54 protein-coding genes (1 of these 54 only partly in view) are annotated in these 56,334 nt (G+C 66.5%); 29 read left to right on the top strand and 25 right to left on the bottom strand.

Annotated elements, in window-relative coordinates; genetic code table 11:
* Positions 1-206: the 5' portion of a DUF2946 family protein gene (locus tag E3C22_RS22120; RefSeq protein ID WP_167591869.1), read on the bottom strand. The gene continues 172 nt to the left of window position 1, outside the view; only the first 206 of its 378 coding nucleotides appear in the window; it begins with the start codon at positions 204-206; its stop codon lies off the left edge, out of view.
* Between the two features lie 170 nt (positions 207-376).
* Between E3C22_RS22120 and E3C22_RS22115 the strand changes: the two genes are divergently transcribed.
* The 6 genes from E3C22_RS22115 to E3C22_RS22090 all read left to right on the top strand — a co-directional run bounded on the left by E3C22_RS22115 (position 377) and on the right by E3C22_RS22090 (position 7,917).
* The gene (locus E3C22_RS22115; protein WP_134764061.1) at positions 377-1,192 is read left to right on the top strand and encodes an MBL fold metallo-hydrolase; all 816 of its coding nucleotides are present in this window, start codon (positions 377-379) and stop codon (positions 1,190-1,192) included.
* 376 nt (positions 1,193-1,568) lie between these two features.
* Positions 1,569-2,486 (top strand): PRC-barrel domain-containing protein, encoded by a 918-nt coding sequence (locus E3C22_RS24690; RefSeq protein ID WP_206027011.1) that lies wholly within the window; start codon positions 1,569-1,571, stop codon positions 2,484-2,486.
* A gap of 593 nt (positions 2,487-3,079) precedes the next feature.
* Positions 3,080-3,757: a YggS family pyridoxal phosphate-dependent enzyme gene (locus E3C22_RS22105; RefSeq protein ID WP_134764060.1), complete on the top strand. Its 678-nt coding sequence runs from the start codon at positions 3,080-3,082 to the stop codon at positions 3,755-3,757.
* Between the two features lie 449 nt (positions 3,758-4,206).
* Positions 4,207-4,935, top strand: a complete 729-nt coding sequence (locus tag E3C22_RS22100) for a gluconate 2-dehydrogenase subunit 3 family protein (RefSeq protein WP_134764059.1) — start codon at positions 4,207-4,209, stop codon at positions 4,933-4,935.
* Positions 4,936-4,939: 4 nt separating this feature from the next.
* Positions 4,940-6,703, top strand: a complete 1,764-nt coding sequence (locus E3C22_RS22095; protein WP_134764058.1) for a GMC family oxidoreductase — start codon at positions 4,940-4,942, stop codon at positions 6,701-6,703.
* On the top strand, positions 6,703-7,917 hold the full coding sequence (locus E3C22_RS22090; RefSeq protein ID WP_134764057.1) for a c-type cytochrome: 1,215 nt from the start codon (positions 6,703-6,705) through the stop codon (positions 7,915-7,917). The genes E3C22_RS22095 and E3C22_RS22090 overlap by 1 nt, the downstream gene beginning before the upstream one ends.
* A 99-nt stretch (positions 7,918-8,016) precedes the next feature.
* Here E3C22_RS22090 and E3C22_RS22085 read toward each other — a convergent pair whose 3' ends face one another.
* From E3C22_RS22085 to E3C22_RS22065, 5 genes are all read right to left on the bottom strand, one after another.
* Positions 8,017-8,715 (bottom strand): DedA family protein, encoded by a 699-nt coding sequence (locus tag E3C22_RS22085; protein WP_206027010.1) that lies wholly within the window; start codon positions 8,713-8,715, stop codon positions 8,017-8,019.
* A gap of 238 nt (positions 8,716-8,953) precedes the next feature.
* The gene (locus tag E3C22_RS22080) at positions 8,954-9,511 is read right to left on the bottom strand and encodes a DUF1178 family protein (protein WP_134764056.1); all 558 of its coding nucleotides are present in this window, start codon (positions 9,509-9,511) and stop codon (positions 8,954-8,956) included.
* On the bottom strand, positions 9,511-10,404 hold the full coding sequence (locus E3C22_RS22075) for a carbon-nitrogen hydrolase family protein (RefSeq protein WP_134764055.1): 894 nt from the start codon (positions 10,402-10,404) through the stop codon (positions 9,511-9,513). The genes E3C22_RS22080 and E3C22_RS22075 overlap by 1 nt, the downstream gene beginning before the upstream one ends.
* Before the next feature lie 27 nt (positions 10,405-10,431).
* Positions 10,432-10,689 carry a glutaredoxin 3 gene (gene grxC / locus E3C22_RS22070; protein ID WP_134764054.1) on the bottom strand — a complete coding sequence of 86 codons (258 nt, stop codon included), beginning with the start codon at positions 10,687-10,689 and terminating at the stop codon, positions 10,432-10,434.
* Between the two features lie 45 nt (positions 10,690-10,734).
* Complete coding sequence (locus E3C22_RS22065) at positions 10,735-11,502, bottom strand: ComF family protein (RefSeq protein WP_134764053.1); 768 nt, start codon at positions 11,500-11,502, stop codon at positions 10,735-10,737.
* Between the two features lie 154 nt (positions 11,503-11,656).
* Between E3C22_RS22065 and E3C22_RS22060 the strand changes: the two genes are divergently transcribed.
* On the top strand, positions 11,657-12,556 hold the full coding sequence (locus E3C22_RS22060; protein WP_134764052.1) for a methyltransferase domain-containing protein: 900 nt from the start codon (positions 11,657-11,659) through the stop codon (positions 12,554-12,556).
* 45 nt (positions 12,557-12,601) lie between these two features.
* Here E3C22_RS22060 and E3C22_RS22055 read toward each other — a convergent pair whose 3' ends face one another.
* From E3C22_RS22055 to E3C22_RS22030, 6 genes are all read right to left on the bottom strand, one after another.
* Complete coding sequence (locus E3C22_RS22055; protein ID WP_134764051.1) at positions 12,602-12,805, bottom strand: Flp family type IVb pilin; 204 nt, start codon at positions 12,803-12,805, stop codon at positions 12,602-12,604.
* Entirely contained in the window at positions 12,805-13,128 is a 324-nt protein-coding gene (locus E3C22_RS22050; RefSeq protein ID WP_134764050.1) for a hypothetical protein, read from the bottom strand. The genes E3C22_RS22055 and E3C22_RS22050 overlap by 1 nt, the downstream gene beginning before the upstream one ends.
* Before the next feature lie 182 nt (positions 13,129-13,310).
* On the bottom strand, positions 13,311-13,739 hold the full coding sequence (locus E3C22_RS22045) for a (deoxy)nucleoside triphosphate pyrophosphohydrolase (RefSeq protein WP_134764049.1): 429 nt from the start codon (positions 13,737-13,739) through the stop codon (positions 13,311-13,313).
* Positions 13,736-14,524 carry a GNAT family N-acetyltransferase gene (locus tag E3C22_RS22040; protein ID WP_245515140.1) on the bottom strand — a complete coding sequence of 263 codons (789 nt, stop codon included), beginning with the start codon at positions 14,522-14,524 and terminating at the stop codon, positions 13,736-13,738. Before E3C22_RS22040 ends, E3C22_RS22045 begins: the two co-directional genes overlap by 4 nt.
* Positions 14,505-15,746 (bottom strand): bifunctional glutamate N-acetyltransferase/amino-acid acetyltransferase ArgJ, encoded by a 1,242-nt coding sequence (argJ, locus tag E3C22_RS22035; RefSeq protein WP_134764047.1) that lies wholly within the window; start codon positions 15,744-15,746, stop codon positions 14,505-14,507. Before argJ ends, E3C22_RS22040 begins: the two co-directional genes overlap by 20 nt.
* A gap of 73 nt (positions 15,747-15,819) precedes the next feature.
* Positions 15,820-16,704, bottom strand: coding sequence for a peptidylprolyl isomerase (locus E3C22_RS22030; RefSeq protein ID WP_134764046.1), 885 nt, complete (start codon positions 16,702-16,704; stop codon positions 15,820-15,822).
* A gap of 282 nt (positions 16,705-16,986) precedes the next feature.
* On the opposite strand from E3C22_RS22030, the gene secA reads away from it, so the two are divergent.
* The 12 genes from secA to E3C22_RS21970 all read left to right on the top strand — a co-directional run bounded on the left by secA (position 16,987) and on the right by E3C22_RS21970 (position 30,301).
* Entirely contained in the window at positions 16,987-19,707 is a 2,721-nt protein-coding gene (gene secA / locus E3C22_RS22025) for a preprotein translocase subunit SecA (protein ID WP_134764045.1), read from the top strand.
* Between the two features lie 140 nt (positions 19,708-19,847).
* Positions 19,848-20,453, top strand: a complete 606-nt coding sequence (locus tag E3C22_RS22020) for a tyrosine-protein phosphatase (protein ID WP_167591868.1) — start codon at positions 19,848-19,850, stop codon at positions 20,451-20,453.
* Entirely contained in the window at positions 20,450-21,127 is a 678-nt protein-coding gene (locus E3C22_RS22015; RefSeq protein WP_134764043.1) for a winged helix-turn-helix domain-containing protein, read from the top strand. The genes E3C22_RS22020 and E3C22_RS22015 overlap by 4 nt, the downstream gene beginning before the upstream one ends.
* Positions 21,128-22,531 carry a sensor histidine kinase gene (locus E3C22_RS22010; RefSeq protein ID WP_134764042.1) on the top strand — a complete coding sequence of 468 codons (1,404 nt, stop codon included), beginning with the start codon at positions 21,128-21,130 and terminating at the stop codon, positions 22,529-22,531.
* 150 nt (positions 22,532-22,681) lie between these two features.
* Positions 22,682-23,482 carry a COG4705 family protein gene (locus tag E3C22_RS22005; RefSeq protein WP_134764041.1) on the top strand — a complete coding sequence of 267 codons (801 nt, stop codon included), beginning with the start codon at positions 22,682-22,684 and terminating at the stop codon, positions 23,480-23,482.
* A gap of 226 nt (positions 23,483-23,708) precedes the next feature.
* Positions 23,709-24,101, top strand: a complete 393-nt coding sequence (locus E3C22_RS22000) for a PepSY domain-containing protein (RefSeq protein WP_134764040.1) — start codon at positions 23,709-23,711, stop codon at positions 24,099-24,101.
* A gap of 281 nt (positions 24,102-24,382) precedes the next feature.
* Positions 24,383-24,814 (top strand): EamA family transporter, encoded by a 432-nt coding sequence (locus tag E3C22_RS21995; protein WP_134764039.1) that lies wholly within the window; start codon positions 24,383-24,385, stop codon positions 24,812-24,814.
* A gap of 149 nt (positions 24,815-24,963) precedes the next feature.
* Positions 24,964-25,479 (top strand): cytochrome b, encoded by a 516-nt coding sequence (locus E3C22_RS21990; protein ID WP_134764038.1) that lies wholly within the window; start codon positions 24,964-24,966, stop codon positions 25,477-25,479.
* 199 nt (positions 25,480-25,678) lie between these two features.
* A complete protein-coding gene (locus E3C22_RS21985) occupies positions 25,679-26,212 on the top strand; it encodes a gluconokinase (protein ID WP_245515139.1) in 534 nt (177 codons plus the stop codon).
* Positions 26,213-26,293: 81 nt separating this feature from the next.
* Positions 26,294-27,682 carry a GntP family permease gene (locus tag E3C22_RS21980; protein ID WP_134764037.1) on the top strand — a complete coding sequence of 463 codons (1,389 nt, stop codon included), beginning with the start codon at positions 26,294-26,296 and terminating at the stop codon, positions 27,680-27,682.
* A 401-nt stretch (positions 27,683-28,083) separates the two neighbouring features.
* Positions 28,084-29,343, top strand: coding sequence for a transcription termination factor Rho (rho, locus tag E3C22_RS21975; RefSeq protein WP_134764036.1), 1,260 nt, complete (start codon positions 28,084-28,086; stop codon positions 29,341-29,343).
* A gap of 478 nt (positions 29,344-29,821) precedes the next feature.
* Positions 29,822-30,301, top strand: coding sequence for a YbaK/EbsC family protein (locus E3C22_RS21970; RefSeq protein ID WP_134764035.1), 480 nt, complete (start codon positions 29,822-29,824; stop codon positions 30,299-30,301).
* A gap of 15 nt (positions 30,302-30,316) precedes the next feature.
* Here the strand turns inward: E3C22_RS21970 and E3C22_RS21965 are convergent, their stop codons facing one another.
* Entirely contained in the window at positions 30,317-30,835 is a 519-nt protein-coding gene (locus tag E3C22_RS21965) for an isoprenylcysteine carboxyl methyltransferase family protein (RefSeq protein WP_134764034.1), read from the bottom strand.
* Positions 30,836-31,219: 384 nt separating this feature from the next.
* Positions 31,220-31,369, bottom strand: a complete 150-nt coding sequence (locus tag E3C22_RS21960) for a YjiS-like domain-containing protein (protein ID WP_134764033.1) — start codon at positions 31,367-31,369, stop codon at positions 31,220-31,222.
* 779 nt (positions 31,370-32,148) lie between these two features.
* On the opposite strand from E3C22_RS21960, the gene E3C22_RS21955 reads away from it, so the two are divergent.
* The gene (locus E3C22_RS21955; RefSeq protein WP_134764032.1) at positions 32,149-33,081 is read left to right on the top strand and encodes a nitrogen regulation protein NR(II); all 933 of its coding nucleotides are present in this window, start codon (positions 32,149-32,151) and stop codon (positions 33,079-33,081) included.
* Between the two features lie 115 nt (positions 33,082-33,196).
* On the opposite strand, the gene E3C22_RS21950 is transcribed toward E3C22_RS21955, so the two are convergent.
* The gene (locus tag E3C22_RS21950; RefSeq protein ID WP_134764031.1) at positions 33,197-33,847 is read right to left on the bottom strand and encodes an alpha/beta hydrolase; all 651 of its coding nucleotides are present in this window, start codon (positions 33,845-33,847) and stop codon (positions 33,197-33,199) included.
* Positions 33,848-34,094: 247 nt separating this feature from the next.
* A complete protein-coding gene (locus E3C22_RS21945) occupies positions 34,095-35,042 on the bottom strand; it encodes a ring-cleaving dioxygenase (protein ID WP_134764030.1) in 948 nt (315 codons plus the stop codon).
* 198 nt (positions 35,043-35,240) lie between these two features.
* Between E3C22_RS21945 and E3C22_RS21940 the strand changes: the two genes are divergently transcribed.
* The 4 genes from E3C22_RS21940 to E3C22_RS21925 all read left to right on the top strand — a co-directional run bounded on the left by E3C22_RS21940 (position 35,241) and on the right by E3C22_RS21925 (position 42,789).
* A complete protein-coding gene (locus tag E3C22_RS21940; protein ID WP_134764029.1) occupies positions 35,241-36,698 on the top strand; it encodes a cryptochrome/photolyase family protein in 1,458 nt (485 codons plus the stop codon).
* A 187-nt stretch (positions 36,699-36,885) separates the two neighbouring features.
* The gene (locus E3C22_RS21935) at positions 36,886-38,880 is read left to right on the top strand and encodes a putative bifunctional diguanylate cyclase/phosphodiesterase (protein ID WP_245515138.1); all 1,995 of its coding nucleotides are present in this window, start codon (positions 36,886-36,888) and stop codon (positions 38,878-38,880) included.
* A 465-nt stretch (positions 38,881-39,345) separates the two neighbouring features.
* On the top strand, positions 39,346-40,263 hold the full coding sequence (locus E3C22_RS21930) for a crotonase/enoyl-CoA hydratase family protein (RefSeq protein WP_134764028.1): 918 nt from the start codon (positions 39,346-39,348) through the stop codon (positions 40,261-40,263).
* Positions 40,264-40,425: 162 nt separating this feature from the next.
* On the top strand, positions 40,426-42,789 hold the full coding sequence (locus tag E3C22_RS21925) for a putative bifunctional diguanylate cyclase/phosphodiesterase (RefSeq protein ID WP_167591867.1): 2,364 nt from the start codon (positions 40,426-40,428) through the stop codon (positions 42,787-42,789).
* 159 nt (positions 42,790-42,948) lie between these two features.
* Here E3C22_RS21925 and E3C22_RS21920 read toward each other — a convergent pair whose 3' ends face one another.
* The 3 genes from E3C22_RS21920 to E3C22_RS21910 all read right to left on the bottom strand — a co-directional run bounded on the left by E3C22_RS21920 (position 42,949) and on the right by E3C22_RS21910 (position 46,432).
* Positions 42,949-44,574 carry a TRAP transporter large permease gene (locus E3C22_RS21920; RefSeq protein ID WP_134764026.1) on the bottom strand — a complete coding sequence of 542 codons (1,626 nt, stop codon included), beginning with the start codon at positions 44,572-44,574 and terminating at the stop codon, positions 42,949-42,951.
* A gap of 2 nt (positions 44,575-44,576) precedes the next feature.
* The gene (locus E3C22_RS21915) at positions 44,577-45,257 is read right to left on the bottom strand and encodes a TRAP transporter small permease (protein WP_206027009.1); all 681 of its coding nucleotides are present in this window, start codon (positions 45,255-45,257) and stop codon (positions 44,577-44,579) included.
* Between the two features lie 161 nt (positions 45,258-45,418).
* Positions 45,419-46,432: a DctP family TRAP transporter solute-binding subunit gene (locus E3C22_RS21910; RefSeq protein ID WP_134764025.1), complete on the bottom strand. Its 1,014-nt coding sequence runs from the start codon at positions 46,430-46,432 to the stop codon at positions 45,419-45,421.
* Between the two features lie 408 nt (positions 46,433-46,840).
* On the opposite strand from E3C22_RS21910, the gene E3C22_RS21905 reads away from it, so the two are divergent.
* Positions 46,841-47,137: a CopG family ribbon-helix-helix protein gene (locus tag E3C22_RS21905; protein ID WP_245515137.1), complete on the top strand. Its 297-nt coding sequence runs from the start codon at positions 46,841-46,843 to the stop codon at positions 47,135-47,137.
* Positions 47,137-47,427, top strand: coding sequence for a type II toxin-antitoxin system RelE/ParE family toxin (locus E3C22_RS21900; protein ID WP_134764023.1), 291 nt, complete (start codon positions 47,137-47,139; stop codon positions 47,425-47,427). Before E3C22_RS21905 ends, E3C22_RS21900 begins: the two co-directional genes overlap by 1 nt.
* 91 nt (positions 47,428-47,518) lie before the next feature.
* Here E3C22_RS21900 and E3C22_RS21895 read toward each other — a convergent pair whose 3' ends face one another.
* Together E3C22_RS21895 and E3C22_RS21890 are read right to left on the bottom strand one after the other, a co-directional pair.
* A complete protein-coding gene (locus E3C22_RS21895) occupies positions 47,519-47,848 on the bottom strand; it encodes an SPOR domain-containing protein (RefSeq protein WP_167591866.1) in 330 nt (109 codons plus the stop codon).
* A gap of 242 nt (positions 47,849-48,090) precedes the next feature.
* Positions 48,091-48,852, bottom strand: a complete 762-nt coding sequence (locus E3C22_RS21890; RefSeq protein ID WP_134764021.1) for a Crp/Fnr family transcriptional regulator — start codon at positions 48,850-48,852, stop codon at positions 48,091-48,093.
* A gap of 258 nt (positions 48,853-49,110) precedes the next feature.
* Between E3C22_RS21890 and E3C22_RS21885 the strand changes: the two genes are divergently transcribed.
* Entirely contained in the window at positions 49,111-49,566 is a 456-nt protein-coding gene (locus E3C22_RS21885; protein ID WP_134764020.1) for a hypothetical protein, read from the top strand.
* A 164-nt stretch (positions 49,567-49,730) separates the two neighbouring features.
* The gene (locus E3C22_RS21880; RefSeq protein ID WP_134764019.1) at positions 49,731-51,134 is read left to right on the top strand and encodes a hypothetical protein; all 1,404 of its coding nucleotides are present in this window, start codon (positions 49,731-49,733) and stop codon (positions 51,132-51,134) included.
* A 260-nt stretch (positions 51,135-51,394) separates the two neighbouring features.
* On the opposite strand, the gene E3C22_RS21870 is transcribed toward E3C22_RS21880, so the two are convergent.
* The 3 genes from E3C22_RS21870 to E3C22_RS21860 all read right to left on the bottom strand — a co-directional run bounded on the left by E3C22_RS21870 (position 51,395) and on the right by E3C22_RS21860 (position 54,263).
* Positions 51,395-52,174 carry a succinate dehydrogenase iron-sulfur subunit gene (locus E3C22_RS21870; RefSeq protein ID WP_134764018.1) on the bottom strand — a complete coding sequence of 260 codons (780 nt, stop codon included), beginning with the start codon at positions 52,172-52,174 and terminating at the stop codon, positions 51,395-51,397.
* A gap of 153 nt (positions 52,175-52,327) precedes the next feature.
* A complete protein-coding gene (locus E3C22_RS21865; RefSeq protein WP_167591865.1) occupies positions 52,328-53,449 on the bottom strand; it encodes an App1 family protein phosphatidate phosphatase in 1,122 nt (373 codons plus the stop codon).
* 49 nt (positions 53,450-53,498) lie between these two features.
* Positions 53,499-54,263, bottom strand: coding sequence for a hypothetical protein (locus E3C22_RS21860; RefSeq protein WP_134764016.1), 765 nt, complete (start codon positions 54,261-54,263; stop codon positions 53,499-53,501).
* 235 nt (positions 54,264-54,498) lie between these two features.
* Between E3C22_RS21860 and E3C22_RS21855 the strand changes: the two genes are divergently transcribed.
* Positions 54,499-55,419 carry a cycloisomerase gene (locus E3C22_RS21855; RefSeq protein WP_134764015.1) on the top strand — a complete coding sequence of 307 codons (921 nt, stop codon included), beginning with the start codon at positions 54,499-54,501 and terminating at the stop codon, positions 55,417-55,419.
* A gap of 113 nt (positions 55,420-55,532) precedes the next feature.
* Here the strand turns inward: E3C22_RS21855 and E3C22_RS21850 are convergent.
* A partial coding sequence (locus tag E3C22_RS21850; RefSeq protein WP_245515136.1) for a methyl-accepting chemotaxis protein occupies positions 55,533-56,334 on the bottom strand: 802 nt, incomplete at its 5' end.

Genomic DNA, 56,334 nt, shown 5'->3' with positions numbered 1-56,334 from the left:
CAGCATTCCGAACAGAGCGCTGTGCCGCGCTTGCCCTGGTCGCTGCCGGTCTGATCGACGGCCGCCGCCGCTGAACAGAGGACGATGCCGCCGTTGCCGGTGGCGCGCGCGACCTCGGCTGCGTTGCCGGCGATCGCCTGGAACAACAGGAGGATTGCAGCCAGAGCCGCGATGGCGCCCGCCGTTCCCCTGTCAGACAGTAACACTCGCAGGCTCCGCATGGGATCGACCGATGCCAGAACGCCATCCGCCTGTCACGCGGGAAATTGCCGGCTCAGGCAGGAGCGATCGGCGCGGTTGCGGCTTTTCTGGTCAGGGTTGCCATGCCAGACTGACGATCCCTCGAGCGGCATTGGTCCGCACACGGTGAAGCGCCATGACAAGCTTTCTCTGCACCGCCTGCGGAACGCAGTTTCCGCCCGCTGAAACCCCGCCGCCGGCCTGCCCGATCTGCCGGGACGAGCGCCAGTACGTGCCGCCCTCCGGCCAGCGCTGGACGACATTCGAAGCGATGCGGGCCGGTCACCGCGCCGTCGTCGCCCATGACGGCGAGGTTCTCGGCCTCGGCATGACGCCGGCCTTCGCCATCGGCCAGCGGGCGCTTCTGGTCAGGACGGCGGAGGGGAACATCCTGTGGGACATGATCCCGCTCGTCGACCGGGCACTCGGCAACGTCATCCACGGTCTCGGCGGGCTTGCGGCGATCGCGATCTCCCATCCGCATTACTATTCGACGATGGCGGAGTGGTCCTTGGCCTTCGGCGTGCCGGTCCATATCCACGAAAGGGATCGGCAATGGGTGATGCGGCCGGGAGAGCACGTCCGGCCCTGGGAGGGGGAGCGGCTGGAGATCCTCCCCGGCGCGACGCTGATCCGCTGCGGCGGGCATTTTGCCGGTGGTACGGTGCTGCATCTGTCGGACCGGCTTCATCCCGGCGGCGCGGTCCTTTGCGGCGACATCTGGCAGGTGACGCCGGGCTGCGACTGGCTCGGCTTCATGCGCAGCTATCCGAACTACATTCCGCTCGGCGAAACGGCGGTGCGGCGCATCGCGTCGGCTGTCGACGGTCTCGCCTTCGAGGCGATCTACGGGGCCTTCTGGGGCCGCGTCGTCAAGGCGGATGGGCGCAGTGTGCTCAAACGGTCGGTGGAGCGGCACATCGCCTGGCTCGAGCAGGGCGAGGACGTCTGAGCCGGGCCGGGGACGACTAGCCTTCTGCTGAATTGACGCACCGCTCGCTCCCTTTTCGCGTCCCGGCTTGCGGTCGGCAGGCCTGTCACCTTGCTGCCGACGCCGCCGTCGCGGGCGCGCCACGGGGCCGTTTCGTGATCGCCGAGCGCGAATGCGACACCAGACGCGCACAACTTGAGATTCTGCGCTGCAACCCGAAACTTCGTCAGCGAAGTGAATGGCTTTCCGCAGCTGCGAAAGCGGCGATTGCAAGTCCGCCGGATCGGTTGTTCGACTTGATTGCAGAATGGTTGCAAGAATAAATTATAATCCGTGAGGGAACGACCCGGCCATCCGGAAAATTTATCGACCGACTGACAATCGGGAGATCGAAACAATGCGCAAGTCAACCATCATCGCGCTTTTTGCGACTGTCGCTCTGCCTTTCGGAGCTTACGCGCAGGACAATGCCAACCAGCCCGCGGGCGACACCCCGCCCCCGGCCGCGGACAGCGCTGCCCCTGCAGATAGCGGCACGACGCCGCCGGCGAACGATTCCGGCTCGATGGGCGCCGATACCGGCAGCGCCGACAAGCCTGCCGACAGCGACATGGCGAAGCCCGCTGAAGGCGACGCTGCCAAGTCGAGCGATATGGCGAAGCCCGCCGAGGGCGATGCTGCCAAGTCGACCGACATGGCCGCGACGGAGGACAGCGGCCCCTTCGTGACCGTCCCGCCGAACGGTGCCTGGCGCGCCACGGATCTCGAAGGCAAGGACGTCTACGATACGCAGGGTGAGAGCATCGGCGAAATCACCGACGTGCTCGTCTCCGAGGACGGCAAGGTGATGGCCGTGCTGGTGGGCGTCGGCGGCTTCCTCGGCATCGGCGAGAAGGACGTCGCGGTCTCGATGAGCGCCCTCGAATTCGGCCCGGGCAAGACGGAAGGGCTGAAGACCGAGGAAGAGGCCAATGCTGCCGCGAGCGCCGCGTCCGGCGCAGGCGGAACCGGCATGGCAGGCGGTACGGCCGGCGGCGCCACTGCGCCTGCGGGCGGTACGGCCGGCGGTACCGGCATGGCGGGCGACACCGCCGGTGGCGGCGCTGCCCCGGCCCCGGCCGAGCCGGAAGATCCGGTGGTCGGCGAGGACAACCTGCCGGATCGCATCGTCCTCAACGTGTCGCGTGACCAGCTCGAAAAGGCGCCGGCCTATGGCGAGCCCGAGGATGAGGGCTCCGACGACGCCGCTTCGAGCGAGCCGGCTTCCGGCGATGCCGCGCAGCCTGCGACCGAGGGCTCCGGCTCGTCAAACTGAGGCAGCGCGTTCCTGAGAGGGAACAGCACTAACGAAGGCCCGTCGCCGCCCGCGACGGGCCTTTCCGTTTTCGGCCGTCATTTGATGGAAGGTTCGAGCCGGACCCGGCCGGCGGAGCGAAACCCCGGATCGCCTTGTGGCCGAAAATCAAAAGGCCGCTCTCCTTCTTAGAGGAAAGCGGCCCCGTGATAGGCGTCAGCCGGCGGTCGTCAGAGACCGCGATACGGCATCTGCGATTCTCAGGCGAAGCGAGGAGGCTGCTCCGTCGAACCACCGAGAATCATAGACCCAACCGGCTTCAGACAATCACTCGACATTGGATCACCTCCTTTCGCTTCGTTGAACACGAATGAGAGTATGGGGCGCACTTTTGGGCAGTGCAAGAGGCTGCCGCTATTTTATCCTTCAGATTTTCTTAACCCGGCGGAAGGCCTGTTCCCGTTGCGAAATTCACGTTTCGGCGGCGGCCGGGCTGCGGCGACTGCGCCGCTGCACCATGTTAGAGGCAAGGCGGCGATTTCCCAGGAGGTCGGCGAAGTGGCGTGGAGGTCGATTCGCAATTTCCTTGCCTTGACACTGAAACAGAGAGACCGATGACGAGCGAAGACGGACCGGGCGGCTATCAGGAAGTCAGGCGGAAGATCGCGGCGGCGGAAAAGACCGCCGGCCGCGCAGCCGGGGCGGTGACCCTCGTCGCGGTATCGAAGACCCATGGCGAAACGGCGATCCTGCCGGTGATCGCAGCCGGGCAGCGGGTGTTCGGCGAAAACAAGGTGCAGGAGGCGAAGGCCAAGTGGCCGGCGCTGAAGGAGCGCTTTGCCCACATCGAATTGCGGCTGATCGGCCCGCTCCAGTCCAACAAGGCCGGCGAGGCGGTGGCGCTGTTCGACGTCATCGAGACGGTCGACCGGGAAAAGATCGCCCGCGAGCTCGCCAAGGAAATGGCGAAGCAGTCGCGCAGGCCGCGGCTCTATGTGCAGGTGAACACCGGCGAGGAGCCCCAGAAGGCTGGGGTGCTGCCGGCCGATGCCGTCGCCTTCGTCGAGCGTTGCCGGAAAGAGCACGGCCTGGCGATCGAGGGGCTGATGTGCATTCCGCCGGCGGAGGAAAATCCCGGCCCGCATTTCGCCCTCCTCAGGAAATTAGCCGGCGAATCGGCAGTCGAAAAACTCTCCATGGGCATGAGCGCCGATTTCGAGATCGCCGTCGAGATGGGCGCGACCTCGGTGCGGGTGGGCTCGGCGATCTTCGGCACCCGCAACACCGGCTGAGGCACCCTCTGCGCGCCGCCTCGGCTGCGGCCCGGTGACACGCAGGACGTTGCAAGGCGCGGCATTGGCGCAAGCGCCGGTCGCGCGGCGAAACGGCCGTTTGCGGCATGGCCAGCGCGGCCTTGCCTGCAGCGAAGGACGGGAATGGCCACCCATTTCCGGCAAAACACCGCGCTACACAACGTATACCTTATTGCGAACAAAACGTCTCTGTTCCAGACCACCGTCTGCGATAGGGCTGAAAATGCCTGACTTTCCATTGTGACTTTCAGAAAATCAACTTTTGGTATGATGGACATAACGTATTTCCAGCGCTAGGTCCCCGGCATGACTTAGACAGTTTCTAGGTCTCCCGGCCGCTCTGGGAGGGTGCGACCAGTCTTCTGTCCGAGCTTTGAGGGCCGGGCGGTATGACGGCAGGTCCGCCATTCCACCGGTTGAGTGATCCCATGAATCGTCGCGCATTCCTGACCACGACAGCCGTCGGGTTGGTCGCGCTTGCGGCCGGCTCCGCGTCGGCCCGCAGCATTTCCGGGCGACTGCCCTGGACCGCTTTCGCCGGCGAGCCGCCGACGCCGGTGACGCCGGGCGGCTGGCACTTCTTCAATCCCCGCGAGGTCGTGCTGATGGAAGCGATCGTCGACCGGCTGATCCCGGCCGACGACCTGTCCGTCGGTGGCCGCGACGCCGGCTGCGTCGTCTTTCTCGACCGCCAGCTCGCCGGGCCCTTCGGCGGCGCGGCGCGGGCCTATATGCAGGGGCCCTTCCAGGAAGGGCTGAAGACGCAAGGGTATCAGGGCTCGCTCACGCCCTCCGGTCGCTACCGGGCCGGGCTCGCCGCCTTCGACAAGGCGGTGAACGACAAGCTGGGCGCGCGCTTCGAGACGCTCTCCGCCGATCAGCAGGACGCCGTCCTCACCGACCTCGAGAGCGGCAAGCTGACCCTCGCCGGCAAGGTCGAGGCGAGCCAGTTCTTCGCCCTCGTCCTCGAAAACACCATGGAGGGCTTCTTCGGCGATCCCGTCCATGGCGGCAACCGCGACATGGCCTCCTGGAAGATGATCGGCTTTCCCGGCGCGAGATACGACTATCGCGACTGGGTCGATCAGCACGACAAGCCGTATCCGCGCGGGCCGGTCTCCATTCTCGGCAACATCGTCGAACAGCAGGCGGGTTGAACCGATGAGCACCATTCTTCCGAAAAAAGACGTCGTCATAATCGGTTTCGGCTGGACCGGATCGATCCTTGCCAACGAGCTCGCCGACGAGGGCCTCGACATCGTCGCCATCGAGCGCGGCCCCTGGCGCGACACCGCCACCGACTTCAACATCGGCTACATGCAGGACGAGCTTCGCTTCGCGATCCGCAAGGACCTCTTCCTGCATGCCAGCAACGAAGCCATGACGATGCGCAACACGGCCGCCGAGACGGCCCTGCCGATGCGCCGCTACGGCTCCTTCCTTCCGGGCAACGGCGTCGGCGGCGCCGGCGTCCACTGGAACGGCCAGACCTGGCGGTTCTACGACAGCGACTTCGAGCTGAAGAGCCATCTGACCGGCCGCTACGGCGCCGAGCGCCTCTCCGAGCTGCAGGTCGAGGACTGGGGCGTCACCGGCCGTGAGATGGAAGCCTCCTACGACCGCTTCGAGCAGCTCGCCGGCATTTCCGGCAAGGCGGGCAATATCGACGGCCGCATCGAGGACGGCGGCAACCCCTTCGAATCGCCGCGCTCGCGCGACTATCCGCTGCCGCCGAACCGTATGCCCTACGGCCCGGCGCTGTTTGCCGACGCCGCCCGCTCGGTCGGCTATCATCCCTTCCCGACGCCGGCCGCCAATCTGTCGCAGAGCTACGTCAATCCGCTCGGCGTCGCGATGGGCCAGTGCTCCTATTGCGGATTCTGCGAACGCTTCGGCTGCGCCAACTATTCGAAGTCGAGCCCGCAGACCTGCGTCTTGCCCGTGTTGATGCGCAAGCCGAATTTCGAGCTCAGGACCAACAGCGACGTGCGCAAGATCGAGCTGTCGAAGGACGGCAAGACCGCCCGCGGCGTCACCTATGTCGACACCTCCGGCCGCGAATTCTTCCAGCCGGCCGAGCTCGTGCTGGTCTGCGCCTATGCGCTGCACAATGTCCGGATGATGCTGCTCTCCGGCATCGGCACCCCTTACGACCCGGCGACCGGTGAGGGCGTGACGGGCCGCAACTACTGCTACCAGACCAATTCCGGCGTCACGGTCTTCTTCGACGACAAGACCTTCAACCCGTTCATCGCCGCCGGGGCGATCGGCCAGACGGTCGACGACTTCAACGGCGATTCCTTCGATCACGGCAGCGTCGACTTCGTCGGCGGCGGCGGCATCAACTGCGTGCCGACCAGCGGCCGGCCGATTCAGCACCGGCCGGTTCCGCCGGGGACGCCGAAATGGGGCTCGGCCTGGAAGAAGGCGACGGCGAAGGCCTATCAGTCGACCCTCTCCTTCGGCGTCCAGGGCTCGAGCTACGCGGCGCGCGGCAACTATCTGTCGCTCGACCCGACCTATACGGACCGCTACGGCGCCCCGCTGCTGCGGGTCACCTTCGACTTCCCGGACAACGACATCCGCATGTCGCACTACCTGTCGGACCGGGCGCGCGAGATCGCCGAGGCGATGAACGGCACCCATGTCGTCGAAAGCCGCCGCGACAAGAGCTGGAACTCGGTGCCCTACCAGAGCACCCACAATACCGGCGGCGCGATCATGGGCTCGGATCCGAAGCGAAGCGCGCTCAACCGGTATCTGCAGAGCTGGGACGTTCCCAACGTCTTCGTCGTCGGCGCCTCGGCCTTCCCGCAGAACGCCGGCAAGAACCCCACCGGAACCGTCGGTGCCCTCGCCTACTGGGCCGCCGACGCGATCCGCGAACAATATCTGCGCAATCCGGGACGGGGGCTCGTCGGCTGATGAAAACGCTTCTCACTCTCGCTTTGGCGGCGACGGCACTGACGAGCGCGGCGGGCGCCGCCGAGCTGCAGTCCTTCAGGATCGAGAAAGGCCGCTACCAGGCGGTTCTCGGTGACTGCATGGCCTGCCACACCAAACCCGGCGGCGCGCTTTTCGCCGGCGGCGAGCCGCTGGCGACGCCCTTCGGCACGCTGGTTCCGCCGAACATCACCCCCGACAGCGAAACCGGCATCGGCGACTGGACCAAGGCGGAGTTCCGCGACGCCCTGAAGAACGGCGTCGGCAAGGACGGCAAGCACCTCTATCCGGCGATGCCCTATCCTGCTTATCACCTCATGCCGGACGAGGATATCGACGATCTCTGGACCTATCTCCAGACGGTGCCGCCGGTCCACGACGCGGTGGAGGCCAACCAGCTCCCCTTCCCGTTCAACCAGCGCTTCGTGATGCGTGGCTGGAACCTCGTCAACTTCGATCCGAAACCCTTCGAGGCGGATCCGAAGCAGTCGGCGGAATGGAACCGCGGCGCCTATCTCGTTCAGGGCCCGGGCCATTGCGGTACCTGCCACACGCCGAAGACGATGCTCGGCGCCGACGAGACCGACGCGGCGCTTCAGGGCGCGACTCTGCAGGGATGGTTCGCGCCGAACATCACCGGCGAGAAGGCGGTCGGCCTCGGCGACTGGTCGAAGGAGGACATCGTCGCCTATCTGAAGACCGGCTCGAACGGCCATGCCATCGCGGCCGGGCCGATGGTCGAGGCGATCCAGGATTCGACCTCGCTGATGAAGGACGAGGACCTTCAGGCGATCGCCACCTATCTCCTCAGCGTCAAGAGCGACAGCCGCTCGAATGCGCCGAAGCCGCTCGCCGCCGACGACGCCCGCATGACCGGCGGCGACGAGCTCTACCGGGTCAACTGCTCGGCCTGCCACGGCCTCGACGGCAAGGGCGCGGAGCATCTTTTCCCGGCTCTCGCGGCAAGCGCGGCGGTTCAGCAGGACGATCCCTCGACCCTCGTCAACGTCGTCCTTGCCGGCGCGCAGGGGCCGCACACGAAGGATCGGCCGACGACGCCCGCCATGCCCTCCTTCGCCTGGCGGCTGAATGACGACCAGATCGCCGACGTCTTGACCTATGTGCGCAACAGCTGGGGCAATGCGGCTGCGCCTGTCTCGGCCGACGCCGTGTCCGACCAGCGCGACGGCGACTGACGGCGAGCCAATGTCCGGGTCAGCGGGCCGAGGCCTCTGCCCGTCACGCAATCACCCCCGCGGCGGCCTGTTACGCCGGCGCGGGGTCTTCGCGCGCAGTCAGGCCGTGCGATCCGATGTCCCGCTTCCGCCGCATTGCGGCTCGCGGCCTGGCGTTCCGACGTCGCCCGGCACCTCGGCCGTGGCCGGCCGCCGCCGGGAGCGCCAGTACCACAGGCCTGCCGCCAGAAGCGCGACGACGATCAGACCGTCGGCGACGTGGAAGGCGCTGTGCAGCGCCGGGCTGTCGCTCCAGTGTCTGCCGAGAAGCTGCCCGATCCAGGCAAGGCCGAGGCACCAGATGAACGAGCCGACAAAGGTGTAGAGGTGGAACTGCAGCTGCGGCATCCGCGCCATGCCGGCCGGCAGCGCGATGAAGGTGCGGACCACCGGCAGCATGCGCGAGAAGAAGGTCGCCGAGGCGCCGTAGCGCGCGAAGAACCGCTCCGACAGGGCGAGTTCGCGCGAGCCGAAGACCGAGCGCCGGCTCAGTCTTTCGACCAGCCGACGGCCGCCCCTGGCGCCGACGGCATAGGCGGCCCACGAACCGAGATTGCAGCCGATCGCCCCTGCCAGAGCGACCGAGATCAGGTCGAAGCGTCCGGTCGAGACGAGATAGCCGGCAAATGGCATGACGATTTCTGACGGGATCGGCAGGCAGGCCGATTCCAGCGCCATCAGGAGAACGATCCCCGGCAGTCCGAGCGCGGAAATGACGGCGACGAGCCATTCGGAGACGGTGGCGATGATGGATGACATGCAGATGGGTCCGGTGACTGCAAAAAGGCTCTGTCGCGGCGTGGAGCGAAACCGGTGTTTCCTCCGGCCGTGCCGATGCGAAATGGCTCGAGGCGATGCCCCTCCGGATCCCATAACGCAGCGATGCGCCCGCCGGATCACCCGTCCGCTATACGGTTTCGTATAGGTCGGGCGCCGGAGGGCCGGCTCAGCCCTCGGTCATCGTGATCCCCTCGCTCGCGGGCGAGCCTTTAGGCGCCTATTGGCCGTCTTCCGGCAGCGGCATCAGCGGCAATGCGGTGATCCCCTCTTCCTTCAGCCCCTCGACGTCCTGCTTGGACGCTTCGCCGAAGATCTGCCGGGCTTCGCTCTCGCCATAGTGGATGCGCCGCGCCTCCTCGGCGAATTTCGGCCCGACATAGTCGGCCTCGGCGCGCACCTTGCGCGAAATCGCCTGCAGGGCGGCAAAGGCCTTCGCCACTTCGGGATGGGTCGGCGCGAAATTGGCGAGGGTCTGCGGCGATGCCGCCGGCCCGGCCGGAACCACTGCGCCGCCGGGACCCGCCTGCGCCTCGCCGGACGGCCCGGCAGCCTCCGGGGCGGCCATGCCGGACGCCCGTTCCATCGCCGCTGCCATGGAGCCCGCGTCACCCTTTGCGATCGCCGGGCGCATCAGCGCCTTTTCGACCTCGCCCGACCGGCAGACCGGACACTCGACGAGACCGGCCTCGGCCTGCCGCTCGAAGTCGGCGCTGGAGCGGAACCAGCCGTCGAAGCCATGGCCGGACGGTCGGCAGCGGAGCTGGAAATGAATCATTACTCGGCCGCCAGCGCGCCGGTGACGCGGATCGTCTCGCCGCTACCCCCGGCTGCTCCCGGAACAGCGAAGGGCCTGGCATTCACAAGGTTCGGGATCTTTGCCCGTGCATCAGCGACGGCGGCGGTGTCGATCTCGGCGACCGCGATGCCCGGCTCGTTGCCATCGACCTCCGCGATCACCCGGCCCCAGGGATCGACGATCAGCGAATGGCCAAAGGTCTCCCGCCGGTCCTCGTGCAGGCCACCCTGCGCGGCGGCAATCACGAAGGCGCCGTTCTCGATCGCCCGCGCCCTGAGGAGAACATGCCAGTGCGCCTCGCCGGTCTGCCGGGTGAAGGCGGCGGGCGAGGTGAGGATCTCCGCGCCGGCCAGCGCCTCTTCCCGGAAGAGATGCGGAAAGCGCATGTCGTAGCAGACGGCAAAGCCGAGCCTCGCCGGTCCGCCCTTAAAGTCGAGATCGGCCGTCACGGCGTTCTCTCCCGGGCGGTAGGTGCGCGATTCGCGCCAGCTCTCGCCATTGTCGAGATCGACGTCGAACATGTGGATCTTGTCGTAGCTGGCGAGCTTTCCGCCGTCCGGCCCGAACAGGAAGGCGCGGTTGGCAACGCGCCCGTCTTCCAGCGGCACCGCCGTCGAGCCGACATGGACATGGATCCGGTGTGTCGCGGCGAGCCGCGCCGCCTCGGCGAGCAGCGGGTCGGCGGCCTCCGGTCGCAGCCGCGCCATGAGGCTGGCCTTGTCGCGCTCCACCATACCGGTCATTTCCGGCGACTGGACGTAGTCTGCGCCCGCCACGACGGCCTTTTCGACCAGCGCCGAAAAGGCCGCGACGTTTCTCTCCGGCTCGGTGCCGGAGCGCATCTGCAGGACGGCGGCGCGAAACTTGGTCAAGAGCGGCTCTCCGGATCGGCCAGGATGTCAGGCGGCCAGCAGCGGATCGAGCTTGCCGGCCCGGTCGAGGGCATAGAGTTCGTCGCAGCCGCCGACATGGGTCTCGCCGACGAAGATCTGCGGGAAGGTCGAGCCGCCATTCGCCCGTTCGCGCATTTCGGCGCGCAGTTCGGGCGAGGAGGTGGCGTCCTTCTCCTCATAGGCGACGCCCTTCTTTTCCAGAAGCTGCTTTGCCCGCGAGCAGAAACCGCAGAACTGCCGCGTGTAGATCGTCACATCGGCCATGGACCTCACCATCCTCGTCACGAATTCGTCGTCAACGATATGGCCTTACCCGGGACCGGTCGCAAGTGCGGCGCCGGCGGCGACTCTGGCGAAGACGAGGACGTCGACGTCAAGGGCGCCGCCGCGCTTCAGCGCCCGCGTCGCGCTCGCCGCGGTTGCCCCGGTCGTATAGACGTCGTCGATCAGGAGCACCCGCCGGCCCTCGATCTCGAAGCGCCGCGGGTCGACCACCCGGAAGGCGCCGCGCATGTTGTCCTGGCGCTGCTTCTGGCCGAGGCCAACCTGGGTGCGCGTCGCCTTGACGCGCTTCAGGGCCAGCGGTGCGAAGCTGAGGCCGGAATGGCGGGCGATGTGCCGCCCGAGCTCGGCCGACTGGTTGAAGCGGCGGCGCCACAGCCGCCCGGCATGCAGCGGCACCGGCACGATCACCTCGGTCTCGCCGAGAAGCTCGTCGCCGGCCCGGCGCATCCAGCCGGCCATCAGCGGCACGAGGTCGGTCCGGTCGCCGTATTTCAGCGCGGTGACCAGCTGGGCGGCGAGGTCCTGATAGAGAACGGCGGCCCGCAGCCGGCCGAATGGCGGCGGCTCGGCGATCGCCTCGGCGGACAGAAAGCCCCGGCCGAGATCGTAGGAGAACGGCAGGCCGAGCACCTCGCAATAGGGCCGCTCGATGAAGCGCAGCTTCGTCCAGCATTCCGGGCAGACGCTGCCCGCCCGCGTCACCGCGCTCTGGCATCCGGCGCAGACCGCCGGAAACAGCAGTCGCCCGAGCGAGTTGGTGATGGCGGCCCTGCCGCGCTTGAACAGGTGCATCGTCTGGGGTCCACAGGCATGGCAGCCGGCCCATCGCCGGCCGGCGTGGCCACCGTCTCCGGCCACGTTTCCTCCCGACCTTGCCTTGACGGCATTCCACCTGCAGACAGCTACCCCCGTCAAGACGAAAGACGCTTCGAGCGAACACAAGCTGATGTCCGAACCAATCTCCCCCGCCCCCTTCGACCGCGACCTCCTCGACCGCCAGCGCCGGCGCTGGCTTCAAGGCGAGCGGGACGAGGGCGCCGGCTTCCTGATGAAGGCCGTCGCCGCCGAGCTTTCCGAGCGCCTCGCCGTCGTCGAGCGGCGCTTCGAGGTGGCGGTGGACCTTGGCGGCTTCTTCGGCGAGATGGCGGCGTATATGCGGGCGGGCGGCCATTGCGACCGGGTCGTCCGGATCGAGCGGCTGGCGTTTCTCCTGAAGGACGAGCCGCTCGCCGTGGTGGCGGACGAGGAGTTCCTGCCGCTCGCCCCCGACAGCGTCGATCTCGTCGTCTCGGCCCTGTCGATGCAGTTTGTCAACGACGTGCCGGGAATGCTCGCCCAGCTCCGCCGGGCGCTGCGGCCGGACGGGCTGTTCCTCGCCGCCTTTCTCGGCGGCGAGACGCTGAACGAGTTGCGCACGGCGCTGCTTCACGCCGAAAGCGAGGTCTTCGGTGGCGTCTCGCCGCGGGTCGGCCCGTTCACCGAGATTCGCGAAGCGGGGGCGCTGCTCCAGCGCAGCGGCTTTGCGCTTCCCGTCACAGATTTCGACCGGCTGACCGTGCGCTACGACAATCTCTTCGCGCTCGCCCGCGACCTTCGGGCGATGGGAGCGGCCAATGTCCTGACCGAGCGCTCGCGCCGCCCGGCGACCCGCCGCTTCTTCCTGCGGGCCGCGGAGATCTATGCCGAGCGCTTCGCCGATCCCGACGGGCGCATCCGGGCGAGCTTCGACGTCATCTATCTGTCGGGATGGTCGCCGCATGAGAGCCAGCAGAAGCCGCTGAGGCCGGGCAGTGGCAAGACGAGCCTTGCGGCAGCGCTGAAGGACCGGTCGGAGGATCTCTCCTGACCGGCGGAACCGCTTGCAGGGATCGGGGGAAGCCTGTCTCGGGCCTTAGCCCGGCACCTGCATCATCCCCGCGACGTCGGTGAGAAGAGTGATCAGCGGATCGTGCAGCAATTCGAGTGCCGCGATCAGCGCGACGGCCATGAAGGCACAGACGAGGGTGTATTCGATCGCCGTACCGCCGCTCTCGCAACCGGCGAAGCGCCCCAGGCGACTTTGCCGGCCCGCTGCTGAGAGGCGAGGACCACCCATCAGCAGCCTCCGCGGCTGGCGCCGTCGGCAAACAGGATGCAGGGCGGGCTGCCGGGCGCCTGCAGGACGCTGCGGCGGATGACATACTGGCGGGGAGCGTCGATCGAGCCGGTGAACATCATGTCGAGATCCGGGCCGCCGGAGGCGAGCTGCGTGCTGCCGCTGCGGTCGACGAGCGGGACGATGACCATCGCCAGAGCGACGAGCGCGCCGGCAACGAGAACGGTGCCGCGCAGAAGCAGGCCGCCGGGTGCCGGCTTGAAGCGTGCCGGCAGGCTGCCGTCGTAGACTTCCGCCTCTCGCAGGCCCTCGCCCTCGTTCATCTCGCCGTCTCCAGATCCCGCGTCTCGAGACACTGCCGGCAAAGCCTGAACAAGTGCTTAAGGGGCAAACGATCGGTTAAGACGAAGGCAAGAGATGGTTTTCATTCCGTAACGTCCGGCGAAGCGATTTCGGCAGGGTGCCGAAGTATTCCGGCCGGCTTCCGGCGAGAAACCCAGAGGATTCAGCTCCTCGGGCCGAGAAGATCGACGAGATGGGCGATCAGCGGCGCGTCGGCCGGCGGCATCGGATAGTCCCGCAACGCCCCGGCCCGCACCCATTTCAGCGCCTGGCCCTCGCGCGATGCCGGCGAGCCCTCATATCTCCGGCAGACGAAGAGCGGCATCAGAAGGTGGAAATCGTCATAGGCGTGGCTGGCGAAGGTCAGCGGAGCGAGGCAGGCTTGCTGGGTCACGACGCCGAGTTCCTCGGCAAGCTCGCGGATCAGCGCAGCCTCGGGCGATTCCCCCGGCTCGACCTTGCCGCCCGGAAACTCCCAGAGCCCGGCGAGCGACTTGCCCTCCGGCCGCTGGGCGATCAGCACCCGGCCATCGGCATCGAGCAGGGCGCAGGCGACGACGAGGAGAAGCCGCTTCGCCTCGCTGCCGCTCACGGCCGTTCTCCCGGCGGCGCCCGGTAGACGTAGCGATAGGCCTCGGCAAAGCCGAGCCGGCCGTAAAGGGCGAAGCCCGCCGCATTGTCGGCCTCGACCTGCACCCAGCCGGTCTTGGCCCCCTTGTGCAGGGAATAGCGCAGGGCGGTCAGCACCAGTTCGCGGCCGATGCCCTGGCGCTGGCATTCCGGCGCCACCGCCACGTCGAGCAGGCCCGCAAGGTCGTTGTCCTGGATCGCCAGGGCGACCGCCACCGGCCGGCCGGCCTCGCTCTCTCGCACGAACATGCCGCAGGGCGGCCGGATCGCAGAGAGGATCTCGCCGAGGCCGGAGCGCATCGATGCCGGGCGGCCGTGGACGGAGAGGCTCGCATCGAGATAGCGGGCGGTATCACGCAGCGGGATCCGGTCGATGCAGCCGGAAAAGTCGAGCTTCGCCAGTTCGACCGTCATGACGATCGATTCGCCGAAGCGCTCCCAGCCCTCCTCGTCGAGATGGGCGACGAGTTCCGGCGGGGCGAGCGGCGACTGGCGCACGATCACCGTCCGCCCGGCCTCGGCGAAGGTCTTGCGGGCCCGCGCCAGCCTTGCGGCAATGTCGGTGGTGTCGGAGGGATCGAGCGGATTGATCGAATTCAGCCGCTTGGCCGGAAACGACCGGGTCAGCCGCACGGCCCAGGTCCCGTCGAAGGCGGTCGTCGTTGCCGGCCAGGCCCGGAAGCCGGCGGCTTCCAGCCGGCGGACGACGGCGAACTGGCGCATCTTCTCAGCTTCGGTAATCGCCATTGATCGCGACATACTCCTTGGTGAGATCGCAGCTGTAGACCGTCCAGCGGCCGGTGCCGAGGCCGAGCTCGACCCGGATCGGGATCTCGGCGCGGCGCATCACCTCTGAGGCCGCGGCCTCCGAATAGTCCGGGTCGCGCTCGCCGTCGACGGCGACGCGGATCTCGCCGAAATGGATCGCCAGCCGGTCGCGGTCGGCCTCCTCGCCGGCCTTGCCGACGGCCATGACGACGCGGCCCCAATTGGCGTCCTCGCCGGCGACGGCGGTCTTGACCAGCGGCGAATTGGCGATCGACAGGGCGATGCGCTTGGCCGCCTGGTCGCTCGCCGCGCCCTCGACCGTTACCTGGATCTCCTTGCGCGCGCCCTCGCCGTCGCGGGCGACCTGGCGGGCAAGGTCGAGAAGGAGATCGCCGAGCGCCGCGCGGAAGCCCTCGAGCCGCGGGTCGCCGGCATCTTCGATCGCCGGAGCGCCCCGCCCGGAGGCAGCGCCGGTGGCAAAGAGCAGCAGCGTGTCGGAGGTCGAGGTGTCGCTGTCGACGGTGACCGAGTTGAAGCTCGGCTCGACCGCCTGCCGCAGCATCGCCTGCAGGGCGGTCGCGGCGATCGGCGCATCGGTGGCAAGAAAGGAGAGCATCGTCGCCATGTCAGGCGCGATCATGCCGGCGCCCTTGGCGATGCCGTTGATCGTCACCGCCACGCCGGCGATCTCGACCGTCCGGGTCGCGACCTTCGGATAGGTGTCGGTGGTCATGATCGCCTCGGCGGCGGCGCGCCAGCGATCACCTTCGGCAGCCTTGGCGAGGCCGTCGAGGAGATGGGAGAAGCGGCCGGCATCGAGCGGCTCGCCGATCACCCCGGTCGAGGCGAGGAAGATCTCGCTCGGCGCGCAAGCCGCGGCCTTCGCCGCGACCTCCGCGGTCATTGCGGTCGCCTCGCGGCCGCGCTGGCCGGTGAAGGCATTGGCATTGCCGGAATTGACGACCAGCGCCCGCGCCTTGCCGCCGGCAAGGTTGGCCCGGCAGAAATCCACCGGTGCCGAGGGGCATTTCGACCGGGTGAAGACGCCGGCGACGGTCGTCCCCGCGTCGAACACCATCATCATCAGGTCGGTGCGGTTCCTGTACTTGATGCCCGCCTCGGCGGTGGCGATGCGAAGGCCCGCGATTTCGGGCAGTTCGGCAAGGCTGGTCGGCGCGAGCGGCGAAACGGCATGGGGCATCGCTTGGCTTCCTCGAAGCGGCCTGAGGGCCGGCGGCAAGACCCGCCGCGCCCTCACCGGCCAAGGCTTTGCGTCAGTTGGCGGGTTTGCCGGTCGCGGCAGCCGGGGTGCCGCTCTCGATCTCTTTCTCGATCGATTCCACCTGCGCCTTCATCTTCGGGTCGACATAGTCGATGCCGAGGCTCTGCCGCGCCTTGCCGACCATCGCCATGTACTTCTCGCGCAGCACGAGCTGGCGGAGCTGATCCTTGACCTGGTCGAACTCCGGCGGCGGCGCGTCGCGGGTCTCCACCGACTGGATGACGTGCCAGCCGAACTGCGTCTGCACCGGCTCCTTGGTGTATTCGCCGGGCTTCAGCGCGAAGGCGGCCTTTTCGAAAGCCGGGACCATCTGACCGGGGCCGAAGAAGCCGAGATCGCCACCGTCCGGGCCGGAAGGGCCGGTGGACTTCTCCTTGGCGACGGTCTCGAAGTCGGCGCCGCCGTCGAGCTCCTTGATGGCCGCCTCGGCCTCTTCCTTGGTCTTCACCAGGATATGCCGGGCATGCACCTCCTTGCGGGGGGGCATCGCCTTGATTTCCTTGTCGTAGCGGGCCTTGAGCTCGGCATCGGTGACGCCGCTGACGGCGTTCTTGGCGAAATAGGCGTTGTGCAGGGTGCGGTCGCGCTCGAATTCGAGCTGCGCCTTCACTTTCGGATCGTCCTGCAGCTTGGCCTTCTCGGCCTCGGCGGCGAGGGCCTTGATGTCGATGAGGGCCGAAAGGACCGCGAAGCGGCGACGCTCTTCCGGCATCGACTGGAACTGCGGACCGAGCTCGGCTTCGGCGGCCTTCAGCTCGGCTTCGGTCACCTTGTTCTTGCCGATGGTGGCGATCACGTCGCCGTCGGCGGCCAGGGCACCATGGGCGACGGCGACGAAGGCGCCTGCCGCCAGCAGGACGCTGAGGTTTCTTGGCATCGAGTGAATTCCTTCCAGAAGACTTCTGACGAAACGGATGGTACCGACGTTCGGCATGCCGCTCCCTTCGGGGCCGCTTCGGCCGCCGCCCGCAACGGGGCGTCCTGCCGCCGTTGACATCGGATTTGCCCCCTCTTATCTCTCGCGCCAACCGAAAGTCCAGCCGCCTTCCGCTGAGATTGCAGGCTCCCGACAACGCCACGATCGACCGGAACGGCGGCGGCAGCCGACGTTCGATCGACCTCGTCGCCTCGCAGAGAATTAGTGGGAAGGACCCCTTTCATGGTCAGTTTTGGCGGGCTTGCCCGGAAGTTGCTGGGATCGGCGAACGATCGCGTCGTCAAGCGCTTCCAGTCCCGCATCGAGGCGATCGCCCGTCTCGAAGACGAGATGGCGGCGCTCTCCGACGAGGAGCTGCGCGGCAAAACGGAAACCTTCCGGGCCGAACTCGCCGGCGGCAAGAAGGTCGACGACCTGCTCGTCCCCGCTTTCGCCGTCGTCCGCGAGGCCGCCAAGCGTGTCCTCGGCATGCGGCACTTCGACGTGCAGATGATCGGCGGCATGGTGCTCAACCAGGGTGCCATCGCCGAGATGAAGACCGGCGAGGGCAAGACCCTCGTCGCCACCCTCGCGGTCTATCTCAACGCCCTCGAAGGCAAGGGCGTCCACGTCGTCACCGTCAACGACTATCTCGCCTCGCGCGACGCCGAGTGGATGGGCCGGGTCTACCGCTTCCTGGGCCTGACCACCGGCATCATCGTCCACGGCCTGTCGGACGAGCAGCGCCGCGCCGCCTATCACTGCGACGTCACCTACGCGACGAACAACGAGCTTGGCTTCGACTATCTGCGCGACAACATGAAGTATGAGCGCGAGCAGATGGTCCAGCGCGGCCATCACTACGCCATCGTCGACGAGGTCGATTCGATCCTGATCGACGAGGCGCGCACGCCGCTGATCATCTCCGGCCCGCTCGACGACCGTTCCGACCTCTACAAGACCATCGACGGCTTCATTCCGCAGCTTTCGGCGGAAGACTACGACATCGACGAGAAGCAGCGCACGGTGACCTTCACCGAGGACGGCACCGAGAAGCTCGAGCGGCTGCTCGAGGCCGCCGGCCACCTCGTCGGCGCGTCGCTCTACGACATCGAGAACGTCGCGATCGTCCATCACGTCAACAACGCGCTGAAGGCCCACACGCTGTTCCAGCGCGACAAGGACTACATCGTGCGCGGCGACGAGATCGTCCTCATCGACGAGTTCACCGGCCGCATGATGCCGGGTCGGCGCTATTCGGAGGGTCTGCACCAGGCGCTGGAGGCCAAGGAGGGCGTCACCGTCCAGCCGGAAAACCAGACCTTCGCCTCGATCACCTTCCAGAACTACTTCCGCATGTACAAGAAGCTCGCCGGCATGACCGGCACGGCGCAGACGGAAGCCGCCGAGTTCGGCGACATCTACGGCCTCGACGTCATCGAGATCCCGACCAACCTGCCGATCCAGCGCCTCGACGAGGACGACGAGGTCTACCGGACCTTCGAGGAGAAGTTCCGGGCGATCGTCCGCGAGATCAAGGACGCGGCGGAGCGCGGCCAGCCGATCCTCGTCGGCACGACCTCGATCGAGAAGTCTGAGCTGCTGGCCGACATGATGCGCCGGGAAGGCATCAAGAACTTCCAGGTGCTGAACGCCCGCTATCACGAGCAGGAAGCCTATATCGTCTCCCAGGCCGGCGTGCCCGGCGCGGTCACCGTCGCCACCAACATGGCGGGCCGCGGCACCGACATCCAGCTCGGCGGCAATGCCGACATGCGGATCGGGCGGGAACTCGGCGAGATGCCGGAAGGCCCCGAGCGCGAGGCCAAGGAAGAGGCGATCCGCGCCGACATCAAGCGCCTGAAGGCCATCGCGCTGGAAGCCGGCGGCCTCTACGTTCTGGCCACCGAGCGCCACGAGTCGCGGCGCATCGACAACCAGCTGCGCGGCCGCTCCGGCCGCCAGGGCGATCCCGGCCGCTCGAAGTTCTACCTGTCGCTTCAGGACGACCTGATGCGGATCTTCGGCTCGGAGCGCATGGATTCCATGCTGACCCGTCTCGGTCTGAAGGAGGACGAGGCGATCGTCCATCCGTGGATCAACAAGGCGCTGGAAAAGGCCCAGAAGAAGGTCGAGGCCCGCAACTTCGACATCCGCAAGAATCTTCTGAAATACGACGACGTGATGAACGACCAGCGTCGCGTCATCTTCGAGCAGCGCATCGAGCTGATGGAGGCGGGCGAGCTCGACGAGACCGTCGCCGACATGCGCGAGGAGACGGTGGAGGCCCTGGTCGCCCGGCACATTCCGGAGAAGGCCTATCCCGAGCAGTGGTCGACCGAGGAGCTGAAGGCCGAGGTCGAGGAGGTGCTCAATCTCGACCTGCCGATCACCGAATGGGCGGCCGAGGAGGGCATCGACGACGGCGACGTGCGCGAGCGCATCATCGCCGCCGCCGAAGCGTCGGCGAAGGAAAAGGCAGAGCGCTTCGGTCCCGACGTAATGACCTACGTCCAGCGCTCGATCGTGCTGCAGACCCTCGACGCCCTGTGGCGCGAGCATCTCGTCAATCTCGATCATCTGCGCTCGGTGATCGGCTTCCGCGGCTATGCCCAGCGCGACCCGCTGAACGAGTACAAGTCGGAGGCCTTCGAGCTCTTCCAGGCGATGCTCGGCAATCTGCGCGAGCGCACCACCCGACAGCTGATGCGCGTCGAGCTGGTGCAGCCCGAAGCCCAGGACATGCCGGAGCCGCCGGAGGTCGAGGGTCACCACCTCGATCCCGACACCGGCTATGACGAGATGGGCGCGGGCTATTTCCCGACAAGCGCGATGGGCGATCCGGGCGAGCGGTCGGCGCTCGATCCGAACGCGCCGGAAACCTGGGGCCGGGTCGGGCGCAACGAGCCCTGCCCCTGCGGCTCGGGCAAGAAGTTCAAGCACTGCCACGGCGCCTTCGTCTGAAGACGCTCGCATCAGGGCTCCGGCGCAGGCGAGAAGTGCTCGAGCCTTGCATCCGGCGACATTACGGATCCGTATAGAAGCCGAAATCGGCCGGCATGCATGGGGCGGTAGTTCCGGGGATCACTTCCCCGGACACGCCGATGCACATTCCCAAATTTCTTCGCAATGCCCTCTTCGCCGCCGGGCTCCTGATCACCCCGGCCGGAGCCTATGCGGGCTATCTCGCCTATACCGGCAATATCCACGCCGTCGAGCCGGGCGTCGTCTACCGCTCCGGCCAGCTCGCTCCGGGCCAGCTCCGGCAGCTGATCGAGGCGAACGGCATCCGCTCGATCCTCAACCTGCGGGGCGCCCATCCGGACGAGGAATGGTATCGCGGCGAAGAGGCCGTCGCTGCCGAGCACGGGGTGATCAGCACCTCCATCGGCATCTCGGCCAACCGCGAGCCCTCGATGGCGAAGATGCGGGAGATCGAGGCCGCCATCCGCGACGCGCCGAAGCCGCTGCTGATCCACTGCAAGGGCGGCGCCGACCGCTCGGGGCTCGCCAGCGCGATCTACGAATATGCCCTTGCCGGGCGCCCCGCCGAGGCCGCGAGCGGCCAGCTTTCCTTTGCCTATGGTCATTTTCCCTGGCTGACGAGCCGAACCGGCGCTATGGATCGGGCCTTCGCGCGTTTCGTCGATCAGGAGAACGCGTCGCGCGAGAGTCTCGAGAGTGTCGCGGGAGAAAACGGCCGGCAATGAAGGTGCTCGTCATCGAGGACGATGTCTCGACCGCCGACTACATCGTCGGCGGGCTGAAGGAGGAAGGTCACGACCCCGACCACGCCGCCTTCGGACCGACGGGGCTCGAACTCGCCTGCACCCGCGACTACGACGTCGTCGTCGCCGACCGCATGCTGCCCGGCCTCGACGGGCTGTCGATCATCCGGGCGCTGCGCTCGTCCGGCCGCGATACGCCGGTCATCTTCCTCACCGCCGTCTCCGGTCTCGACGACCGAGTAGAAGGCCTCGAGGCGGGCGCCGACGACTATCTGGTCAAGCCTTTCGCCTTTTCCGAACTGATGGCGCGGCTCAACGCCCTCGCCAGGCGCTCGCCGCTGCGCCGCGAGGAAACCGTCCTGAAGGTCGGCGATCTGGAGATGAACCTGATCGCCCGGACGGTGCGGCGGGAGGGTCGGGAGATCGAGCTGCAGCCGCGCGAGTTCCGCCTGCTCGAATACATGATGCGCAATCGCGGCCGGGTGCTGACCCGCACGATGCTGCTCGAGCGGGTGTGGGACTTTCATTTCGACCCGAAGACCAACGTCGTCGAGACCCATGTCAGCCGGCTGCGGGCCAAGGTCGACCGGCCGTTTTCCGCCGAGATGATCCGCACCATCCGTGGCGCGGGCTACGTTCTGAACGCGCCGGCCTGAATGATCTGGCCAGAGGAATTCCGGTCGATCTCCTTCCGGGTGGCGCTGATCTACACCGGCTTCTTCGTGTTTTCCGTTCTCGCCATCCTGGGGACGATCTACGTCATCGCCTCGGCCGAAATGGCGGATGCCCTCAGATCCTCGATAAAGGCCGATATGGGAGAGCTCCGCCAGACCCTCGACAAGGGAGGAGAGGAGGGTCTGGACGAAACCATGTCCGAACTCGCCGAATCGGCCTCCGAGGACCGCTTCGTCCTCGTCCTCGACCAGGCGGGCGGGCGGCACGCCGGCAATGTCCCGGCAACGCTCTGGCAGTCCGGCTGGCAGCAGCGCAAGCTGCCGCACGAGACGACCGATGCGGCGCCGGATCTGCGCGCCGCCGCCGCCGACAACGAGGACCACGAGGTGATCTTCCTCGCCCTCGGCGAGACGGTCGGCCCCTATCGGGTGATGCTCGGGCGCAATTCGCACATTCTCGACGAGACCCAGGAGATCATCCTCTCGGCCATGTGGATCGGCGTCCTGGCACTGGCGATCCTGGCGCTGGTCGGCGGCTTCCTGATCTCCCGCGGGCCGACGCGCCGGGTCGACGAGATCGCCCTCACCACCCGGCAGATCGTCGAAGGCCGGTTCGATCTGCGCCTGCCGGTCTCGCGGCGGGGCGACGAGCTCGACCGGCTGGCGGCCGACATCAATGCCATGCTGACCCGCATCGAGACGCTGGTCGAGAGCCTGCGGCAGGTCTCGACCGACATTGCCCACGATCTGAGGACGCCGCTCGCCCGCCTCAGGCAGCGGCTCGACGCCCTGCGCCGCAGGCCGCGATCGCTGGCCGAATACGAGGCCGGGCTCGATGCGGCGATCGACGAGAGCGACGCGGCGATCGAGACCTTCCACGCGCTTCTGCGGATCGCCCAGATCGAGGCCGGCACGCGGCGCTCGCGCTTTTGCCAGATCGATCTCGCGGCGATCGTCGAGAAGACCGCCGAGATCTATGCCGGCGTCGCCGAGGATGCCGGCCACCGTCTCGTCGCCGAACGGCTTGAGCCGCTGACCGTCGAGGGCGACGAGGAGCTTCTGACCCAGCTCCTCGCCAATCTGATCGAGAACGCCATCAACCACGTGCCGGCGCCGGGGCGGATCGAGATCACCCTGCGCCGCGACGGGCCGCTCGCTTTCCTCGACGTCGGCGACGACGGTCCGGGTGTGCCGGAAGCCGAACGGGAAAAGATCTTCCGCCGGCTCTACCGCCGCGACCAGAGCCGCACGACCCCCGGCAACGGCCTCGGCCTCGCCCTCGTCGCCGCCATTGCCGAGCTCCACGGCGGCACCGCTTGCGCCCTCGACAACGAGCCGGGCCTCAAGGTTCGCGTCGCCCTGCCGATCGCCGATCATCGGCCGTGACGGCTGCAACTTACCGAAGCGTATAGCCGGCGACAGACGCCCTCAACACCCCGTTCCTACGACTGTCCGTGCAAGCCGGCGCATGCCCGCGCGACCTCGGCCGGCGGCGCTCGCCTGCGTCATGCCCCCGCAATCAACCGGATCAGTCAGATGACCCTCACGCAATCGACCTCGGAACGATCGGCTCTGTCCGAAGAGCTGCTCAACAAGGTGCCGCAGATCACCCTCGCCTTCTGGGTGATCAAGATCATGGCGACGACCGTCGGCGAGACGGCGGCAGACTTCCTGATCTTCAATCTCGGCTTCGGCCTCGTCGCGACGTCGGCGATCATGGCGCTTCTTCTGGCCGCCTTTCTGGCGTTTCAGCTGCGGCTGCGCGAATATGTCCCGGTCAGCTACTGGCTGGTCGTCGTCTTCGTCTCGGTCGTCGGTACCCTCGTCTCCGACTACATGGCCGACGACCTCGGCATCAGCCTTCTGACGACGACGATCGTCTTTGCGGCCGCCCTCGCCGTCACCTTCGTCGCCTGGTACGCCAACGAGCGGACGCTCTCGATCCATTCGATCACCACGCGCCGGCGCGAGCTCTTCTACTGGGCGGCGATCCTTTTCACCTTCGCTCTGGGCACCGCGGCGGGCGACCTCGTCTCCGAACAGTTCGGCCTCGGCTATCTGATCTCGGCCCTGATGTTCGGAACGTTCATCGCCGCCGTCTACGCGGCCTACAAGGCCGGTGCCGACGCGGTGCTCACCTTCTGGATCGCCTACATCCTCACCCGCCCCTTCGGCGCATCGATCGGCGACCTCCTCTCGCAGCCGACGAACAATGGCGGGCTCGGTCTCGGGACGACCGGAACGAGCGTCGCCTTCCTTGCCGTGATCGCCGCCATGGTGGCGTATCTGTCGGTGACGAAGAAGGACAGGATTGAGACAGCCGCAAGCGCGAACTGAGCGGCCGCGCCGGACGGGTCGAAGCCGCCGGCAGCGCTCGTCCGACCGCCACGCCCCACCTGCCCGACCGCCGTCCGCGCATTCACGCGGATGGCGGTTTGCATCGTCATCTCCGCAGCTTGCCCCCTATGATCATCCGTATAGTACCGGAGCTTTGGCGGTCATCTTCAGCCTCCATCTTTCACCCGAGCCCGAAACCGGTGGCTCTCAACAAGGAAGCTCGAAGATGAAGACCAGGACCCATACATCCCGTCTGACGATCGCAACCCTCGGCGCCCTCGCCGCCCTTGCCGCCGGCGGTTCCGCGCTCGCCGCGGAGACCAATCGAGGCGAAACCGACCAGGCCGAAATGCAGAAGGTCACGGCGGCGAAAATCACCCTCGCCGACGCCGTCGCCAAGGCCGAGCAGACGGTGGGCGGCAAGGCGTTCGACGCAGCGATCTCCGACGAGAAGGGCGACAATGCCTGGGAGATCGAGCTCAGCCAGGCCGACGGATCGGTGAAGACCGTGATGGTCGACACCCAGTCGGGCAAGATCGACCAGAACGCCTCGGACGAGTCCAAGGACAAAATGGACAAGACGGCAGACGACTCCGAAGAGGGCGACGACGCCGACTGACCTCTCGCTTGCCTCGCCGGCTTCGCGTCGTTTCGCGGGAAGACGTCTCTGCCGACAGGAAAAGCCCGTCTGTCGGCGGCAGCACCGGCCCGGAAATCGGCATCGATTTCCGGGCCGGCTGAGGTGCGGGTTCGAGCTTTCGGAGCGTTCTCGGCGCGTCGGATCGAACACGCGTCGCACGAAGCCCGCCATTGGCGCTCTTGGTCGGGAAGGCTGCGCGCCGGCGATCTTTGCGATAGTGAATCCGCATCGCTCCCATCGACCGGGAAAACAGGAACGACATGACAGGCTTGATCGCCAGCTGGCAGTTCTGGGCGCTGCTTGCCGCCGCCTTCGCCGCATTGACGGCGATCCTCGCCAAGGTCGGCGTGTCGGACGTTCCCTCCGACCTCGCGACGCTTCTGCGCACCCTCGTCGTCGTGGCATTGCTCGCCGTCATCGTCGCGCTGACCAGGCAGTGGCGCTCGCCGGCCTCGCTGCCGGCCCGCTCGCTGGTCTTCCTCGCGCTGTCCGGCCTTGCGACCGGCGCCTCGTGGCTGTGCTACTTCCGCGCCCTGAAACTCGGCGACGCCGCCAGGGTCGCGCCGATCGACAAGCTGTCGGTGGTTCTCGTCGCCGTCTTCGGCGTCGCCTTCCTGGGCGAGAAGCTGGCGCCGGCGAACTGGCTCGGCATCGCCCTCATCGCGCTCGGCGCCTGGCTGGTCAGCCTTTAGAGCGCCGCGCGTTCCGTTGGACGCGCGAAGGACGCTTCAGCTCATCGGATCTCCGCATCGGGCTTACGCAACCGTATAGTCGCAGCAATGGCGCGGCATGGGCCGGGGCGCAGAAAGGCGGCGACCGTGAAACGCCGCCGGAGCCCTCGATGTCGAACACCCCGCGCCCTGCCGCCTGGAGCAGGCTCAATGTCTTCCTGCACTGGACGATCGTCGTTCTCGTCCTCTGCCAGTGGATCGAGGGCGAGTATATGGCCGATTTCTGGGACGCGACCCTCGAAGGCGGCAGCATCGGGACGACGACGGCCGTCCTCGGCTACGGCCATATCGTCCTCGGCACGCTGGTCCTCGTCGCGGCGGCGCTGCGCCTGATCGATCGCTACACCCACGGCCGGCCGCCCCATGACGCGCAGGAGCCGAAATGGGCAAGCCTCCTGGCGCGGGTCACGCATTTCCTGCTCTACACAGTGCTGCTGGTCATGCCGGTCCTCGGCCTTGCCGCCTGGTTCACCGGCAATGACGACCTCGCCGGCTACCACGCCTTCCTCTGGAACCCGCTGCTCGCCCTGATCGGCCTGCACATCGTCGGCGCGCTCGCCCAGCATTTCTGGTTCCGCTCGCCGGCACTGAAGCGCATGCTCCCGGGTCTGCGGCAATCGGCCTGACGCCGCCCTCACACAGGCGCCGTCACGGCAACAGCCGCACGGCGCCTGCAGCCCGTTGTGACAAGCCGATGAACTTGCTCCAGTTTGGTCATCCGGCTGCAATGTCTTCGACATTCCATCTGTAACTGCATTTCCATTCAGCATCCTGCCCTTATATTCATCTCCCGATTCGATCGGCGCGAAGCCGGCGAGGCAGGGGATGGAGATGCCGATGGACGACGCCGCAAGACCGACGGCCCTGATCATCATGGGTCCTTCCGGCGTCGGCAAGTCGACGACGGCGGAGCTGATCGCAGCGCGTCTCGGCTGGCCCTTCGCCGAAGCCGACGAGTTCCATCCGAAAGCCAATATCGACAAGATGACCAGCGGCGTCGCGCTGAACGACGACGATCGTGCGCCCTGGCTTGCCGCGATCCGCGACTGGATTTCCCGCGAGGCGGAAAGCGGCGTCTCGACCGTCCTCACCTGTTCGGCGCTGAAGCGGAGTTATCGCGATATCCTGCGTCAGGCGGGCGCGCGCGTCCGCTTCGTCGCGCTGAAGGCCGACCCCGAGCTCGTCGCCAGCCGACTCGAGCACCGACGGGGCCATTTCATGCCGAAATCGCTGCTGCAGTCGCAATTTTCCGACCTGCAGCCGCTGGCAAGCGACGAGGACGGCGTCACCGTCTCCGTCGATGCAACGCCGGAGGAGGTGGTGCGCGGCATTCTCGGCCAGCTCGGCCTTCGCCCCTGACCCCACCCTGATCGCCGCCGCCGGCCGATCGGTGGCAGCGATCTCCGCAGTCGTCGATCCCAACCAAATGGAGTGTGCCGCGTGCCGGAGGGATTTCATCAAACGCTCGGAGCCGGCTCGCTCCTTGCGATCGCCGCGGGAGCCATCGTGCTCCTCCTCGTCCTCATCATCCAGTTCCGGGTCCATGCCTTCATCGCGCTGGTGCTCGTCAGCCTGGCGACCGCCTTCGTCGCCGGCCTGCCCTCGGGCGACGTGCTCGATGTCCTGACCAAGGGGTTCGGCTCGACGCTGGCGAGCGTCGCGCTGCTCGTCGGCTTTGGCGCGATGCTCGGCCGCCTCGTCGAGGTTTCGGGCGGCGCCCAGACACTCTCCGATGCGCTGATCGCGAAGTTCGGCGAGGAGCGTGCACCGCTTGCCCTCGGCGTCGCCGCGCTGATCTTCGGCTTTCCGATCTTCTTCGACGCCGGCCTCGTCGTCATGCTGCCGATCGTCTTCTCGGTGGCGCGGCGCCTCGGCGGCGGCGTCCTGCGCTACGGCCTGCCGGTCGCCGGCGCGTTCTCCTGCATGCACGCCTTCGTGCCGCCGCATCCCGGCCCCGTCGCCAGCGCCGAACTGCTCGGCGCCGACATCGGCATCCTCACCATCGTCGGCCTGATCGTCGCGATCCCGACCTGGTTCCTCGCCGGCTATCTCTACGGCGTCTGGTCGGGGTCGAAATTCGTCCTGAAGGTGCCGGACTTCCTCTCCGGCGGCGAGCGGGAGGAGGACATGGCCGAGCCGCCGAAGCCCTCGACGGTGATCCTGCTCCTGCTGCTGCCGCTAGCGATCATCTTCGTCAATACCGGTCTCGACGCCGCCCGGGCCGCCGGCATGGTCAATGGCGACGCCGGCTGGTTCAAGTTCCTCAGGGCCATCTGCGCGACGCCGATCGCCCTCCTCATCGCCGTCCTCGTCGCGAGCTACGTCCTCGGCATTCGCCGCGGTCTCGACAAGCTGCGGGTCGAGAGCCTGCTCGATTCCTCCCTCGCGCCGGTCTGCGCCATCATCCTGATCACCGGTGCCGGCGGCATGTTCGGCGGCGTCCTCAAGGCGACCGGCATCGGCGACGCCCTGGCCTCCACTCTGTCGGATGTCGGCCTGCCGCTGATCGTCTCGGGCTTCGTGATCGCTCTCGCCCTGCGCGTCGCGCAAGGGTCGGCGACCGTCGCTCTGATCACCTCGGCCGGGCTGATCCAGCCGGCGATCGCCTCCGAGGGAATCAGCGGTTTTCCCCTCGCCGCCATCGTCGTGGCGCTCGCCTCGGGCTCGCTGGCCCTCAGCCACGTCAACGATTCCGGCTTCTGGCTGGTCGGGCGCTTCATGGACATGGACGTCAAGACCACGCTGAAGACCTGGACGGTGATGGAAACGCTGATCGGCGTCATCGGCTTCGGCCTCGCCTGCCTCATCTTCATCGCCACCGGCGGCTGAGACCCGCCGCCGTCCCGGCACGCCCGGGGCGGCGGCTTCTTGGAAGCACCGTGCGTCCGAATGGACGCATGAGGGACGCTCTCAGTGATCGAATCTCAGAATCGGCCCGGCCGCACCGCCAATCTTGAGGCAGGCGGTTCGCCGACGCTTTTCAAGAAAACCTCCTGAAGTTGTGAAAATTGCCGCCACCGGGCTGCCATGCCTCTTGCGCGGCCCGTTCGGCGTCGCTATATCTGCCGGAAAGTTCCCGCCTTCCCAAGGCCGGGCCGGTTTCACGACCGACACGCACCATGCGCCGAACCTTTCGCGTTCGGCTTCAGCGTTTTTCTCTTCCCACCCGCCTCGTCCGCCCGACCACGATACCGGATCGGACCGACAGTCAAAGAGCATCAGTCCCCCTAATGAAACTTCAGGATCTGAAGAACAAGAGCGCACCGGAACTCATCGCATTCGCCGAGGAGAACGGTGTCGAGAATGCCTCCGTCCTGCGCAAGCAGGAGCTGCTTTTCGCCATTTTGAAACAGTTGGCGTCCCAGGAAGTCGAGATCATCGGCGAGGGCGTCGTCGAGATCCTCCAGGACGGCTTCGCCTTCCTGCGCTCGCCGGAAGCCAACTATCTGCCCGGCCCCGACGACATCTACGTCTCGCCCTCGCAGATCCGCAAATTCCAGCTGAAGACCGGCGACACCGTCGAGGGCCCGATCCGTTCACCCAAGGAAGGCGAGCGTTACTTCGCCCTCCTCAAGGTCAACACGATCAATTTCGACGATCCCGAGAAGATCCGCTACAAGAGCCACTTCGACAATCTGACGCCGCTCTATCCCAACGAGCGCTTCCGCATGGAGCTCGAGGATCCGACCTCGAAGAAGGATCTGTCGGCCCGCGTCATCGATCTCGTCGCGCCGCTCGGCAAGGGCCAGCGCGCGCTGATCGTCGCGCCGCCGCGCACCGGCAAGACGGTGCTCCTGCAGAACATCGCCCATTCGATCACCGCCAACCATCCCGAGTGCTACCTCATCGTGCTCTTGATCGACGAGCGGCCGGAGGAAGTCACCGACATGCAGCGCTCGGTGCGCGGCGAGGTTGTCTCCTCGACCTTCGACGAGCCGGCGAGCCGCCACGTTCAGGTCGCCGAAATGGTGATCGAGAAGGCCAAGCGCCTCGTCGAGCACGGCCGTGACGTCGTCATCCTGCTCGATTCCATCACCCGCCTCGGCCGGGCCTACAACACCACCGTTCCCTCTTCGGGCAAGGTGCTGACCGGCGGTGTCGACGCCAACGCCCTGCAGCGCCCCAAGCGCTTCTTCGGCGCCGCCCGCAACATCGAGGAAGGCGGCTCGCTGACCATCATCGCGACGGCGCTGATCGACACCGGCTCGCGCATGGACGAAGTGATCTTCGAGGAGTTCAAGGGCACCGGCAACTCCGAGATCGTGCTCGACCGCAAGGTCGCCGACAAGCGCACCTATCCGGCGATGGACATCCTCAAGTCCGGCACCCGCAAGGAGGACCTCCTCGTCCCGCGCCAGGAGCTGCAGAAGATCTTCGTGCTGCGCCGGATCCTCTCGCCGATGGGCACGACCGACGCCATCGAGTTCCTCAACGACAAGCTCAAGCAGACCAAGACCAACGCCGACTTCTTCGATTCGATGAATACGTAAGGTTTGGCGGGGCCGCTGGGGAGCATCGTCTCACAGGGTGATGCTCGCCGCGGCGACGACATTTGAGTTGGCTTTACCGCCGCCTTGCAGTGCGTTTCGATGTCGTCGACTGCCATTGTGATCATGAATTTCAGAGCGGCCGACGTCGTTGTGGGCCCTCGCCCTTCGAGGCGACCCTTCGACAAGCTCAGGGTCGCACCTCAGGATGAGGGGGCTGGCCTGCGTTGCCACTCGGATGCGGCGTGCCATGGCTGCGCCAGTCGCTTGGGCGTGAGGCCTGACGGAAGTTCGGCTTCTTTCTTTCTTAGAAGGCAGACTTCGCCGATACCCTCATTCCCTCATCCTGAGGTGCGAGCGAAGCGAGCCTCGAAGGGCGAGGGAATGATCGACCAAGACGGGAACCTCTCGTCGTGGCGACACGATCTCTGCACGCTGTCTGCCGGACCATCGCTCGACGAACGCCAAGGGAGACGCACTCGTGACCGAAACCCATCCCCCCGCGGTCCAGCGCGTTGCCGATGCCGCCGCGGCCAAGGGCCTGAAGGTGAAGATCGTCAGGACCGAGAAGTCCGCCCGCTCGGCGAAGGAAGCCGCGGAGGCTGTCGGCGCCGAGGTCGGCCAGATCGTCAAGTCGCTGGTGTTTCGCGGCAAGGACAGCGGCAAGCCTTACCTGCTGCTCGTCTCCGGGGCCAACCAGGTCGAGGAGACGATCATGGCCGGTTCCCTCGGCGAAACGCTTGAGCGGCCGGACGCCGCCTTCGTGCGCGAGGCGACCGGCTTTGCCATCGGCGGTGTCGCCCCGTTGGGCGCGACGGCGGACATCAGCGTCTATATGGACGAGGATCTCTTCCGCTACGCCACGGTATGGGCGGCGGCAGGCTCGCCCAACCATGTCTTCGAAGTGGTGCCGCTGCAGCTTCGCAGCGCCACCGGGGCGAGGCTCGGCCCGGTGCGGTAGGCGCTCGCCACCGCCTCACGCATAGGCGGCGAAACGCTCGCGCATCGCCCGCTCCTCCTGGCGGATGCGCAGCCACATCACGACGAGATAGAGGGGCAGGCCGATGGCCAGCGTCCAGAAGGCATGCAGCACCAGCGCGTAGCCGACGAGCTCCGGCAGGATGTTGAGAAAATAGTTCGGATGGCGCACCGCCCGGAACAGCTTGTGGGTGACGAGGGCGTGGTCGCGGGCGATCATCACCTTCACCGTCCAGAACCGGCCGAGAAGCCTGATCACCACGAACAGCATCACGATGCCGAAGGCGTAGATCGCCAGACCGACCACCGAGACGGCATCCGGAACCGGCTGGCGCAGCCAGGCCTCGAGCCCGCCGGCGAGCATGAAGGCGACATGCGCCGCCGCCATCAGCCTCGAGACGCCGGCGCCGACCTCGACGGCGCCATCGGCCCGCAGCGCTGCCTCGTGGCGCTTGGAAATCACCACCGAGGCAAGGCGGATGGCGACGGCGATGACGAAGAAGGCGGCGAGCAGCATGAGGATGTCCGGAACGTCGGGTTGTGGGCGATCGGCGTCTGATGCACCGCGGCCCCGATCGGGGCAAGGCAGGCCATACCAAAGTCTGGCTGATGATCGCTGTGACCCCGGTCACACCCCGTCGCCGATGCGCCCGCCGGAGGATCGGCGAGCGACGACATTCGGCCCGGCTCGGAACAGATTTTCCGCAAGCACAATGCGCAGATTCAATGGCTTGGCGGTCCTGGCGCGTCCGATCGGGCGCGAGGCTCTGCGGGTCCTTTCCGGCATCGCCGCCTGAAACGAAAAAGCGCCCGCTCCCGGTCGGGGGCAGGCGCTTTTGAACGAGCGCCCGTTCTGGCGCTCTACTTCGATGCAGCGGACCTTGCCGGCCCGCAATCTGTTTCAGCGGCGGCCGAAGCGAACGGCGCGCTCGATGTCGGCACGCATGACGCCGATATCGGCGAGTTCGCGGTCGCCCATCAGCTGCAGCTGGCGGATGTCGCTGCGAACGCTGCGCATGGACTTGATGCGGTCTGCGAAGTGACGAAACATGGAACAACTCCTCCACGCCAAGGAGCGCGGGCGCCGTCACGGGCGCAGGGCTCCTGAAGAACTCAATTCTTCGGTTTTCAACGATGCGAAGCCTGAACCGTGGCCGCCTCGGCGGGGACGGTTCGTTCTCGTGACGCTCATATATTCGGCATCAATGCATAAAAGAAGTGCATCGTTCTGCACATCAGACGTGCAAATGGCGCATGTCAGGGGTAGCGCCACTTTCATCAAATCTTAACGGTTCAGGGTGTCGGGTAGCATGTCGCGGACTGTCGGATTGTTCCGCTCGTCTCCCGACGACGCTTTGCCACCGCCGCTCGCAATCGTTGTTCTCGGCCCCAGGCATCGGTGCGAAAATCGGTAGCGATTTTCCGAAAAGGCGATGCGGAGACGCGTTACATTCGGTCCGGCCCGCGCGGCAGCGCGTCCGTTGCACCGATCGGTCCCGCCGGCGAACCGGCCGATGGCCACTCGCCCCAAACGATGCCTCGCCTGACCGTCCTCCCGATTTTTACCGGATTCCGGCGCATTTGGCGGTCGCGGTTTGACGCGTCGACGGTGCCGATGCGGAAAGGTCCCGTCCCACCTGACGCAATGTTCGCCTTACGGCATCCGGCCTGGCCCGCCATTGCGTAAAAATTTTATATTGCAACCGTATTTTGCTAAGACTGAATGAATTATCACCCCGGCCCGGCAAATTCACGCCGCTGATGTTACGGTCTTGTAATTTTCGACCGACGGTGTGATCATGCTACGGGGCTTAGAAACGGCATGCTTCAATGTTACTCCAGTTTCCCGGTCGGCTGGACCTCGTTCGCGAGCGTGTTGGCCAAGCCTCCTTATGCCCGTCTTCCTGGCCCAAGCTGCTGAGCGCGATCGAGCGGATCCTGCCCGGCGCCTCACCACAACTTCGCCGCATCGATCGCGATGTCGCCAGGCGGGGCCTGAAGCTTCACCGCGCCCTTTCCGTCGCCAACCGAACCCGGCTGCGCTTTTCCGACAGCGGCTGGCAGGACGACGCCTGTCATCCGTCCCTCGAGCCCGGGACGATCTTCCGTCTCGGCGTCGATGGTGACGAGACCCGGCCGGACCTGATGTTCGAGGGCGAGACCGCCGGCGCCGGCCTGGTGTTGCACGACCGCGCCCAGCAGAGCTGGTCGCTGACCATCGCCCTCCCGCCGGAGCGGCGCGAGGCGATGACGCCGGCAGTGCTGACGCTGCTGCGGCGCTTCGCCGACGACCTCGTCGACGCCTTCCTGGTTTCCCATGCCACCGGCAGTCCGGACCAGCCGAGCCGCGAGACGATCGACGCCGCCTGGGATGCCGTCCGTGCGCCGGTGATGCTCCTCGACCGTGAATTGAACATCGAGGCGGCGAATGTCGCTGCCGAAGATCTGCTCCACGCCGCCCGCTATTTCCGCACCGGCCAAAGCGAGACAGGCAAGCCGGCCGGGCGCCTCGCCCTTGCCAGCCGCGACGACCTCCAGGCCCTGGAGGTCGCGGTCGGGCGGCTGCTCGCCGGCCGCCGCACCTCCGCCCGCATCGCTCTCGAAGGGCTGCGAGGCTCCGAGCCCCTGGCGGTGACGCTCCGCCGGGCGGGCTCGCCGGACTGGCGCCGGCAGTTCGTTCCCGAACTTGCCGAGACCAATCATGTCCTGGCGATCTTCCGGCCGTCGGAGACGGCGGCTTTCGTCCGCCGCCATACCGGCTGAGATATCGTTCGGTTGGAGCATCGGACCGAAAAAGTGGATGCCGGTTTTCGGAAAATCCGATGCGTAAACAAAAAACGAGAGCATCAAGCCCGGTTCGGGAATCGGGTCGCGTGCTCTAGCCGACCGACGTCAGCAACCTGACCGCCCGGCCGATCTCGTCAGCATTGATCGAGTGGCCGGGCTCCGGATAGAGCACGGTTTCCACCTCGGCGCCCCGGTCGGCGAGATGGCGCTCGGTCTCCATGACCCGCAGCGCCGGAATGAACGGGTCGCCGCGGCTGCAGCCCATGAACACCTTCGTGCCGGCAAGGCTCGCCGTCTCCGGCCGGTTTGCCGCATCCGGCCCGATCAGCCCTCCCGAAAAGCCGAGGACGCCGGCAACGCTGCCGGCGTTGCGGGCGAGATATTCCAGCGACAGGCAGGCGCCCTGGGAAAAGCCGGCAAGGACGACCCGCTCCGGCCCGAAGCCCTCGCCCTTCAGAAGCGCGAGAATTTCGTCGATGCGCCCCAGCGCCTTCGTCAGATAGGGCTCGTTGGCCTCGAGCGGTTCGGTGAAGCGGTTCGGATACCAGGCGCCGCCCGGTGCATCGGGCGCGACATAGAAGACATCGTCGAGACCGAAGGCGTCGGCAAGGCCGATGATATCGGCGCCCGAGGCGCCGCGGCCATGGATCGCGACCACCGCGAGCCGCGCTTCCTTCGGATCGCTGCCGGCAAGAAGCAGGCGGCTCGCGGCGAGCGGCCCGCTCGCGGAAATGCTGGGCATCGGGGGTGTCCCTTCTTCAAACGAGGAGGATTGCGGCACTGACCTGCCGAGGATGGGGAACATTGCCCCTGCTCGCGGTCATCGGCGGAGCGTCCTGCGCCGTTGCCTGCGGCTCGGGAGAGAACTGCAGGCAACGGCTACAGTATTGGCCCGAAAATCAGAATCGATTTTCGGAAAGCACGACGCGGTGATTCAATAACTCAGAGCGTCCTTTGTGCGTCCATTCGGACGCACGGCGCTCTGAAGATCAGACGAGCGGCTTCAGATTGGCCTCGATCGCAGCGCGCCTGCCTTCGAGGAAGGGCGGCAGCGACAGGCTCTCGCCGAGGCTTTCCAGAGGCTCGTCGACGGCGAAGCCCGGCCCGTCGGTGGCGATCTCGAACAGGATGCCGTTCGGCTCGCGGAAATAGAGCGAGCGGAAGTAGTAGCGCTCGACCTCGCCGCTCGACGGCACCCGGAACTCCTTCACCCGCTCCGCCCATGCGCTGAGCTCGGTGTTATCGTTGGTCCGGAAGGCGACGTGATGAACGCCGCCGGCGCCTTGGCCCGCCGGGGCAAGATGCGGCTCGACGGCGACATGCAGTTCGGCCGCCGGGCCGCCCTCGCCCATCTCGAAGACATGCACCGTCGCGCCCGCTTCCTCGTATCGCCGCGCTTCGCGCATGTTCATCACGCGGGTGAGCAGCGCCTCGGTCGGCGCGAGATCGGGCACCGACAGGACGATCAGCCCGAGGCCGCGGATCTGGTGCTCGGCCGGGACGGTGCTGGCGTCCCACGGATTGGCCTCGCCCCTGCCGCCGTCGTCGACCAGCCGCAGCCGCTGGCCCTCGGGATCTTCGAAGTCGAGGCTGTCGCGACCGTCGAGGCTGCGGATTTCGCCCGACGACACGCCATGTTCGGCAAGCCTTGCCGCCCAGTAGTCGAGGCTGGCGCGGCCGGAAACGCGAAGCCCGGTGCGGGCGATCGAATGGGTGCCGCGGCGCTCGCGCGGCGCCGGCCAGTCGAAGAAGGTGACGTCGGTGCCCGGCGAGGCGAGGCCGTCGGCATAGAACAGGTGATACGCCGACGTGTCGTCCTGGTTGACTGTCTTCTTCACCAGCCGCAGCCCGAGCACGCGCTTGTAGAAATCGAGATTGCCCGGCGCGTCCGCGGTGATGGCGGTGAGGTGGTGGATGCCTGTGAGTGCAAGTGTCATCGGTGCCTCCTTGGCTTGTATGGGCGAAAGATAGGCGATGGCGGGCCAGCAGCGGGAGGGGGTCCCTTCGTGACGAATTGTCTCCATATCGTGAACGGCCGTTGCCGATCTGCAGACGTGGCGGTTTCGTCGCAGTTCATAGCGCAACCGCCCGGCCTGCCGGCAGTTACGCTCCCTTTGGCAGGGAGAACCATCCGCATGGCGAAACGGGCAGACACCGCCGAGGGGCCTATCGTCGTCTGGCTTCGCGACGATCTGCGGCTCGACGACAATCCCGCTCTTGCCCATGCGGCCGAAACCGGCCGGCCGGTCGTTCCGCTCTATGTCCTCGACGAGGAATCGAAGGACGTGCGCGGCCTCGGCGGCGCCCATAAATGGTGGCTGCACCATTCGCTGGAAGCCTTTTCCGGCGCACTGCGCGGCAAGGGCTCCGGCCTGACGCTGCGAAGGGGCAAGGCGAAGGATGCGGTGCTCGACGTCGTCGAGGCGGTCGGGGCGACCGCGCTGTTCGTCAACCGCCGCTACGACCCGGCATCGCGCAAGGTCGACGACGCGGTCGAGGAAGCGCTCGGCAAGCACGTCGCCGTCGAGCGGTTCACCGCCAACATCCTGCACGATCCGGACGAGGTCGAGACCAAGACCGGCGGCTACTACAAGGTCTATACGCCGTTCTGGAAGAACGTTTCCTCTTCCGGCATGCGCGACCCGATCGACCCGCCGAAGGGCTTGAAGCAGCCGGAGACGTTCCCGAAGTCGGACAAGCTCGGCGACTGGGATCTTTTGCCGACGAAGCCGGACTGGGCGGGCGGGATCGCCGATTTCTGGACGCCGGGGGAAGCGGCCGCCCAGGAGCGGCTCGAGCATTTCTGCGACGAGCTTCTGGCGAGCTACCACGAGGGCCGCGAAAGACCCTTCGCCGACGAGACCTCGCGGCTGTCGCCTTATCTGAGATGGGGCGAGATCTCGCCCTATCGTGCCTGGCACATGGCGAGCGCTTATGCCGCGCGCCGCAAGACGATCCCCGAAAAGGCGATCCGGACTTTCCACCAGGAACTCGTCTGGCGCGACTTCAACTATCATCTCCTCTACAATTTCGGCCGGCTCGAAAGCGACAATTTCAACAGTCGCTTCGACGCCTTTCCCTGGCGCAGCTCGAACAAGGATCTGACGGCCTGGCAGAAGGGCCTGACCGGCTATCCGATCGTCGATGCCGGCATGCGCCAGCTCTGGCAGACCGGGTGGATGCACAACCGCGTGAGGATGATCGTCGGCTCCTTCCTGACCAAGGACCTGCTGATCGACTGGCGCAAGGGCGAGAGCTGGTTCTGGGACACGCTGGTCGACGGAGACATCGCCTCCAACACCAGCCAGTGGCAGTGGATAGGCGGCTCGGGCGCCGACGCCCAGCCCTATTTCCGCGTTTTCAACCCGATCACCCAGAGCGAAAGGTTCGACCCCAAAGGCGACTACATCCGCAGCTTCGTGCCGGAGCTGAAGGACCTTCCGGCAAAGGCCATCCATGCTCCCTGGGAGGCCGAGGACGGCGTGCTCGAAAAGGCCGGCGTGACGCTTGGCGACACCTATCCGAAGCCCGTGGTCGATCATGGCGAGGCCCGTCAACGCGCCCTCGACGCCTACGGCAAGGTGAAAGGCTGAAGGCGGAGGATGGGCGCGGCGAGACATCTTGTTCCGTGTCGCCGGCAAGATGTTTCAAGGGCGAATTGGGCTGCCCGACGAAGCCCGACGCAGACGCGCGATAAAAAAAGCTGATTTTATAACCTGCAGATCACCGAAAAATTTACCTCTCCCGGTCAGGCTCCTTGCGAGGAGAGCGTAAGGGTCGATGATCTCCATCCTGTCGAAGCGGTTTTTCTGGACGAATCTTCTCGGGGCGGGGGCCATTATCGGCTTCGTCGCGGTGAGCATTCTTGCGATCGGCAACGACGCTGTCGGCAGGCTCGTCGAAGCGGAGATGAAGAACCGCGGGCAGAATTTCGCCGACCTCCTGCTCGGCCCGCAAGGCGCCGTCGACGCCCTGTTGACGGGGATCGCCCGCGATCCCGACGCCGAGGAAGTACTGCGCAGGGTCGCCGACCTCTCCAACATCAATGGCTATGCCATTTTCGACCGGAACGGCAACGAGGTCTTCCGCTCCCGTTCGGAGCGCTACGAATGGCTGCTGAGGGACCGGCCGGGCGGCGTCTCGACCGGCGACAAGCTCGCCCCGTCGGTGGTCTCGCAGCCGGGCTTCTGGCAGATCGTCTATGACGATGGCGAGAGCAACCCGTCGGTGATCATGCCGCTGATCCGGGAGGGTCGGGCGATCGGATTCCTTTCCGTCGTCGCCGACATGATCTCCGAGCGCCATCACTACCAGACGACCCTCGCAAGAACCTATGCGGTGATCGTGATGATCATCCTCGCCGCGACCTGCATTCCCTTCGCGCTCTACCAGCTGCGCCGCCGCAAGATCGCCGAGGCCGACGCGCGCATCCGCTTCCTCGCCGATCACGACACACTGACCCAGCTGCTCAACCGCCGGCGAATGCAGGAGGCCTGCGACCAGCTGCTGTTCAAGATCCGCGCGACGCGCGAGGACGTCGCCTATCTTTTCGTCGATCTCGACGACCTCTCGGAGATCAACGACAGCTGCGGCCAGGCCCGAGGCGACGAGATCCTGCGCCTCGTCGCCCGGCGCATCGCCGACGCGATCGGCCCGGACGATCTTGTCGCGCGGATCGGCCCGGACGATTTCGCCGTCGTCCATCGCCGGGTGAAGGACCGCGCCGAGGTGGTCGCCCTTGCCAAGCTTCTGGCCGAAATCGTCGGCGAACCGATCGAGCTCGACGACCACGTGGTCTCGCCGAAGATCTCGATCGGCTGCGCCATGGCGCCCGATCACGGCCGCAGCCATTCCGAACTCGTCAAGCACGCCGAGATCGCGCATTTCCACCACAAGGGCGACCAGCAGAACGCCCTCGTCTTCTTCGAACCGAAGATGGACGAGGCGATGCATCGCCGCCGGCAGGTCGAGGCGCATATCAAGCGGGCGATCGAGACCGACGGCTTCGAGCTGTTCTACCAGCCGCTGGTGAAGGGCAAGGACGGCTCGCTCGTTGGCTTCGAGGCGCTGGCGCGGCTGCGCGACGAGAACGGCGAGCTGATCCCGCCCACAGAATTCGTGCCGATCGCCGAGGCCCGCGGCTACATCAAGGCGCTCGGCACCTGGGTCATCCGCGAAGCGACCCGGCAGATCGCCGAATGGCCGGAGCCGCTCTTCGTCTCGGTCAATCTTTCGGCCGTCCAGTTCGTCGACGGCGACCTCGTCGAGATCATCCGCTCGGCGCTCGCCTCAGCCGGCATCGACGGCCGCCGGCTCGAGGTCGAGGTGGTCGAATCCCTGCTGCTCGAACGCTCCAGCGCCATTCTCGACCAGCTGGTCGCCCTGAAGGAACTCGGCATCTCCATCGATATGGACGATTTCGGCACCGGTTATTCCTCGCTCGGCTATCTCTGGCGCTTCCCCTTCGACAAGCTGAAGGTCGACCAGTCCTTCATGAAGGCGCTGGAAAACGGCGAGCCGAGCGTCAAGGAGATCGTCGCGACCATCATCTCGCTTGCCCACCAGATGAAGATGAAGGTCACCACCGAAGGCGTCGAGACCGCCGAACAGGCGGAGTTCCTCGCTTCCCTCGGCTGCGACCAGCTGCAGGGTTATTTCTTCGGCAAGCCACTCCCCGCCAGCGAGACCGTCGAGACGTTCCTCGTCGGCCACCGCAAGTCGGACCGTTTCGGCGACGGCGCCCGGGCCGCCGCGGTCTCGCGCAGGGTCGCCTGACGCCGCCGCCGGGCCCGCCGCGGCAACGATCGGATTACTTGCCGCTGCGGTAGATCGGGGTTACGGGCAGCAAGGAAGCGGGTCGAACAGCGCGAACCCGCAGGAAAGGATACAACCTTAGCCTGCTTTTCTAGCGGAGGGGTCAAGACCGCCTCCGACAGGTCAACCATCTCCGGTTGCAGATCGCGCCACCGTGATCGGGTGCGACTGGCCGTCGGCGCCGGCTCTGGCTTCGCTCCAACCTTGACGGGCAGATTTGCCGGCTTTGCCGCTTTTGACCCGGACATTCAGCCACCTATCGGTCTCCGCAGCGTCACCAGCGGCCGTCATCGCGTCGGAGGCGCCGCGCTACCTTCAGGAAAACGTTAACGAAACCCTCTATGTTAACCCTCTATTAGAATCAAAATTTACAGACGGCGGTTGCCCGGTTAAGCTTCGTATAACGGTTGCGTGGAGATTTGAGCGATGCCGCAGGTCCAGATCGCGAACAGCGTCGGCGTGAAGCTTGCAGCGGCGCTCTCCGCCAGCCAGGTCGTCGATCGGATCACCGATCGGACGGGAGCCCTTCCACAACTGCAGATGATGTATGAGGAGCAGCACCGGCTGCTCTGGCTGGTCATGCATCCCGAGCCGAAGCCGGTCTTCACCCTGCCGCTGATCGACAGCGTGCTGCGGGTTCAGCATGCGCTGCGCACGATGCTTGCCGAGGGCGAGGAGATGCCGGTGGAGGTGCTGGCCTATCGCACCTCGGGCCCCGCCTTCTCGCTCGGCGGCGACCTCGACTATTATCTCGACTGCATCGGCCGGGGCGATCGCGAGGGCCTCGTGCGCTACGCCGCCGCGGCCTGCGCCGTGATCGAGGGCAACAGCAGCGGCCTCGACGGCCGTGTCGCCACCGTCGCGGCCGTGCATGCCCGGGCGCTCGGCGGCGGCATCGATCCGGCCCGCGCCTGCCATGTGGTGGTGGCCGAGGAATCGGCGACCTTCTGCTATCCGGAAATCAACTATAACCATTTCCCGATCGCCGCCGCCCCGATCCTCGCAAGGCGGATCGGCCCGATCGAGGCGGAGCGGGTGCTGCTCTCAGGCAAGAGCTTCACCGCCGACGAGTTCCACGGCCTCGGCGCCATCGAGGACGTCGTCGGCGACGGCGGCAGCGCCATGTGGGTGCGGGAGTTCTGCAAGCGCACGATCGCCAGCCGCAGAGCCCGCATCGCCATCTCCAGGGCCTTCAATCGCATGGGCCCGGACCTTGCGAGCGAGCTCGCCGAGGCGGCTGCCGCCTGGGTCGATCATATGATGTGCCTCAGCGAGGCCGAGACGACGAAGCTGCAGCGCATCGTCCAGGCACAGGAGCGCATGCTCGGCCGCATGGCCGGCTGAAAATTCCGTCAGGCCGCGGATTTCGGCAGGCGCCTGCGACGGGCGCCGTATTTCCTTCCAATTTTCATGAATTTTCCGCAACGCTAACTTCGCTGATCAGTTAAGCGTTAAGAACTTTTGCTTATGGTCAGGCGAATGGAGCTCACCAGACGCGGAAGAGTAGTGTCGATATCAGCCGGTAGCCCTCTCGCCTCCAAGGCCCTGGACGAACGAGAGTCGCGCCCCTCCGGACCGCAGGCTCGCAGGAGCGTTGCGGCCGAGCGCGAGAGCATTCTCGTCGGCTCGCTGTTCTCCTCGCCCGCCTCCATCATCATTTCCAATGCGGTCGGCATCCTGGTGATGCTGTTTTCCTGGTTCTGGTCCGGCGACAACGCCTTCTACACGATCAGCGCGCTGTCCATCGTCGTCCTGCTCGGGCGGCTGGCGACCATCGTGCGCTACCGCCTCGCCTGTCATGACGAGGAGGACCACCGCGCCGTCCGTCGCTGGGAGATCGAGTTCCAGATCGGCGCCACCCTGTTCGCCATACTGCAGGGCGTCTGCTGCTACCAGGCGATCGGCGCGACCGACATCGCCGCCGTCCAGATCCTCAACGTCATCGCCGCCGTCGCCTTCGCGTCGGGCTATGTCGCCCGCAATGCCGCCCGGCCGAAATATGTGATCGTCCAGGTTCTCTGCCTGTGCATGCCGCTGATGCTGGGGCTGGAGCACTCCAACCAGCCCTACTACCGCACCATCGCGGTGTTCATCGTGCTCTACATGATGACGAATTTCGTCATCGTTCTCTCGCTCAACCGCAATCTGCGGGCGCTTGCCGACGCGACCGCCCAGGCGCGCGAGAACGAGGCCTCCTCGCGCAAGCATGCCGACCAGGCCCATCTCGCGCTGCGCTCGATGACCCACGGCCTCGTCAGCTTCGACGAGACGCTGTCGCGGGAATTGCAGAACGAGCGGCATGGCGAGCTCTACGGCGTTCACCTCGAGACCGGCGACGAAAGCCTCGACGGCATGCTGGAATCCGCCGTCAGGGGCCGCCGCCTGTCGCGCAGCGACGCGACGCTGATCCGCCAGGACGTCCATCGCACCCTGAAGAAGCAGCTCGCCACCACGCGGGAGCTGACCACGCCCGACGGCAAGACGCTGCTCCTGCATGTCGAGCCGACCGAGGCCAGCGGCGCGCTGATCGTCACCGAGGACATCACCGAGCGCAAGCAGACCCAGCAGAAGATCGAAACGATGGCCCGGACCGACCCCCTCACCGGGATGTCGAACCGCCACGAACTCGACCGCATGCTCGCCTCGATCGGCCCCGGCTTCAAGGAAGGCATCGGCTCGGTCGCGATCCTCTATATCGACCTCGACGACTTCAAGACGATCAACGACACCCTTGGACACGCGACCGGCGACAAGGTGCTGGTGGCGATCGCCGAGCGCATCCGTTCGGCGGTGCGCATCTCCGACTTCCTCGCCCGCTTCGGCGGCGACGAGTTCGTTGCGATCATCCCCACCGCCGACGCCAGTGCGAGCCTTGCGACCGCCGAGCGGGTGATGCAGGCGCTCGCCCCGCCGATCCTCATCGGCGACCGGAAATTCTCGATCAGCGCCAGCATCGGCGCCGCCGTCGGCCCGAGCCACGGCTCCGACGGCGCAACGCTGATGACCGCGGCCGATCTCGCGCTCTATGAGTCGAAATCGACGGGCAAGAGCCGGGTCAGCCTGTTCAAGCCCGAAATGGCCGCCTCCTTCCGCCGCCGCACCGAACTCGAGCGCGAGATGCGCGAGGGCCTGGCGGCCGAGCAGTTCGAACTGCACTATCAGCCGATCGTCGAGATCGCCTCGGGCCGGATCGTCTCCGCCGAGGCGCTGCTGCGCTGGAACCATCCGGTGAAAGGGCGCATCTCGCCGGCCGAGTTCATCCCCATCGCCGAGCGCAGCGACCTGATCTCCGACCTCGGCGAATGGGTCCTGAGGCGCGCGGCGGGCGATCTCGTGCGGCTGCCCGCCGACGTCTCGATGTCGGTCAACGTCTCGCCGATGCAGTTCCGCCAGCCGCGGCGGCTGGTCTCGGCGATCCGCCAGATCCTCGAGGAAGAGAACGCCCCGGCCGAAAGGCTGGAGCTGGAACTCACCGAATCCGTCCTCGTCGACGATCCGGAGCAGACGCTGGAGACGATGCGCGAGCTGCGCTCGCTCGGCCTGCGTTTTTCCCTGGACGATTTCGGCACCGGCTATGCCTCGATCGGCTATCTGGCGACCTACTCCTTCGACAAGGTGAAGATCGACCGCAGCTTCGCCAGCGTCGTCGGCGAGAACGAGGCCTCGCGCTCGGTCGTCGAACTGGTCCAGCATCTCGCCGACCGGATCGGCTTCACCGTCGTCGCTGAAGGGCTGGAGGACGAGGCTCAGGTCGCGGCGATTGCGGCGACCGGCATCCCCCTCGCCCAGGGCTATTTCTTCGGCTGGCCGGAGCCGATCGACAAGCTCGAGGCCCGCTTTGCCGACCTTGCCGAGTGCCATTCCGCCTGAGCCGGCTGCCGTCGGCTCGATAATCGGCAGCGATTTCCACCGGGCACAAGGCGGTGATTCAAGTCGTCGGGGCCCGGCTTGCGCGTCCGAATGGATGCACGCCGTACCGGGCCCGACGCGCCGGCCCGGAGCCTCGCCGCGCAGGCTGATTCCCTTTTCTCACCGCAGCATCGTTTCCGGTCCCATCAGGCTGTAGGGCAGCCAGGTGGAGAGCCAGGGCACGTAGGTGACGAGGATCAGGAACAGGAACAGCACGCCGACGAAAGGCATCGCCGCCTTCACCACCTTGATCAGGCTCATGCCGGTGATCCCCGAGGTGACGAAGAGGTTCAGCCCGATCGGCGGGGTGATCATGCCGATCTCCATGTTGACCACCATGATGATTCCGAGATGCACCGGGTCGACGCCGAGTTCGAGGGCGATCGGGAAGACCACCGGCGCGACGATCAGCAGCAGCCCCGACGGCTCCATGAACTGGCCGCCGATGAGCAGCAGCACGTTCACCGCGATCAGGAAGGTGAACCAGGTGAAGCCGTAGTCGAGCATCAGGGCGGTGATCGCGTCGGGGATCCGCTCCGAGGTCAGAACATGGGCGAAGAGCAGCGCATTGACGATGATGAACATCAGCATCACCGTCGTCTTCGAGGCATCGACCAGCACCTTACGGGTCTCGCCGTGGAAGCAGGCGGGAAAGAAGGCAAGGCCGATCATCGCGAAATTCCGCCCGAAGATCGGCAGGCCGGCGCCGAAGGTGCCGGCGAGCGCCTTGACCCCGCCCTCGCCGCGCCAGAGCGCATAGGCGATGGCGACGAGAACCGCCGGAACGCCGCAGAGAACCAGCCGCTCGGCGAGCGAATAGGTCGAGCTCCCGCCGGGCCCGGCGGTGAGGAAATAGACGAGAATCAGCGCGACGACGAAGAACGACACGCCGTAGGCGATGGCGGAAAAGCCCGTGCGGGCGCGCGGCGCGTCGGTTTCCCTGATCCAGGCGCGACCCTTCAGCGGCCCCATGTCGCGATAGACGAAGACCGCCACCAGGAAGGCGTAGACCGCCGCGACAGCGGCGGCTTCCGTCGGGGTGAAGACGCCGCCATAGATGCCGCCGAGGATGATGACGATCAGGAACAGGCCGAAGCCGGCCGACTTGCCGTCGCGCAGGAGCGGCAGAAAACCCCGCCAGGGTTCGGCCGGCAGGCCTTTCCAGCGGGCGACGATGTAGATCGCCCCCATCAGCATCAGCCCGGCGACAAGACCGGGAATGACGCCGGCGAGAAACATCCGCCCGACGGAGACGTTGGTCGCCGCCGAATAGACCACCATGACGATCGACGGCGGGATCAGGATGCCGAGCGTGCCGGCATTGGCGATGATCCCGGCGGAGAACTCCTTCGAATAGCCGACCCGCCGCATGCCGGCGATGGCGATGGTGCCGATGGCAACGACGGTCGCCGGCGAGGAGCCGGAGAGCGCCGCGAACAGCATGCAGGCCAGCACCGAGGCCATGGCGAGGCCGCCGCGGAAATGGCCGACGGCGGCGATGGCGAAATCGATCAGCCGCTTGGCGACGCCGCCGGTCGACATGAAGGCCGAGGCGAGCACGAAGAAGGGGATGGCGAGAAGCGTGTAGTTCTGCGCCGCAGTGAACAGCTGGATCGCCACCGACGACATCGAATCGGTGGAGAAGAAGGCGATCATGATGACCGCCGACAGGCCGAGGGAGATTGCCACCGGCACGCCGAGGAACAACAGCCCGAGGACGAGAATGAGAAGGATGAGGGATTCCATTGTCAGTCCTTCAGGACGTCCTTGTTTTCCGCAACGAGGTCTTCGGCCTCATGGCCGGCGATGACGAGTTCGCGCCGGCCGGTGGCGATGGCGACCACCGCCTCGATCGAGCGGAAGCCGAGTAGCGCGAGGCCGACGGGCAGCATCAGATAGGCGATCCAGCGCTGCACCCGCTCCTGGACGCCGAAGGCCTCCTGGATGAAGACGGGATAGCGCAGATCGTCGAGGCCGATGCCGATCTTGAAGAAGCGCTGCCAGTAGAAGACGGCGCCGCCGGAGGTGTGGGCGCCGAAGAGCTGCAGCCAGTCGGAGGACAAGAGGATCGCCGCATAGAGCAGCGTCGCCAGCGCCCCGAAGATCGCCGCCGCTTTGAACAGCGGCCTCGGGAAGGTCCGGATCGCCGCGTCGACGCCGAGATGCAGGCCGGTCTTGATGCCGTAGCTCATGCCGAACAGGATCATCCAGGCGAACAGGATGCGGTTGAATTCCAGCGCCCCGCCCCAGCCGGTGTTGAAGCCGTAGCGCGCGATCACCTGGACGAAGGAGACGAGGGTGATGGTCGCCATCAGGATGGCGAGGAAATTCTCCTCGAGCCGCGTGACGCCGTCCGGCCAGCGCCGTTCGGCAAGGAATAAAAGCGCGATCAGGCCGAGGATCGCGAGATACGGCCAAAAGCTCAGCAAGATCGGATGCCCCTCGTCGAACCGGACGGCACCCGAGGGGCGGCGGCCGGCAGCGCTGTTCTGCAGGGATCGGCGGCCGCCTGCCCCTCGCGTCGCGGGACAGGCAGGCGCGTCGGCGCCCCGGCACGGCGTCGATCACCGTGCCGGGGCGCCTTCACGGCTCAGTTGGTGGCGTTCGCCGCCATCGCCGCGTCGATGTTCTCCTGGCCGATGTCGTCGGTGAACTTCGCCCAGACCGGCTTCATCGTGTCGACCCACTGCTTGCGCTGCTCGGGGGTGAGTTCCCGCACCTCGCCGCCGGCGTCGATGATGTTCTGGCGGTTCTTCTTCTCGGTCTCGGCGACGGCGTTGTTGGCCTCGACGGTGACCTCCTCGGCGATCTTCATGAACTGGTCGCGGATCTCGGGATCGAGACCGTTCAGCCATTCGGTGGAGGTGACGAGGAGATAGGCGAGAAGCTGGTGGTTGGTCTCGGTGACGCCGTCCTGCACCTCGAAGAACTTCTGGGTATAGATGTTCGACCAGGTGTTCTCCTGGCCGTCGACGACGCCGGTCTGCAGCGCGCCGTAGACCTCCTTGAAGGCGAGCTTCTGGGCCGAGCCGCCCATCGCCTCGATCATCGCCTCGGCGACGTCGGAGGTCTGGATGCGGAACTTCAGGCCGTCGGCGTCAGAGGGCACGAGCAGCGGCTTGTTGGCGGAGAACTGCTTGAGGCCCGAGGACCAGTAGCCGAGACCCGTATAGCCGACGTCCTCCATCACGGTCAGCAGACCCTTGCCGGTGTCGGACTGGGTGAAGCGGCTGACGGCGTCGAGATCCTGAAACAGGAAGGGCAGGTCGAACAGCCGGTATTTCAGCGTATAGGCCTCGAACTTCGACAGCGACGGCGCGGCCAGCTGGACGTCGCCGAGAAGCAGCGCCTCCATCACCTTGTCGTCGTCGAAGAGGGTGGAGTTGGGGAACACCTGCATGCAGGCCTTGCCCTCCATCTCCTTGTTGACGCGCTCGGCGAACAGCGTCGCGGCGTCGCCCTTCGGATGGCCGGTCGCGGCGACGACATGGCTGAACTTGATCACCATCTCGCCGTCATCGCAGCCTGCGGGATCGGCATTGGCCACGGTCGCGGCGAGCCCGAAGGCGAGCATCGACACGGTTCCGAGCAACAGGGTCTTCATCAGTCTTCTCCTCCACAGCAGGCCGAGCAGCGGCCCGTTCGAAAATGGCGCGGCCTGCCGATGGCGGACCACGTCGCGGCTGCAAGGCCTTGCCTTGGCGGGAGTGAGTTGCGCCTGGCGCCCGGCCGGACCCATCAGGGTGCGGGCAGCCGGCCCCGGCTTTCGCAACGCCCCCCGCCGCCGCGACGGCGAGAGCTCAGCAAGCATCGTGCCAGACGCTGCGACGGGCGGGCTGGGCTGGCCGCGAGGCCGAGGTTAGTGGGGCCCCGGCGTTCCCTTTTGATCGGTCGGGACGCCGCGCCAATCGTCCATGTGTCGCGGACTACCCATGCCGGAACACGCAGTGGGTGCGATGGGTGACACCGTCAGCCTGCCTTGGAGACGCGGCCGCGTCGGGCACTTGCCGGCTTGCAAGGCGATACCGAAGGATGTTGGCGCTGGACCTTCGCCCATGGCATATTCGAGTCCATGGAAGCCGCTACCCCGATCTCTGCCGAACTGAAGAAGCGTGTCGACGCTCTGGCCGCCCGCACGGGACGACTAGCAGCAGAGGTCGTCGCCGACGCGCTCGAGCATGGCCATTCGCTCGAGTGGCAGGAGCACTTCATCGCACGCGTCGAGGCGGGGATTGCTGCGGCCGACCGCGGCGACTTCGCCGCTCCGCAAGACATCGAGCGCGTGCTGGACAAGTACCGGCCCCGCTGATGCCGGTACTCTGGACGCGTCCGGCCCTTGCCGATCTCGACCAGATCCAGGATTTCATCGCCCAGACCAACCCTGTCGCCGCCTTCCGCCTGACGGCAAGGATCATCGAGCGGACGACAACGCTTCTCGGCAAGAATCCGTCGATTGGCCGGCCGGGGCGCGTTACCAGCACACGCGAACTGGTGATTTCCGCATCTCCCTACATCGTTGTCTATCGGCAGCGCGAAGCCGCAGAAATCCTGGCAGTCATACATGGCGCGCGCGAATGGCCGGAGGGTTTCCCGAGCTGAGTTAGGGGGCGTTGAAGACCCCCTGCCGGAGCCGTCCGACAAAAATGGCCGCCCCGCCACGCGGGGCGCCGGCGTCCGCGCCGCAAACCGCCTATAGCCGCGGGCCGTAGAAGCACATCTTCTTCACATAGGCACTGGAAACGCCGTTCTGCCGGAACTCCTGGCGATACCGGTTCGCCTGGCTCTTTCGCACCGGGCCGAGCGCGACGACGTAGAATCCTTTGCCGGCGTTGGGGCTGTCGGAATCGTCGAGATCGTAGACCGAAGCGTCGAGATTGCCCGCCTGGTTATAGGCGGAGTTGCGGCTCTTGAAGGCGCCGCCGATCGCATACCAGCCGCAGCCCGAGGCCTCGGCAGTGGTGGCGGTGGCTGTCAGGCCCATGGCAAATACCATGGCGCATGCGAGCATCTTCCCGGTCATGATCGATTCCTGAATGACGTTACGTAAGGAACCAGCCATAACACCGGCACGGCACCGCCGCCACACCAAACGCCCATGGAAGCGGGCGCCGACGATCACAGCCGCGCGATGAGCCGAAGGTGCAGGAAAGCAGGATCGCGTGGCGCCCGAGGGCGGGGCCGGACCGGGGGACCTGTCGCAAAGGACGAATGGCGGGTTTGCAGTTCCCGGTCACCCATCGACGCAGCGACATGCGAAAACGCCTAGCCGGTGTCCATTTCGCCGTGCGCCCTGAGGCGCTCGAGGTCCGGCACGGTGACCGTCCGGTTATGCTCGACGACGATGATGCCCGCCTTGCGCAGGCTGGTGATTTGCCGGCTCACCGTTTCGATGGTGAGACCGAGGAAGTCGGCGATGTCGGCCCGCTTCAGCGGCAGTTCGAAGCAGATCGGCGCATCGCGATCGAGCTTTTCGGGATCGACGTTTTCGGCGATCATCAGGAGGAAGCTCGCCACCTTCTCCGCCGCGCTCTTGCGGCCGAGCGCCAGGATCCATTCGCGGGCATCGTCGAGCTGGTCGAGAGCCTGCTTGTAGAGACGCCGCTCGAGATCCGGCGACTTAGCGATCATCTCGTCCATCACCGACTTCGGGAAGCTGCAGAGCTTCACATTCGTCGCGGCCTCGGCCGAGACCTCGCTGGTGTCGCGGAATGGCCGGCCGATGAAGTCCGGCGCGAACTGCAGCCCGACGATCTGCTGGCGGCCGTCGGCCATCAGCCGGGTGAGCTTCACCACACCGGCAAGGACGTTCGAATAGTGCTTGACGTCGTCGCCGGTGGAAACGAACTCGCTGTTCGCCGCCACCTGCTGGCGTGTCGTGTGGCGGCTGACCTGGGTGAGCTGCTCGGAGGTCAGCGCACCGCAGATCCCCCGGTGCCGCGCCTCGCAAGAGCGACAGATGACCGGGATCGACGAATTGTGAATGTCGAGCCGCTTCTGGTTCTCGTCGCGGCTCGTCGGGGCCATGCGCTCGTCTTGCGTCATGGGTAGAAGCCACACGCTTCAGCCATGGCTGTCAATCGGCATTTTGGCATGAGAGGCTTGTTTCCCTGCTTGCCGGATGAAACGCGCGATCGATGTCGGCTGCATGACAAGGTTTCAAAGTCGAACCGAAGCATCGGCAACGAATTTTCATAGTCGATATACTTTCCGCAACGGCATATTCCGCTTTTACCGAAGTCCTTTTACCGCTATCCTCGGCTTCCAATGTGACGGGAGGCACGAATGACGCATGCCTTGAACATGACCCTGCCGCTGAAGCAGGACGCCGAGAGCCAGGCCCGACTGGCGGCCCTCGCAGCCAATTTTTCCGACCACGTCCAGCCGAAGATCGCCGAGGCGCTGAAGAAGTCGCGGATTGTTCACTTCGCCCGCGTGGTGGTGATCGACAACAAATACATCCAGGTTATCACCGAATATGAGGGTCCTCACCAGGAATATACCGAGTTCTTCCGCCGCGAGCTGACGCCGATCTTCGCCGCCATCTTCGAACTTGCGGAGGGCGCGCCGGACGTCAGCGACACGGCGGCGTTCTGGGAATATTCCAAGAACCACAATCTGCGCTCCCTCGGCACCTCCACCAGCGGCTCGACCGAGTTCGACGGCGGCCCGGCGGGCTGGCTGTTCTCGGCCTATGACGGGCTTGACGTGAAGACGGTGCTGGAAGCGCTGGGCGAGTAAAGCGACGGCCCGCGGCACGCCAGAAGACTGAGGCAATGACGGGGAGCGGCACGGTTTCCATCGTGGCGCCAGGCGCTCGCGTGGCCGCGGGGCCTTGCATCGACCGATCGCACGCCGTGCAGCCTCCCGCCCTTCCCGAACGCTTCCCGACAAGGACGAGGCCGATGGTGGAGCTCTCCAATCTGCAGGCGTTGCTGACGCGCAGCGTGCGAAAGCCGCTCTATGCCGTGTTGCTGTTCCGGCTCGGCGAAGCCGCCCCGGCGCGCGGTTTCCTGCGCAAGCTCATTCCCCGCGTCTCGACCGGCGATGAGGCGGAGCTTCCGGGCGTTCCCGTCATCAATCTCTGTCTGAGTTGGCGGGCCGTCGCGACCCTGACGGACGGGTCGGCCGATCTCGATCCGGCGGTCGGCGCCGCGCAGTTCGAGCGTTTCTTCACCGACCCGAAACAGGCGCCGGACTCCCTCGCAATGGCCGATCAGCTCGGTTTCACCGGCCCGAGCGACCCGGCAGGCTGGTGGGCCGGCTTCAGGACTGCGGACATCGATCTGGCGGTCTATGTCGCCGCCGACGACGAGGCGGCCCGGCGCGCCATCCTCGCCGAGTTGCGCGGCGAAGCGGCGGCCGCCGGTCTTTACGAACTTCAGCTGCCGGATTTTGCCGACCGGGCGATGTCCGGCTACATGCCCGCCGGCGGCCGGCTGCATTTCGGCTATCGCGACGGCATCACCTCGCCGAATGTCGACTGGCAGGACAGCGGCCGGGCGGGGGCGGCCGACCTTCGCGAATTCCTGCTCGGCCATGGCACGCAGGACTATCCGACGACGCCGCACCCGCCGGGGCCGTGGCGCGACTTTGCCACCGACGGGTCCTTCGCCTGCCTCACCTGGATCCGCCAGGACGTCGCGGCCTTCGAGGCGTTTCTCGACGAGTATGGGCCCCGTCTCGCGCCGGCGGTTCCCGGCGTCGATGCGCGCGAATGGCTGGCGGCACGGCTGATGGGCCGCTGGCGCGACGGCTCGCCGCTCGTCCGCCATCCGGACAGGCCGCCCGAGGCGCCGGATCTCGACGACGGTTTCGGCTATGGCGACGACGAGGCTGGAGCACGATGCCCGCTCGATTCCCATATCCGCATCGCCTATTGCCGCGACCAGCCATTGAGCTTCGGCAATCACGTGCGCTTTCCAAAGAGCGCGCCGCGGCTGATCCGCCGCGGCTTCTCCTATGGCGAGGCGCTCGCCGGGCGTAAGGACGACGGCAGGGACCGCGGCCTCTTCGGCCTGTTCTTCTGCGCTCGGATCAACGAGCAGCTCTACAGCATCCTGCGATGGATGCAGCAGACCGACTTCAGCGACGTCTTCGATCGAAAGAAGCCCGGCCGGGCCGGGCAAGACAGGCTGACCGGCAGCCGGCTTCCCGGCGGGTCGAACCGCGCGCCGGACTCGGTGGTGACGGAAACCGCCGATGGGGCCGCCGTGTCGATCACGCTGCGGCCGTTCATCCGCTACAAGGGGGTGGCGGTGATGTTCCTGCCGTCGATGGCGGCGCTGAGGCGGCTCTCGGCGGAGTGAGGTGTCGGGGCAGGCTTTGCGTGCAGTTCCTGCCCGGCCGACCGCAGAGGCGAAGCCCCGAGGACGGCCAGACGGACGAACGATCATGAATTCCGGGCGGTCAAACCCGCCGCTCGACCATCATCTTCTTGATCTCGGCGATCGCCTTGGCGGGGTTCAGCCCCTTCGGGCAGGCCTTGCGTGCAGTTCATGCCCGGCCGACCGCAGGGGCAAAGCCCCGAGGACGGCCAGACGGACGAACGATCATGAATCCCGGGCGGTCACACCCGCCGCTCGACCATCATCTTCTTGATCTCGGCGATCGCCTTGGCGGGGTTCAGCCCCTTCGGACAGGCCTGGGTACAGTTCATGATCGTGTGGCAGCGATAGAGCTTGAACGGATCCTCCAGCGCGTCGAGCCGGTCGCCGGTAGCCTCGTCGCGGGAGTCGATCAGCCAGCGATAGGCCTGCAGGAGCACCGCCGGGCCGAGATAGCGCTCGCCGTTCCACCAGTATGACGGGCACGAGGTCTGGCAGCAGAAGCAGAGGATGCATTCGTAGAGGCCGTCGAGCTTCTCGCGGTCGTCGTGGCTCTGGCGCCATTCCTTTTCCGGCTCGGGCGATTCGGTCTTCAGCCACGGCTCGATCGAGCGGAGCTGCGCATAGGGCACCGTGAGGTCGGGCACCAGATCCTTGATGACCGGCATGTGCGGCAACGGATAGATCGACACCTCGCCCTCGATCTCGTCCATGCCCTTGGTGCAGGCGAGCGTGTTGGAGCCGTCGATGTTCATGGCACAGGAGCCGCAGATCCCCTCGCGGCAGGAGCGGCGCAGCGTCAGGGTCGAATCGACCTTGTTCTTGATCCACAGGAGGGCGTCGAGCACCATCGGTCCGCAATCCGACGTGTCGACATAGAAGGTGTCCATCCGCGGGTTCTTGCCGTCGTCCGGCGACCAGCGATAGATCCGGAACTCGCGGACCGATTTGGCGCCCTCCGGCTTGTCCCAGACCTTGCCCTGGGTGATCCTCGAGTTTTTCGGAAGCGCGAGTTCGACCATCGTCTTCTTTCCATCGGTGCCTGATTGGAATCGTTCGCACCATAGTGTTTGCGGTGCAAAACGGAAGGCCCGTTTTCCCCCTGCCAAGGCTACCAATCGATTGAAGCGGACGGGGAAATCGTCGCAGGGCGATTCTTTGCCGCGCCGAGAGGCCTAAACGCCGTCCTCGCGCTCCCTGTCGGCGATCGCCCGGCGAACCGATTCGCCGTCCGCCGCGTCGATCAGCCCCATCGCTTCCGCGCTCGCCGCCGCCTCGCGCAGCGTCTCGCCCCTGGTCACCGGGATGCCCAGCGCCTCGAGGGCATCGAGCCCGGCCTTTGCGTCCTCGGCGAAGATCCCGTCGGTGACGTCGCGGATATGGACGGCGAGCACCCGGCCCGGATGCCGGCGCGCCGCCTCGGCGTAGATCGCCGCGTCCCTTTGCCCGGAATCGCCGATCAGCACGAAGGAGAGCCGCGGATAGCCCTCCATGATCCGCGCGATCATCGTAAGCTTGTGATCGTCATGGCCGCCGGTCAGCCATTTGTCGCCGTCGAGGCCGAAGTCCTTCAGCAGCATCGGCCCGAGCGGGATCTCGCGAAGCGCAAGGAAGCTCTCGAAGAGGTCGTAGAGGTTCCACGGGCTGGAGGAGACGTAGAAGACCGGATTGGTCTCCGGGCCGGCCGTGTCCCTGGCGAAGGCCCGGTAGAGATGCGAGACGCCGGGAAAGGCGGTCCGGCTCTTCGCCGAATTGGCAACGACGGTGCGCCAGTGCTTGACGAAATTCGTCGCCCCGGTCTTCACGATGGTGTCGTCGATGTCGGAGATGACGCCGAAACGGGCCTGATGCGAGACGGTGCGGACCTTGAGTTCCGCGGCGAGCGGCGCGACCTCGTGGACCGGCGCCGAGAGGAGTTCGAGCTCGACCCGGAACCAGGGGGCGGCATCGTCCGCCGGCTCGACCGGCAGCACGGCGTCGAAATAGCCTTCCCCGTCGGTAACCAGCTCGCCGCTCTTTCCGAGCGCCCGCCAGGCGATGCGCGCCCCGCCGATCTCGTCGGTCTCGTAGCGTTTCAGTGTCAGCCAGACATTGGTGAGGGTCGATTCCGAATGGGGCGCGGTGGTCACGCCCTGGTCTTCCAGGACCCGGCCGCGCACCCACACCCCGCCCGGCGCCACCAGGCCGCGATAGGGAACGAGCACCGGCTTGCCGAGCAGGCCGGTGCGCCGCTTGAACGACAGACGCAGGCTGTCCCAGGCCTCCTCGGCAAGGTGCAGGCCGCGCCTCAGCATCATCGGCCCACCAGGCCCAGAGGTTCCGGTTTTGCCGGGGTGAGCGCCGCCGTCATTTGTCGCCGCCCTCCTGGCCCGGCTTGCCGTTCTCCATCTGGCCGTCACCCTCCTGACCGGAAGCCCCGGCGTCCGCTCGGCAGGCATCGGAGGTGGCATTGAGGAAGGTGATGATGGTCATCTGGTCGTCCTTGGTCACCGTCCCCTTCTTCAGAAGCTGGTCGGCGGTCGGCGGCGCGACGACGCTGGCGATCAGATAGTCCCGCTGGCTGGGCGACAGCTCGTCCATCGCCTTGTCGGCGAGGCAGCTGCAGGCGCCATGGGACATGCCGCGGATCTGGATGCCGCAGAGATCGGTGATCATCGCCACCTGATTCTCCTTGGTGAGATGCGGCATCTGGAACTTGTCGCCGACGGCGTTGCGGGGCTGGCCGTCCGCACCGACCGGATTGTTGGCAGAGCTCTCATCGGGCTTCATCGGCCTCTCGGCACCGTCGCTCGTGCCCGTTTCGCTCTTGCCGGTGCTGCTCTTGCCGGTGCTGCTCTTGTCAGCGTCGCTCTTGCCGCTGTCATCGGAAGGGGCGGCGCTGAGCGGCGCGCCGCTTTCCGTGGCATCGCTGGCCTCGCCGCCGGCTGCCGCGGGCTTGCTGGGGCTCTCGGTCTCGGCCGGCGACATCGGCTTCGGCGCGGCATCCGGCGGCAGCACGAGGTTCTGCTCCTCGCCGGACTTTTCGGCGCCCTTCGACTGCGCAGCCGCCGGCACGGCGCCGAGCGCGATCGCGGCGGTCGCCAGAAAGGCTGTTCTCACAAGACGATGCATTCAATTCCTCCCATCGGCCGCCGGTTCGTCTCGGCGCGCCCGAGGGCGAACATCTAGGGCATTGCGACGGGCATGGCGAACGCGGCCCGAAGGCCGCCGTCAGGAGCGCCTGTCATCCGGCGATCATCAGCGACGGTTAGCAATCGCCGGTCAGCCCCGGCCGCGCGAGACGCGCCCATGACGGCGGCCCGGCAGCCAGCCGGTTCGCGGCCATGCCTTCATCGAGGAGATCAGCATGCAGCGAATTCTTTCCCCGCTCGCAGGGGCCCTTCTGGCCGCCTCTGCGGTCCTGCCGGCGATCGCCGCAGACAGTGCCGGCAAGCCGGCCGAAATGCAGTCGGAAACCGTCGCCACCTACACCATCCCCGAGGCCAACCAGGCCGTCGGCGTCGACGCGAAATACTTCTACGCGATCGACAACCGCATCATCGCCAAATACGACAAGGCCACCCAGAAGCTGGTGAAGACTTTCGAGCGGCCGAAGGGCGGCGCGGTCAAGCATTTCGACAGCGCCTCGGTGGTCGATGGCAAGCTCTATGTCGCCCATTCGAACTATCCCGAATGGCCGATGACCTCGTCCCTCGAGATCTTCGATGCCGATACGCTGGAGCATCTCGACAGCCATTCCTTCGGCATCCAGATCGGCTCGCTCACCTGGGTCGACAAGGGACCGGACGGCGCCTGGTATGCCGGCTTTGCCAACTACAACCGGGTGTTCGGCAAGAGCCCCTTCGCCTATGGCAACAAGTACAACACCCAGGTCGTCCGCTTCGACGAGGAATGGCGGCCTGTCGAGGCCTGGACCTTCCCGGAGGCGATCGTCGAGACCTTCGACGACATGTCGAATTCCGGCGGTTCCTGGGGCCCCGACGGCAATCTCTACATCAGCGGCCACGACGAGCCTGAAGCCTACGTGATGCAGCTGCCGGAATTCGGCTCGGTGCTGGAATGGAAGGCGACCGTGCCGCTCGGCAGCCGCGGCCAGGGCATCGCCTGGGATCGCTCCACCGACGACACGATCTATGCGATCGTCCGCGGCAAGGGCGACGAGGCGAACAAGGTCACCGTCAACCGGGTGATGCTCGACGGCCGCGAGAAGAAGGCCGAGGCAGGCGCGGCCGACGCTCCGGCGACGACCGCCTCGACGACGAACTGACGCCGATCCGAAGGGCCCGATCGACGGGTCCGGTCATGATGCCTTTGGCGCACAAAAAAAGCCGGCGGCGAGCAGATGCGCTCGCCGCCGGCTTTCTGGTCTGATCCGGAGGCTCAGAACTCTTCCCAGCTCTGGTCCTCGGCGGCCGGCTTCCTGGCGGCGCCGCCGGTGCCGGTGCTGCGCATCTGCGCAACCGGCTTTGAGGCGGCCTTCGGCTGGGCGGGTTTCACTGCCGCCGGGCGGGCCGGCGCCACGGCAGCGGGCTTGGCGCCCTTCACCGTGAAGCGGGCGATCGCCTGGGCAAGGCCGTCGGTCTCGGCCTGCAGCGTCTGCGCGGCGGCAGTGGATTCCTCCACCATCGCGGCGTTCTGCTGGGTCACCTTGTCCATCTGATCGGCGGCACCGGAGACTTCGCGAAGGCTGGTCGCCTGTTCGCGGGCCGAATCGGCGATCGCCGCGACGATCTCCGCCATTCCGGCGACCTCGGCGAGGATCTCATCGAGGCTCTTGCCGGACGCGCTGACCAGCTCGACACCCCTGCCGACCTGCTCGGACGACGCCGTGATCAGGCCCTTGATCTCCTTGGCCGCTTCCGCCGAGCGCTGGGCGAGTGCCCGCACCTCCTGCGCCACCACCGCGAAGCCCTTGCCGGCCTCGCCAGCGCGTGCCGCCTCGACGCCGGCATTCAGCGCCAGGAGGTTGGTCTGGAAGGCGATCTCGTCGATGACGCCGATGATCTGCGAGATCTGCTGGGACGAACCCTCGATGGCATTCATCGCGGTGACCGCCTCGGCAACGATCTCGCCGCCCTTCTGCGCCTTGACCTTCGCCGAATCCGCCGTCTTGCGGGCCTGGCCGGCATTGTCGGCCGTCCGGTTGACGCCGCCGGTCACCTCGCCGAGCGCCGCGACGGTC

The sequence above is a fragment of the Jiella endophytica genome, assembly GCF_004519335.1.
Taxonomy (GTDB): domain Bacteria; phylum Pseudomonadota; class Alphaproteobacteria; order Rhizobiales; family Rhizobiaceae; genus Jiella; species Jiella endophytica.
The sequence above is the reverse complement of the archived record's forward strand: the minus strand, read 5'-3'. Positions and strand labels throughout refer to the sequence as shown.

Bases quoted from the DNA above. Each gene is read 5' to 3' on its own strand.
- E3C22_RS21900 (WP_134764023.1), top strand. From the start codon at position 47,137: ATGCCGGTACTCTGGACGCGTCCGGCCCTTGCCGATCTCGACCAGATC.
- grxC (WP_134764054.1), bottom strand. From the start codon at position 10,689: ATGGCCGATGTGACGATCTACACGCGGCAGTTCTGCGGTTTCTGCTCG.
- E3C22_RS22015 (WP_134764043.1), top strand. From the start codon at position 20,450: ATGAAGGTGCTCGTCATCGAGGACGATGTCTCGACCGCCGACTACATC.
- E3C22_RS21960 (WP_134764033.1), bottom strand. From the start codon at position 31,369: ATGTTTCGTCACTTCGCAGACCGCATCAAGTCCATGCGCAGCGTTCGC.
- E3C22_RS21985 (WP_245515139.1), top strand. From the start codon at position 25,679: ATGGAGATGCCGATGGACGACGCCGCAAGACCGACGGCCCTGATCATC.
- E3C22_RS21910 (WP_134764025.1), bottom strand. From the start codon at position 46,432: ATGAAGACCCTGTTGCTCGGAACCGTGTCGATGCTCGCCTTCGGGCTC.
- E3C22_RS21930 (WP_134764028.1), top strand. From the start codon at position 39,346: ATGCCGCAGGTCCAGATCGCGAACAGCGTCGGCGTGAAGCTTGCAGCG.
- E3C22_RS22010 (WP_134764042.1), top strand. From the start codon at position 21,128: ATGATCTGGCCAGAGGAATTCCGGTCGATCTCCTTCCGGGTGGCGCTG.
- E3C22_RS22085 (WP_206027010.1), bottom strand. From the start codon at position 8,715: ATGTCATCCATCATCGCCACCGTCTCCGAATGGCTCGTCGCCGTCATT.
- E3C22_RS21965 (WP_134764034.1), bottom strand. From the start codon at position 30,835: ATGCTGCTCGCCGCCTTCTTCGTCATCGCCGTCGCCATCCGCCTTGCC.
- E3C22_RS21870 (WP_134764018.1), bottom strand. From the start codon at position 52,174: ATGGTCGAACTCGCGCTTCCGAAAAACTCGAGGATCACCCAGGGCAAG.
- E3C22_RS22105 (WP_134764060.1), top strand. From the start codon at position 3,080: ATGACGAGCGAAGACGGACCGGGCGGCTATCAGGAAGTCAGGCGGAAG.
- E3C22_RS21895 (WP_167591866.1), bottom strand. From the start codon at position 47,848: ATGACCGGGAAGATGCTCGCATGCGCCATGGTATTTGCCATGGGCCTG.
- E3C22_RS22030 (WP_134764046.1), bottom strand. From the start codon at position 16,704: ATGCCAAGAAACCTCAGCGTCCTGCTGGCGGCAGGCGCCTTCGTCGCC.
- E3C22_RS22060 (WP_134764052.1), top strand. From the start codon at position 11,657: ATGTCCGAACCAATCTCCCCCGCCCCCTTCGACCGCGACCTCCTCGAC.
- E3C22_RS21935 (WP_245515138.1), top strand. From the start codon at position 36,886: ATGATCTCCATCCTGTCGAAGCGGTTTTTCTGGACGAATCTTCTCGGG.
- E3C22_RS21995 (WP_134764039.1), top strand. From the start codon at position 24,383: ATGACAGGCTTGATCGCCAGCTGGCAGTTCTGGGCGCTGCTTGCCGCC.
- E3C22_RS24690 (WP_206027011.1), top strand. From the start codon at position 1,569: ATGCGCAAGTCAACCATCATCGCGCTTTTTGCGACTGTCGCTCTGCCT.
- E3C22_RS22000 (WP_134764040.1), top strand. From the start codon at position 23,709: ATGAAGACCAGGACCCATACATCCCGTCTGACGATCGCAACCCTCGGC.
- secA (WP_134764045.1), top strand. From the start codon at position 16,987: ATGGTCAGTTTTGGCGGGCTTGCCCGGAAGTTGCTGGGATCGGCGAAC.
- E3C22_RS22040 (WP_245515140.1), bottom strand. From the start codon at position 14,524: ATGGCGATTACCGAAGCTGAGAAGATGCGCCAGTTCGCCGTCGTCCGC.
- E3C22_RS22005 (WP_134764041.1), top strand. From the start codon at position 22,682: ATGACCCTCACGCAATCGACCTCGGAACGATCGGCTCTGTCCGAAGAG.
- E3C22_RS22090 (WP_134764057.1), top strand. From the start codon at position 6,703: ATGAAAACGCTTCTCACTCTCGCTTTGGCGGCGACGGCACTGACGAGC.
- E3C22_RS22050 (WP_134764050.1), bottom strand. From the start codon at position 13,128: ATGAACGAGGGCGAGGGCCTGCGAGAGGCGGAAGTCTACGACGGCAGC.
- E3C22_RS21880 (WP_134764019.1), top strand. From the start codon at position 49,731: ATGGTGGAGCTCTCCAATCTGCAGGCGTTGCTGACGCGCAGCGTGCGA.
- E3C22_RS21950 (WP_134764031.1), bottom strand. From the start codon at position 33,847: ATGCCCAGCATTTCCGCGAGCGGGCCGCTCGCCGCGAGCCGCCTGCTT.
- E3C22_RS21945 (WP_134764030.1), bottom strand. From the start codon at position 35,042: ATGACACTTGCACTCACAGGCATCCACCACCTCACCGCCATCACCGCG.
- E3C22_RS22095 (WP_134764058.1), top strand. From the start codon at position 4,940: ATGAGCACCATTCTTCCGAAAAAAGACGTCGTCATAATCGGTTTCGGC.
- E3C22_RS21890 (WP_134764021.1), bottom strand. From the start codon at position 48,852: ATGGCCCCGACGAGCCGCGACGAGAACCAGAAGCGGCTCGACATTCAC.
- E3C22_RS21860 (WP_134764016.1), bottom strand. From the start codon at position 54,263: ATGCATCGTCTTGTGAGAACAGCCTTTCTGGCGACCGCCGCGATCGCG.
- E3C22_RS22020 (WP_167591868.1), top strand. From the start codon at position 19,848: ATGCACATTCCCAAATTTCTTCGCAATGCCCTCTTCGCCGCCGGGCTC.
- E3C22_RS21865 (WP_167591865.1), bottom strand. From the start codon at position 53,449: ATGATGCTGAGGCGCGGCCTGCACCTTGCCGAGGAGGCCTGGGACAGC.
- E3C22_RS21940 (WP_134764029.1), top strand. From the start codon at position 35,241: ATGGCGAAACGGGCAGACACCGCCGAGGGGCCTATCGTCGTCTGGCTT.
- E3C22_RS21955 (WP_134764032.1), top strand. From the start codon at position 32,149: ATGTTACTCCAGTTTCCCGGTCGGCTGGACCTCGTTCGCGAGCGTGTT.
- E3C22_RS22055 (WP_134764051.1), bottom strand. From the start codon at position 12,805: ATGGGTGGTCCTCGCCTCTCAGCAGCGGGCCGGCAAAGTCGCCTGGGG.
- E3C22_RS21855 (WP_134764015.1), top strand. From the start codon at position 54,499: ATGCAGCGAATTCTTTCCCCGCTCGCAGGGGCCCTTCTGGCCGCCTCT.
- E3C22_RS22065 (WP_134764053.1), bottom strand. From the start codon at position 11,502: ATGCACCTGTTCAAGCGCGGCAGGGCCGCCATCACCAACTCGCTCGGG.
- E3C22_RS22100 (WP_134764059.1), top strand. From the start codon at position 4,207: ATGAATCGTCGCGCATTCCTGACCACGACAGCCGTCGGGTTGGTCGCG.
- argJ (WP_134764047.1), bottom strand. From the start codon at position 15,746: ATGCCCCATGCCGTTTCGCCGCTCGCGCCGACCAGCCTTGCCGAACTG.
- E3C22_RS21885 (WP_134764020.1), top strand. From the start codon at position 49,111: ATGACGCATGCCTTGAACATGACCCTGCCGCTGAAGCAGGACGCCGAG.
- E3C22_RS21990 (WP_134764038.1), top strand. From the start codon at position 24,964: ATGTCGAACACCCCGCGCCCTGCCGCCTGGAGCAGGCTCAATGTCTTC.
- rho (WP_134764036.1), top strand. From the start codon at position 28,084: ATGAAACTTCAGGATCTGAAGAACAAGAGCGCACCGGAACTCATCGCA.
- E3C22_RS22080 (WP_134764056.1), bottom strand. From the start codon at position 9,511: ATGATTCATTTCCAGCTCCGCTGCCGACCGTCCGGCCATGGCTTCGAC.
- E3C22_RS21920 (WP_134764026.1), bottom strand. From the start codon at position 44,574: ATGGAATCCCTCATCCTTCTCATTCTCGTCCTCGGGCTGTTGTTCCTC.
- E3C22_RS22115 (WP_134764061.1), top strand. From the start codon at position 377: ATGACAAGCTTTCTCTGCACCGCCTGCGGAACGCAGTTTCCGCCCGCT.